This is a genomic window from Pseudomonas rhodesiae (assembly GCF_013285305.1).
GTDB lineage: Bacteria > Pseudomonadota > Gammaproteobacteria > Pseudomonadales > Pseudomonadaceae > Aquipseudomonas > Aquipseudomonas rhodesiae.
The window spans coordinates 4,413,498-4,471,168 of sequence record NZ_CP054205.1; the positions used below are offsets into that span (position 1 = coordinate 4,413,498).

At 61.1% G+C, this 57,671-nt stretch carries 50 protein-coding genes and 1 other RNA gene (2 of these 51 cut by a window edge); 18 read left to right on the forward strand and 33 right to left on the reverse strand.

The features are described 5' to 3' along the window. Both fnrA and HRH33_RS19910 read left to right on the forward strand, forming a co-directional pair. Positions 1-248 carry the 3' portion of a Crp/Fnr family transcriptional regulator FnrA gene (gene fnrA / locus HRH33_RS19905; RefSeq protein WP_034099680.1) on the forward strand. 487 nt of this gene lie to the left of the window's left edge, so the window shows 248 of its 735 coding nt (coding positions 488-735); its start codon lies off the left edge, out of view; the stop codon is at positions 246-248. A gap of 81 nt (positions 249-329) precedes the next feature. Next, entirely contained in the window at positions 330-878 is a 549-nt protein-coding gene (locus tag HRH33_RS19910) for an adenine phosphoribosyltransferase (RefSeq protein ID WP_034114796.1), read from the forward strand. Between the two features lie 12 nt (positions 879-890). Here HRH33_RS19910 and HRH33_RS19915 read toward each other — a convergent pair whose 3' ends face one another. From HRH33_RS19915 to dnaX, 5 genes are all read right to left on the reverse strand, one after another. Next, the gene (locus tag HRH33_RS19915) at positions 891-2,039 is read right to left on the reverse strand and encodes an acyl-CoA dehydrogenase family protein (protein ID WP_167416873.1); all 1,149 of its coding nucleotides are present in this window, start codon (positions 2,037-2,039) and stop codon (positions 891-893) included. Positions 2,040-2,430: 391 nt separating this feature from the next. Next, positions 2,431-3,033, reverse strand: coding sequence for a recombination mediator RecR (recR, locus tag HRH33_RS19920; RefSeq protein WP_167416872.1), 603 nt, complete (start codon positions 3,031-3,033; stop codon positions 2,431-2,433). A gap of 66 nt (positions 3,034-3,099) precedes the next feature. Beyond that, positions 3,100-4,134 carry an NADP-dependent oxidoreductase gene (locus tag HRH33_RS19925; protein ID WP_034099683.1) on the reverse strand — a complete coding sequence of 345 codons (1,035 nt, stop codon included), beginning with the start codon at positions 4,132-4,134 and terminating at the stop codon, positions 3,100-3,102. Positions 4,135-4,266: 132 nt separating this feature from the next. After that, positions 4,267-4,605: a YbaB/EbfC family nucleoid-associated protein gene (locus HRH33_RS19930; protein WP_034138927.1), complete on the reverse strand. Its 339-nt coding sequence runs from the start codon at positions 4,603-4,605 to the stop codon at positions 4,267-4,269. Positions 4,606-4,649: 44 nt separating this feature from the next. After that, the gene (gene dnaX, locus HRH33_RS19935; protein ID WP_094064990.1) at positions 4,650-6,686 is read right to left on the reverse strand and encodes a DNA polymerase III subunit gamma/tau; all 2,037 of its coding nucleotides are present in this window, start codon (positions 6,684-6,686) and stop codon (positions 4,650-4,652) included. Positions 6,687-6,820: 134 nt separating this feature from the next. Here dnaX and HRH33_RS19940 point away from each other — a divergent pair, with 134 nt between their 5' ends. Then, positions 6,821-7,582 (forward strand): substrate-binding periplasmic protein, encoded by a 762-nt coding sequence (locus HRH33_RS19940; protein ID WP_167416870.1) that lies wholly within the window; start codon positions 6,821-6,823, stop codon positions 7,580-7,582. A 54-nt stretch (positions 7,583-7,636) separates the two neighbouring features. Continuing rightward, the gene (locus HRH33_RS19945; RefSeq protein WP_052229588.1) at positions 7,637-8,008 is read left to right on the forward strand and encodes a VOC family protein; all 372 of its coding nucleotides are present in this window, start codon (positions 7,637-7,639) and stop codon (positions 8,006-8,008) included. On the opposite strand, the gene HRH33_RS19950 is transcribed toward HRH33_RS19945, so the two are convergent. Continuing rightward, a complete protein-coding gene (locus tag HRH33_RS19950) occupies positions 7,922-8,881 on the reverse strand; it encodes a DMT family transporter (protein ID WP_167416869.1) in 960 nt (319 codons plus the stop codon). The two genes, HRH33_RS19945 and HRH33_RS19950, sit on opposite strands and share 87 nt — an antisense overlap. Before the next feature lie 102 nt (positions 8,882-8,983). Here HRH33_RS19950 and HRH33_RS19955 point away from each other — a divergent pair, with 102 nt between their 5' ends. Together HRH33_RS19955 and HRH33_RS19960 are read left to right on the forward strand one after the other, a co-directional pair. After that, complete coding sequence (locus HRH33_RS19955; protein WP_167416868.1) at positions 8,984-9,847, forward strand: LysR family transcriptional regulator; 864 nt, start codon at positions 8,984-8,986, stop codon at positions 9,845-9,847. Positions 9,848-9,921: 74 nt separating this feature from the next. Further along, complete coding sequence (locus HRH33_RS19960) at positions 9,922-10,833, forward strand: DUF2167 domain-containing protein (RefSeq protein WP_167416867.1); 912 nt, start codon at positions 9,922-9,924, stop codon at positions 10,831-10,833. A 58-nt stretch (positions 10,834-10,891) separates the two neighbouring features. On the opposite strand, the gene HRH33_RS19965 is transcribed toward HRH33_RS19960, so the two are convergent. The 10 genes from HRH33_RS19965 to HRH33_RS20010 all read right to left on the reverse strand — a co-directional run bounded on the left by HRH33_RS19965 (position 10,892) and on the right by HRH33_RS20010 (position 24,606). Beyond that, entirely contained in the window at positions 10,892-11,488 is a 597-nt protein-coding gene (locus HRH33_RS19965; protein WP_167416866.1) for a hypothetical protein, read from the reverse strand. Between the two features lies 1 nt (position 11,489). After that, positions 11,490-12,536, reverse strand: a complete 1,047-nt coding sequence (locus HRH33_RS19970) for an N-acetylmuramidase family protein (RefSeq protein WP_034114803.1) — start codon at positions 12,534-12,536, stop codon at positions 11,490-11,492. A gap of 157 nt (positions 12,537-12,693) precedes the next feature. Next, complete coding sequence (locus tag HRH33_RS19975; RefSeq protein WP_167416865.1) at positions 12,694-14,655, reverse strand: P-loop NTPase family protein; 1,962 nt, start codon at positions 14,653-14,655, stop codon at positions 12,694-12,696. Positions 14,656-14,714: 59 nt separating this feature from the next. Further along, a complete protein-coding gene (locus HRH33_RS19980) occupies positions 14,715-15,143 on the reverse strand; it encodes a hypothetical protein (protein WP_094064997.1) in 429 nt (142 codons plus the stop codon). A 174-nt stretch (positions 15,144-15,317) separates the two neighbouring features. Beyond that, positions 15,318-15,414: signal recognition particle sRNA small type (gene ffs / locus HRH33_RS19985), an RNA gene on the reverse strand. Positions 15,415-15,560: 146 nt separating this feature from the next. Then, positions 15,561-16,727, reverse strand: coding sequence for a zinc-binding metallopeptidase family protein (locus tag HRH33_RS19990; RefSeq protein ID WP_167416864.1), 1,167 nt, complete (start codon positions 16,725-16,727; stop codon positions 15,561-15,563). A gap of 120 nt (positions 16,728-16,847) precedes the next feature. Beyond that, complete coding sequence (gene ligA / locus HRH33_RS19995) at positions 16,848-19,214, reverse strand: NAD-dependent DNA ligase LigA (protein ID WP_167416863.1); 2,367 nt, start codon at positions 19,212-19,214, stop codon at positions 16,848-16,850. An 86-nt stretch (positions 19,215-19,300) separates the two neighbouring features. Further along, a complete protein-coding gene (gene zipA / locus HRH33_RS20000; RefSeq protein ID WP_034138939.1) occupies positions 19,301-20,164 on the reverse strand; it encodes a cell division protein ZipA in 864 nt (287 codons plus the stop codon). A gap of 291 nt (positions 20,165-20,455) precedes the next feature. Beyond that, positions 20,456-23,944, reverse strand: a complete 3,489-nt coding sequence (gene smc / locus HRH33_RS20005; protein ID WP_167416862.1) for a chromosome segregation protein SMC — start codon at positions 23,942-23,944, stop codon at positions 20,456-20,458. A gap of 2 nt (positions 23,945-23,946) precedes the next feature. After that, on the reverse strand, positions 23,947-24,606 hold the full coding sequence (locus tag HRH33_RS20010; protein WP_034099697.1) for a GntR family transcriptional regulator: 660 nt from the start codon (positions 24,604-24,606) through the stop codon (positions 23,947-23,949). Positions 24,607-24,885: 279 nt separating this feature from the next. Between HRH33_RS20010 and xdhA the strand changes: the two genes are divergently transcribed. The 4 genes from xdhA (at position 24,886) to guaD (ending at position 30,999) form a co-directional block, all read left to right on the forward strand. Then, the gene (gene xdhA / locus HRH33_RS20015; RefSeq protein WP_167416861.1) at positions 24,886-26,334 is read left to right on the forward strand and encodes a xanthine dehydrogenase small subunit; all 1,449 of its coding nucleotides are present in this window, start codon (positions 24,886-24,888) and stop codon (positions 26,332-26,334) included. Beyond that, positions 26,327-28,726: a xanthine dehydrogenase molybdopterin binding subunit gene (gene xdhB / locus HRH33_RS20020; RefSeq protein WP_167416860.1), complete on the forward strand. Its 2,400-nt coding sequence runs from the start codon at positions 26,327-26,329 to the stop codon at positions 28,724-28,726. The genes xdhA and xdhB overlap by 8 nt, the downstream gene beginning before the upstream one ends. 118 nt (positions 28,727-28,844) lie before the next feature. Continuing rightward, positions 28,845-29,687: a xanthine dehydrogenase accessory protein XdhC gene (gene xdhC / locus HRH33_RS20025; RefSeq protein ID WP_167416859.1), complete on the forward strand. Its 843-nt coding sequence runs from the start codon at positions 28,845-28,847 to the stop codon at positions 29,685-29,687. Between the two features lie 7 nt (positions 29,688-29,694). Further along, a complete protein-coding gene (gene guaD, locus HRH33_RS20030; protein WP_034138943.1) occupies positions 29,695-30,999 on the forward strand; it encodes a guanine deaminase in 1,305 nt (434 codons plus the stop codon). A 138-nt stretch (positions 31,000-31,137) separates the two neighbouring features. Here guaD and HRH33_RS20035 read toward each other — a convergent pair whose 3' ends face one another. Next, a complete protein-coding gene (locus HRH33_RS20035) occupies positions 31,138-31,902 on the reverse strand; it encodes a GntR family transcriptional regulator (RefSeq protein WP_015885332.1) in 765 nt (254 codons plus the stop codon). Positions 31,903-32,146: 244 nt separating this feature from the next. Between HRH33_RS20035 and HRH33_RS20040 the strand changes: the two genes are divergently transcribed. Next, positions 32,147-33,337: a benzoate/H(+) symporter BenE family transporter gene (locus HRH33_RS20040; RefSeq protein ID WP_034099702.1), complete on the forward strand. Its 1,191-nt coding sequence runs from the start codon at positions 32,147-32,149 to the stop codon at positions 33,335-33,337. Between the two features lie 54 nt (positions 33,338-33,391). On the opposite strand, the gene HRH33_RS20045 is transcribed toward HRH33_RS20040, so the two are convergent. Next, complete coding sequence (locus HRH33_RS20045) at positions 33,392-33,736, reverse strand: YggL 50S ribosome-binding family protein (RefSeq protein WP_034099703.1); 345 nt, start codon at positions 33,734-33,736, stop codon at positions 33,392-33,394. A gap of 238 nt (positions 33,737-33,974) precedes the next feature. Between HRH33_RS20045 and dacB the strand changes: the two genes are divergently transcribed. Further along, positions 33,975-35,435, forward strand: a complete 1,461-nt coding sequence (gene dacB / locus HRH33_RS20050; protein WP_034138945.1) for a D-alanyl-D-alanine carboxypeptidase/D-alanyl-D-alanine endopeptidase — start codon at positions 33,975-33,977, stop codon at positions 35,433-35,435. Between the two features lie 102 nt (positions 35,436-35,537). Here the strand turns inward: dacB and HRH33_RS20055 are convergent, their stop codons facing one another. Further along, on the reverse strand, positions 35,538-37,925 hold the full coding sequence (locus HRH33_RS20055) for a sensor domain-containing diguanylate cyclase (protein ID WP_094065005.1): 2,388 nt from the start codon (positions 37,923-37,925) through the stop codon (positions 35,538-35,540). Between the two features lie 138 nt (positions 37,926-38,063). Continuing rightward, complete coding sequence (gene rlmKL, locus HRH33_RS20060) at positions 38,064-40,328, reverse strand: bifunctional 23S rRNA (guanine(2069)-N(7))-methyltransferase RlmK/23S rRNA (guanine(2445)-N(2))-methyltransferase RlmL (protein WP_167416858.1); 2,265 nt, start codon at positions 40,326-40,328, stop codon at positions 38,064-38,066. Between the two features lie 531 nt (positions 40,329-40,859). Between rlmKL and rmf the strand changes: the two genes are divergently transcribed. After that, the gene (gene rmf / locus HRH33_RS20065; protein WP_002553055.1) at positions 40,860-41,075 is read left to right on the forward strand and encodes a ribosome modulation factor; all 216 of its coding nucleotides are present in this window, start codon (positions 40,860-40,862) and stop codon (positions 41,073-41,075) included. A gap of 123 nt (positions 41,076-41,198) precedes the next feature. On the opposite strand, the gene HRH33_RS20070 is transcribed toward rmf, so the two are convergent. From HRH33_RS20070 to sctC, 5 genes are all read right to left on the reverse strand, one after another. Then, positions 41,199-42,227, reverse strand: coding sequence for a quinone-dependent dihydroorotate dehydrogenase (locus HRH33_RS20070; RefSeq protein WP_034138947.1), 1,029 nt, complete (start codon positions 42,225-42,227; stop codon positions 41,199-41,201). 87 nt (positions 42,228-42,314) lie between these two features. Beyond that, positions 42,315-42,773, reverse strand: coding sequence for a transglycosylase SLT domain-containing protein (locus HRH33_RS20075; protein ID WP_123478849.1), 459 nt, complete (start codon positions 42,771-42,773; stop codon positions 42,315-42,317). Next, on the reverse strand, positions 42,766-43,155 hold the full coding sequence (locus tag HRH33_RS20080) for a winged helix-turn-helix domain-containing protein (protein ID WP_034138949.1): 390 nt from the start codon (positions 43,153-43,155) through the stop codon (positions 42,766-42,768). The genes HRH33_RS20075 and HRH33_RS20080 overlap by 8 nt, the downstream gene beginning before the upstream one ends. 152 nt (positions 43,156-43,307) lie before the next feature. Continuing rightward, positions 43,308-43,535, reverse strand: a complete 228-nt coding sequence (locus HRH33_RS20085; protein ID WP_173603540.1) for a FliM/FliN family flagellar motor switch protein — start codon at positions 43,533-43,535, stop codon at positions 43,308-43,310. A 12-nt stretch (positions 43,536-43,547) separates the two neighbouring features. Continuing rightward, positions 43,548-44,990, reverse strand: a complete 1,443-nt coding sequence (gene sctC, locus HRH33_RS20090; protein ID WP_167416937.1) for a type III secretion system outer membrane ring subunit SctC — start codon at positions 44,988-44,990, stop codon at positions 43,548-43,550. A 272-nt stretch (positions 44,991-45,262) separates the two neighbouring features. On the opposite strand from sctC, the gene HRH33_RS20095 reads away from it, so the two are divergent. From HRH33_RS20095 to cobA, 5 genes are all read left to right on the forward strand, one after another. Further along, positions 45,263-46,489, forward strand: coding sequence for a CmpA/NrtA family ABC transporter substrate-binding protein (locus HRH33_RS20095; RefSeq protein WP_167416857.1), 1,227 nt, complete (start codon positions 45,263-45,265; stop codon positions 46,487-46,489). 13 nt (positions 46,490-46,502) lie between these two features. Continuing rightward, the gene (locus HRH33_RS20100) at positions 46,503-47,078 is read left to right on the forward strand and encodes an ANTAR domain-containing response regulator (RefSeq protein ID WP_167416856.1); all 576 of its coding nucleotides are present in this window, start codon (positions 46,503-46,505) and stop codon (positions 47,076-47,078) included. A 208-nt stretch (positions 47,079-47,286) separates the two neighbouring features. Then, the gene (locus tag HRH33_RS20105; protein ID WP_034099712.1) at positions 47,287-48,498 is read left to right on the forward strand and encodes a nitrate/nitrite transporter; all 1,212 of its coding nucleotides are present in this window, start codon (positions 47,287-47,289) and stop codon (positions 48,496-48,498) included. Continuing rightward, the gene (locus HRH33_RS20110) at positions 48,498-50,168 is read left to right on the forward strand and encodes a bifunctional protein-serine/threonine kinase/phosphatase (protein WP_167416936.1); all 1,671 of its coding nucleotides are present in this window, start codon (positions 48,498-48,500) and stop codon (positions 50,166-50,168) included. Before HRH33_RS20105 ends, HRH33_RS20110 begins: the two co-directional genes overlap by 1 nt. Positions 50,169-50,192: 24 nt before the next feature. Continuing rightward, on the forward strand, positions 50,193-50,936 hold the full coding sequence (gene cobA / locus HRH33_RS20115; RefSeq protein ID WP_167416855.1) for a uroporphyrinogen-III C-methyltransferase: 744 nt from the start codon (positions 50,193-50,195) through the stop codon (positions 50,934-50,936). Positions 50,937-50,995: 59 nt separating this feature from the next. Here cobA and HRH33_RS20120 read toward each other — a convergent pair whose 3' ends face one another. The 8 genes from HRH33_RS20120 to ppsA form a co-directional block, all read right to left on the reverse strand. Beyond that, positions 50,996-51,976 (reverse strand): OmpA family protein, encoded by a 981-nt coding sequence (locus tag HRH33_RS20120; RefSeq protein WP_167416854.1) that lies wholly within the window; start codon positions 51,974-51,976, stop codon positions 50,996-50,998. 107 nt (positions 51,977-52,083) lie between these two features. Next, complete coding sequence (gene sigX / locus HRH33_RS20125) at positions 52,084-52,674, reverse strand: RNA polymerase sigma factor SigX (RefSeq protein WP_034114827.1); 591 nt, start codon at positions 52,672-52,674, stop codon at positions 52,084-52,086. An 87-nt stretch (positions 52,675-52,761) separates the two neighbouring features. Further along, positions 52,762-53,586: a mechanosensitive ion channel family protein gene (locus HRH33_RS20130; RefSeq protein WP_034099717.1), complete on the reverse strand. Its 825-nt coding sequence runs from the start codon at positions 53,584-53,586 to the stop codon at positions 52,762-52,764. 2 nt (positions 53,587-53,588) lie between these two features. After that, the gene (locus HRH33_RS20135; RefSeq protein ID WP_005790375.1) at positions 53,589-53,834 is read right to left on the reverse strand and encodes a hypothetical protein; all 246 of its coding nucleotides are present in this window, start codon (positions 53,832-53,834) and stop codon (positions 53,589-53,591) included. A gap of 86 nt (positions 53,835-53,920) precedes the next feature. Continuing rightward, complete coding sequence (locus HRH33_RS20140) at positions 53,921-54,916, reverse strand: zinc transporter ZntB (protein ID WP_167416853.1); 996 nt, start codon at positions 54,914-54,916, stop codon at positions 53,921-53,923. A gap of 25 nt (positions 54,917-54,941) precedes the next feature. Next, positions 54,942-55,433: a ribonuclease E activity regulator RraA gene (gene rraA / locus HRH33_RS20145; protein WP_034114828.1), complete on the reverse strand. Its 492-nt coding sequence runs from the start codon at positions 55,431-55,433 to the stop codon at positions 54,942-54,944. A 187-nt stretch (positions 55,434-55,620) separates the two neighbouring features. After that, positions 55,621-56,610: an alpha/beta fold hydrolase gene (locus HRH33_RS20150; protein WP_167416852.1), complete on the reverse strand. Its 990-nt coding sequence runs from the start codon at positions 56,608-56,610 to the stop codon at positions 55,621-55,623. 105 nt (positions 56,611-56,715) lie between these two features. Further along, a protein-coding gene (gene ppsA / locus HRH33_RS20155; protein WP_034099721.1) for a phosphoenolpyruvate synthase crosses the window boundary here: on the reverse strand, positions 56,716-57,671 show its 3' portion. Its footprint extends 1,420 nt past the window's final position; the window shows 956 of its 2,376 coding nt (coding positions 1,421-2,376); the start codon falls outside the window, past its right edge; it ends in the stop codon at positions 56,716-56,718.

The following is a 57,671-nucleotide window of genomic DNA, read 5'->3' on the forward strand; positions in this document are numbered from 1 at the left end:
AGCGCATCGCCACCTTCCTGGTTAACCTCTCTGCCCGTTTTCGCGCCCGTGGGTTCTCGGCCAACCAATTCCGCCTGAGCATGTCGCGCAACGAAATCGGCAACTACCTGGGGCTGGCGGTGGAAACCGTGTCCCGCGTGTTCACCCGTTTCCAGCAGAACGAACTGCTCGCCGCCGAAGGCAAGGAAGTGCATATCCTCGACCCGATCCAGCTGTGCGCGCTGGCCGGTGGCTCCATAGAAGGTTGATGCAGACACCTGCGGCCGCGCCAATCGGCGAGGTCGCAGGTATACTTCGAGTCCGTTTTCCGCACCCAGGACTCCTCGACGATGACCTTCGACTCGTTCGACATCAAATCCCTGATCCGCCCTGTCATCGACTTCCCCAAGCCTGGGGTGATCTTCCGTGACATTACCCCGCTGTTCCAATCGCCCAAGGCCCTGCGCCTGGTGGCGGACAGCTTTGCCCAGCGCTACGTCGAAGCCGAGTTCACCCACATCGGCGCGATGGATGCTCGTGGTTTTCTGATCGGTTCAATCATTGCTTATCAGTTGAACAAGCCGCTGATCCTGTTTCGCAAGCAAGGCAAACTGCCGGCCGATGTGCTGGCCGAGGGTTACCAGACCGAATACGGCGAAGCCTTCCTGGAGGTGCACGCCGACAGCTTGTGCGAAGGCGACTCGGTGCTGATATTCGATGACCTGATCGCCACTGGCGGTACGCTGATCGCCGCTGCGAACTTGGTACGGCGCATGGGTGCGAAGGTGTTCGAAGCCGCCGCAATCATCGACCTGCCGGAGCTGGGTGGCTCGCAGCGCTTGGAAGACATGGGCATCCCGACGTTTTGCCTGACGCAGTTTTCATTGACTGAACGCTAATGGCACTGCCCATCACAAGCCCATCTGCTTGCTGATGATTTCGTTCATCACCTCCCGAGTCCCCCCGCCGATGGACAGGATGCGGTTGTCGCGATACAGCCGCTCCACCAGATTGCCGCGCATATAGCCCTGGCCGCCGAGAATCTGCACGGCGTCGTAGGTGACGCGGTCGGCGGTGTCGGTGGCCAGGTTCTTGGCCATGGAAATTTCCTTGATCACACTTTTGCCCGCCGCCATCTTCGCTGCCTGGCGGTAAGTGAACTCCCGCGAGACTTCCACGGCCGTGGCCATTTCCGCCAAGCGATGCTTGAGCACCTGGAATTTACCGATGGGTTTGCCGAACGCCTCACGCTGAGCGGCCCATTGCAGGCTCTGTTCAAGGGCCATCTGCGCGGTCATATTGGCCATCAATGCCAGAGCCAGGCGTTCGCTCTGGAAGTTGCCCATAATGCAGGCAAATCCCATGTTCTCGGCGCCGATCAGATTGCCGACGGGCACTGGGCAGTTATCGAAGAACAACTCAGCCGTGTCCGACGCCCACCAGCCCATCTTCTTCAGTGGTGGACCGACGGTAAAACCAGGGGTGTTTTTTTCGATCAACAGCAGGCTGATACCGGCAAATCCCGGCCCACCGGTGCGCACCGCCACGGTGTAGAAGTCGGCGCGCACGCCGCTGGTAATAAAGGTTTTGCTGCCACTGACGCGGTAACAGTCGCCGTCGCGCACGGCGCGGGTGTGCAGGTTGGCCACATCGGAACCGCCACCCGGCTCGGTAACCGCCAGAGCAATGACCTTCGCCCCTGCCAACACCTGCGGCACCACTCGCTCGCGCACTTCGGGCCGTGCCCATTTGAAGACCGGCGGCAAGCCGATATCCAGCGAACCGAGCCCCGCGACAACGCCGCCGGAGCCGCAGCGCATCAACTCTTCGCTGGCCGCAACCTTGGCGAACAAATCGCCTTCGTGACTGCCACCCAATGATTCTGGATACCCGATGCCAAGGATCCCCGCCGCACCGGCCTTGTCGTAGAGGTCGCGGGGGAAACTTTGCGCCTCCTCCCAGTGCTCGATGCCCGGCAGTATTTCGCGCTCGACAAAGCGACGCACGCTGTCGCGGATCAGTTGGTGATGGGGGTCGAAGTAATCCTGATAGGCAGACATCGGCAAACTCCACGCTACGGTGGAGAGAAATTACCAAGCGCTTGCTTGGTTAACAAGCATTCGAGAGAGCGCGGTGCCAAAGAAATCCGAACTGAACACGCCACGCACTTGTTGCGGCGAAGCGGCCCTGTCTCCAGGCGCTGCGGTGCGTCAGGCAGAAACGGTTGCCAGGTTGTAGGGCTGCTTCGCAGCCCAGCGCAGGGCAAGCCTGCTCACTACACAGGGAGCGGCGCACATGCTTGCAGTGGTGAGCGGGCTTGCCCCGCGCTGGGGCGCGAAGCGGCCCTGTCTGCAGGCGCTCCGGTGGGTCAGGCGGAAACGGTCGCCTGGTTGTAGGGCGGCTTCGCAGCCCAGCGCAGGGCAAGCCTGCTCACTACAACAGCCGGGATGGCTAGAGGGCGATGGGTTTGCGGCCGGCGAAAGAGTGCGCCAGGGTGCCGCCGTCCACCAGTTCCAACTCGCCACCCAGCGGCACGCCGTGGGCGATGCGTGAAGTAATCAGGCCTTTGTTGGTCAGCAGTTGGGCAATGTAATGGGCAGTCGCTTCACCTTCCACCGTGGGGTTGGTGGCGAGGATGACTTCGGTAAAGGTGCCCTGCTCATCGATACGCGCCACCAGTTGCGGGATGCCGATGGCCTCCGGGCCGAGGCCGTCGAGCGGCGAGAGGTGGCCCTTGAGCACGAAGTAGCGTCCGCGATAACCGGTCTGTTCCACCGCATACACATCCATCGGCCCTTCCACTACGCACAGCAAAGTGTCGTCGCGGCGCGGGTCCGCGCATTGCGGGCAAAGCTCTTCTTCGGTGAGAGTGCGGCACTGGCGACAGTGGCCAACGCCTTCCATGGCCTGGCTCAGGGCCTGGGCCAGGCGAGTGCCGCCGCTGCGGTCACGCTCCAGCAATTGCAGCGCCATGCGCTGGGCGGTTTTCTGGCCGACACCCGGCAAAGTACGCAGGGCGTCGATCAGTTGACGAATCAGGGGGCTGAAGCTCATGGGGCATGGGTCCGACAAAACGACGAGACGCGGTTTATACCCGCGCCCCGGATTAGCGTCAAATGATCAATCCTGCGCGACGCGCACCACCAACTTGCCGAAGTTGCGCCCTTCGAGCAGGCCGATAAAGGCTTCGGGCGCCTGCTCCAGGCCCTCGACCACATCTTCGCGGAACTTGATCTTACCCTCGCGCACCCACGGCGCCATGGCGCTTAGGAACTCGGGCTGACGGTCGCCGTAGTCATCGAACACAATAAAGCCCTGGATGCGCACGCGCTTGGTCAGCAGAGTCCGTTGCAGGGCCGGTAGACGATCTGGACCACTGGGCGCCTCATGGGCGTTGTAGCCGGCAATCAGGCCGCACAGCGGCACCCGTGCCTTGGCATTCAGTAGCGGCAACACTGCGTCGAAGACCTTGCCGCCGACGTTTTCGAAATAGATGTCCACACCTTTGAAGCAGGCCTGGGCCAGCTCGTCGGCAAAGTCCTCGCTTTTATGGTCGATACAGGCATCAAAGCCCAACTCGTCCACCACATAGCGGCACTTCTGCGCGCCGCCCGCGATACCGACCACACGCAGGCCCTTGAGCTTAGCCACCTGCCCCACCACCGAGCCGACCGCTCCGGACGCCGCGGCCACCACCAGGGTTTCGCCGGCCTTGGGCTGGCCGATGTCCATCAGGCCCATGTAGGCGGTCATGCCGGGCATGCCCAGCACACCCAGCGCCATGGAAGGACTGGCCAGCCCCTTAGGCACCGGTATCAGGTTGCGGCCGTCGGAAATGCTGTGGCTCTGCCAGCCGGTCGCACCGACCACCAGATCACCCACTTCAAACTTCGGATGACGCGACTGCTCGATACGGCTGACAGCACCGCCGGTCATTACCTCGTCGATTTCCACCGGTGCCGCGTAGGACGGCGCATCGCTCATCCGCCCACGCATGTAGGGGTCAAGGGACAAGTACAAGGTTTTGAGCAGCACCTGGCCGTCCGCCAGCTCCGGCAAAGTCACACGCTCCAGGCGGAAGTTCTCCGGGGTCGGCGCACCTTTAGGGCGCGAAACCAGGACGATTCGCTGGTTGAGTGTCGGTTCGTGAGGCATCAGAGGGCTCCTTATCGAATTCATCGGTATAGGGTGCAGACCATGGGTGCCGTGCCGGGGTTCGATCGGATCGGCATAAACAAAAATGCCAGGCGCGATGCCTGGCATTGGAGTCTAGCTAAAGCCTGCGGATCAGAACGGCAGCTTCATCCCCGGCGGCAGTTGCATGCCGGCGGTCATACCGGACATTTTGTCCTGGCTGTTGGCTTCGATCTTGCGCACGGCGTCGTTCACGGCAGCCGCGAACAGATCTTCCAGCACCTCACGGTCGTCATCGCTGACGCCTTCAAGCAGGCTCGGGTCGATGCTCACGCGCTTGATGTCGTGACGACCGGTCATCACCACACTGACCATATCGCCACCGGCTTTACCGGTGACTTCGGCGTTGGCCAGTTCTTCCTGCATCTTGGCCATTTTTTCCTGCATCTGCTGCGCCTGCTTCATCAGGCCGGCCATGCCACCTTTCATCATGGGAATCACCTCAAAAGTACGTGGATCAAGTTAGTAGCCCGGTGTCATGACGCCTGGGGCACCGGAGCTTCGACAGGTTCAATAGTATCGTGGCGCACCACCGCACCGAACTGCTGCATCATTTGCTGGATGAGCGGATCGGCGTGGATCGCGTCCTCGGCTTCACGCTGGCGGTTCAGACGCCGGCGCGTCGCGGCCTGGGCCGGGGTTTCCTGCTCAGGCTTGATCAATTCGATGCTGATCGTCAGCGTGCGCCCATGGTACTGGTTAAGGGCATCATTGAGGCGACGCTGCTGGGTTGCGTTGAACAAGGCACTATGGGCCGGGTCCAGGTGCAGCGACCAGTGGTCGCCGTCGACAGCGATCAGCGTGCAGTTGGCGGCGATGCTGCCGGTCATGCCGGAAATCGGCAATTTCGGGAACAGTTCCAGCCACTGCAGAGCCAGGCCGGTGGCCGGCGCCGCGGCGGGTTCAGGCTCGGGCTCCGGGGCCGGTTCGGCGGCGTGTTCGCTGGCCAATTCGTCCAGGTAGCTGTAGGCCGAATCCATGTCCGGCTCGATGTAGTCTTCGTCCAGCGGCGGCTCGTCGTCGAGGTCGATGCCCGGCGTGGCCGCGTCGACTTGGGCGACCGTCGGCTCTGGCACCGGCGCGGACACCCACTCCGGCGCATCCGGCACCACGCTGTCAGGCGTCGGCGTGGGCATCGGGGTCAGTTCGGGTTGTTCGCCGGTGGTTTCCAGCACGGGCTCCACGGCGGGCTGCAACTCGGGCTCGGGCTCAGCGTCCGCCGGCTCGTTCCACGGCAGGTCGACCACAGGTTCGGGCTCAGGCGCGGCAACCGCTACTGGCTCAGGCGCCACGGCTGGAGGCGCTACCGGCGCAGGCGCTGCGGCAACTGGCGCAACCACGGCGGCGCCAGCCACAGGTTTGGCGGAATCAACTGTGGCCTGGCTGATCCCCACTGGCTTTAGCGGCTGTCTCGGCGCATCCGCCGTATCGGCGGGCCGGAACGCCAGCATGCGCAACAGCACCATTTCAAAACCGCCGCGCGGATCCGGCGCCAGGGGCAAATCGCGACGGCCGATCAGGCCCATCTGGTAATAGAACTGCACGTCTTCGGCCGGCAATGCCTGGGCCAACGCCAGCACCCGGTCGCGGTCGCCGTGGCCGTTGTCGACACCTTCAGGCAGGGCCTGGGCGATGGCGACGCGGTGCAGCACATTGAGGATTTCGGAGAGCACGCCGTTCCAGTCCGGGCCTTGCTCCGACAAATGGCGCACGGCCTCCAGCAACGCCTTGGCATCGCCGTCGATCAATGCGTGCAGCACGTCGAAGACCTGGCCGTGATCAAGGGTGCCCAGCATGGCACGCACATCGGCGGCCATGACCTTGCCTTCGCCAAAGGCGATGGCCTGGTCGGTGAGGCTCATGGCGTCACGCATCGAGCCATCGGCCGCGCGGCCGAGCAGCCACAGCGCGTCGTCTTCGAACGGCACGTTCTCGACACCCAGCACATGGGTCAAATGCTCGACCACTCGCTCGGGAGTCATGTTCTTCAGGGAAAACTGCAGGCACCGCGACAGAATGGTTGCAGGAAGTTTCTGCGGGTCGGTGGTGGCCAGGATGAATTTGACGTAGGGCGGCGGCTCTTCCAGGGTTTTCAACAAGGCGTTGAAGGAGTGGCTGGACAGCATGTGCACTTCGTCGATCAGGTAGACCTTGAAGCGGCCACGGCTCGGGGCGTACTGCACGTTGTCCAGCAGCTCGCGGGTGTCTTCGACCTTGGTGCGGCTGGCGGCGTCGATCTCGATCAGGTCGACGAAACGCCCTTCGTCGATTTCCCGGCATACCGAACAGGTGCCGCAGGGCGTTGAGGTGATCCCGGTTTCACAGTTCAGGCACTTGGCGATGATCCGCGCGATCGTGGTCTTGCCCACCCCCCGGGTACCGGTAAACAGGTAGGCGTGGTGCAGCCGTTGGCTGTCCAAGGCATTGATCAGAGCCTTGAGCACATGGGTCTGGCCGACCATTTCGCGGAACGAGCGCGGGCGCCATTTACGTGCAAGAACCTGATAACTCATCGAAAACCGTCGCAACTGGGAAGCAGAGGCCGGTAATGCTAGCGGAGCAAGGGGGAAATTGCATCCGGCACGCTCGTCTAATCTGACTAAGCTCTGCTGACTGGCCCCCGAAACGGCCTGAACCTGGAGAGTGTATGCGCGTAGTCCTGGGCGCTTTATGGATGATCACCACGGCCAGCCTGGCGGCGCCTGCCCCGCTGCGTTTTTCGATTTCCGACAGTTGGGCGATGCCGATGGTGCAAGTGGAGAACGGTCAGCCGACCCAGGGCATTTTGTATGACGTGATGTCGAGCCTGGCCACACAGCTCGGCCTACCGGCCCGGTTCCAAGTGCTGGCACGCGCGCGCATCGCCACTGCCTTGCTCCATGGCGACATCGACGTGCGCTGTTATGTCACCCAGGCCTGGCTCGATGACCTCCCCGGCGACTACGCCTGGAGCGTGCCGCTGATGGTGCAGCGCAGCGTCCTGGTCAGTGCCGCCGAGCAACCGATCACGCTGGCCGACCTGGCCCCGCAAGCCATCGGCACCGTGCTCAATTACCGCTACACCGGCCTGGCCGCGTTGTTCGCCAGCGGCCGGCTGACCCGTGACGATGCCCGCAGCGAAGAACAGGTCTTGCACAAACTGCTGGCCGGACGCTTTCAGTACGCCGTCATCAACGAATGGACAGTTGATCGCTTCAACCAATCCCTGCCGCTTGGTCGGCGTCTGCATAAGGTCGCCGTGGTCGATGAGTTGAACCTGAGCTGCCTGGTGCGCAACGATCCAAACCTGCCGGTGCAACAGATTCTGGACACATTGCAGCGCATGAAAATGTCAGGGGAAATCGACGAGATCATTCAGCTGTACACCGGCCAAATTCCATCGACGCCCCACGCTCCTGACAAGAACTGACAGTGCGACCTTTTAGACTGGGCTGACTTAACCGCCTGCCCTCAAGGAGCCTGCATGCACACCGTCGCCCATTATTTCCTGCTGTATGTCGACAGCCCGGCCACCAGCGCGAATTTCTACAGCCGCCTGCTTGATAAGCCGCCCGTGGAACTCAACCCGACCTTTGCCCTGTTCATACTCGATAACGGCGTCAAGCTGGGGCTGTGGTCGCGCCACACAGTGGAACCGGCCGCCACGCTGACGGGCGGCGGCGCTGAAGTGGGGCTGTCACTGGCGGACAAAACCGCTGTGGACACCTTGCACGCGCAGTGGTCGGCACGGGGCGCCACGATCATTCAGTCACCGACGGATTTGGACTTCGGCTATACCTTCGTCGCCGAGGACCTGGACGGCCACCGGTTGCGCGCATTCTGCCTGCACGACTAAGCGCCTGCGCCCCTCCAGGCTGATGGCCGCCACGCTGGCCAGCACGATCAGCGCACCGAGCACCACCCAGGGCGTCACCTGCTCACCCAGCAGAGTGGCGGCCATCAGCATCGCCACGGGCGGAATCAGGTACATCGCCACCGACGCGCGGCTGACCTCCACATGTTTCAACACATAGCCCCACGCCAGATAGGCCAGAGCGCTCGGGAAAATGCCCAGCACCAGCACCGCCAGGTTCTCCGTCAACGGCGCCCGCAGCACCGCCGCGGGCAGGCCCGGCAGGTTCACGCAGAGCATCAGGGTGCCCGCCCACACCATGTAGCACGCCATGGTCAGCGGGCTGTAGCGATGGGCGTAGTGTTTCTGAAGGGCGAAATACACACTCCAGGACAGCGCTGCCAGCAGGATCAGCACGCCGCGCGGGTCGATCTCGCCGATGCCCCGATCACCGCAGATCACCACCCCTACCCCGACCAACCCCAATGACACACACACACAACGCCACACACTCACCCGCTCCTTTAAAACCAAAAACGCGATCAGCACACTGAACAGCGGGGCCGACTGCGCCAACACACTGGAGGCCGCCGCCGTGACCCATTGCTGTCCATAGTTGAGGGCTGTGTGGTGCAGGAACACGCCGAAGAACCCCAGCACCAGCAACCAGGGCACGTCCCGCCAGCGCGGTCGGCCAATGCCCAGTACCAGCGCCACCCCGGCCATAAACAGCGACGCGATCAAAAAGCGCAACAACGCCAGCTGGCCGGGGCTGTAGCTGTGCAGGCCAAGATGCACGCCAATCGGCGAATAGGCCCAGCAGAGGATCACGCTGGCGGTGACTAGCGTAAGCTTCAGGCGTGACGGTGTGTTCATCGAGAGCGTCCGGAAACCGCGAAAGAAGGCCTTCAGTCTTGGCCCGGACGCGGCGCAGGACAATTAAGCGTTTCTGACTTCTGAAATCACGGGAATTGAGCAATGGAACTGGCCCAACTGAAAATGGTGCGCGCCGTGGCGCAGACGGGCAGCGTGGCCCAGGCAGCCGTGCAGCTGCATTGCGTGCCCTCCAATATCACCACGCGCATCAAGCAGCTGGAGAGCGAGCTGGGCACGCCGTTATTTATCCGCGCCGGACGCGGGCTGGCGATCAGTGCGGCGGGTGAAATTTTTCTCGACTACTGCGAGCGCATCCTGGCGCTGGTGGATGAGTCCAAACGCGCAGTGGATGCCACTGCCATCCCCCGTGGCACCTTGCGCATCGGCGCGGTGGAATCCAGCGCCAGCGGCCGCTTGCCACCGCTGCTGGCGGAATATCACCGGCGTTACCCACAGGTCAGCCTGGAACTGGTGACCGGCGCCTGGAGCCCATTGCTGGACGACCTGCAACACCATCGCCTGGACGTGGCCCTGGTGGCCGCCGGTAACCCGCGGGCCAAACTCGAACACAGCGTGGTCTACCGCGAACGCCTGGTGCTCATCGCCAGCGCGTGCAGCGCGCCCATTCACGACGCACAGGACCTGGCGGGCCGCACACTGCTGGTGTGGCCAAGTGGCTGCCCCTATCGCGCGGCGCTGGAGAACTGGCTCAAACCCCATAACGTCACACCGAGCATCGCCACCTATGCCAGCTGGGGCACGATCATCGGCTGTGTCAGCGCCGGAATCGGCGTGGCGTTGGCGCCAGAAGGGATTCTGGCGCGTTATGAGCAGGCCAGTCAGTTGGCGTCGTACCGATTCGAGGAGCTTGAGCCCGTGGACAATCTGCTGTTCTGGCACACCGACACGCAGCGGCACCTGGCGCGGGATGCCTTTGCCGATTTGCTGCGCGAAACCTTTGGCTAAGCCATATCTGGATGCCTGTAGCAGGTTTTTCCGTTATCCTCCCGCGAAATTAATTCAAAATGTAAGGGACTACCGTGAATTACTTCCGCTTGTTGCTTGCGGCGGCTGCTCTAAGCCTGCCCGTCGTACCCGCCATCGCCGCCGCCACGCCTGCACCGGTCGAAGCCAGCGCCGCCGCTGAACCGGCTGAAACCGCCGAACATTTCCTGGCTTCGCTGAAGAAAAAAACCGGCACGGTCACCCTGCCCAGCGGCATCGCCACCCTCAAACTCAACGACGAGTTCTACTACCTCGACCCGGCCGATACCGAGCGCCTGCTGACCGACGGCTGGGGCAACCCACCGGGCTTCAAGACCCTGGGCATGATCGTACCCAAAGCCGTTAGCCCGCTGTCCGAGCGTGGCTGGGGCGTGATCGTCAGCTACAAGGCCGATGGGCATATTTCCGACGAGGACGCGGCAAAAATCGACTACGCCGACCTGCTCAAGCAGATGCAGGAAGAAGACGAGGCCGAGAACCAGGAACGCAAGAAACAAGGCTACGCCGGCCTGCATCTGCTGGGCTGGGCCGAGCCGCCGCACTATGACGACACCACCCACAAGATGTACTGGGCCCGCGAGCTGAAAGCCGACGACGCCGATCAGAACACCCTCAACTACAGCATCCGCGTACTGGGCCGTGAAGGCGTGCTGGAACTCAATGCCGTTGCCGCCATGGCCGACCTGCCGACCATCAAGCAAGAGCTGCCCAAGGTGCTGGCCTTCACCAACTTCACCGATGGCAACCTGTACACCGACTTCAACCCCAGCACCGACAAAATGGCCACCTATGGCCTAGCGGCACTGGTGGCCGGTGGGATCGCCGCCAAGGCCGGGTTGTTCGCCAAGATCGGCATTTTCCTGCTGGCGGCGAAGAAGTTTTTGGTCATCGGCGTGGTGGCGTTGCTCGCCGGTATCCGCAAGTTGTTCAGCCGCAATAAGGGCTGAACCCCGCCCATAAAAAACGCCGCCGTGTACCAGGCACACGGCGGCGTTTTTTTGTGACTCAGTTTTGCGCGGTGGGCGCAGCCAGACGGCTGTACTGGTCCTGGCTGATCCAACCAATGAACGAGCGGCCTTCGGCGTTGACGAACTCGACCTGGGCCCAGCCGTCCTTGTACGCCAGCACACCGACCACGTCTCGCTTGACGATATACGGGCGCTTGGCGACCTTGGCACCTGGGGTTTTCTGCAAGTAAGCCTTGTCAGCGGACACCGTGACCAGGCCGATCCAGTTTTTGCTGGCGGTCTGGCTCAGGTCCAGGCCGGTGGCGATTTCCGGCATCAACACGTTCAGGCAACCGGGGTGTTGGCGGCCTTGTTCCACGGTCAGGGTCACGCCATCGCCAGACGCTGCGATGCTGCCGGGATAAGCTTCCTGGCCCCAAGTGGTCAGCGCGCCCGGTTTACCCTGCAGGTAAAACATGCAGCCGCGGGTGACGCCCTCGCCCATCTCTTCGGCGTAGTAGCCTTCGACCTGCTGCTGCGGCGTGACCGCCAGCATCAGGCCTTCATACTTGCCCGAATGCAAAGCGCTGCTGGCGGCCAATGCCGGCACTGCAAAGCACAACGACAACACACCCATCGTCAGAAAACGCGTCATCCTATTTTTTCCCTTCAAGTTTTTCGTAGGCTTTCTTCATCAGGACGTCGTAGTTGCCGTAGTCCTCACCGTTGTAATTACGCGCCATGCCGGTGAAATCCTTGGCCTTCATGGCTTTCATCAACGCTGGGCTCTTGCTGCAGAAACCCAGGAAGGCTTTGAGCTGGTTGCCAGCATTCACTTTCAAGGCGGCCGCGAATTCAAACACGGTCTTGTAACCGCACGATTCGAAGTTGAAGCCCATGATCTGGAACATGCCCCAGGACGCCGACATCAAGGCCGCTTCCTGATCCAGAGCAAATGCTGTCGCCATGGTTTCCCAGGCCTTGGTCTGGTCCTTGTTGTTGGTCTGCCACTGCGGCCCGGCCTTTTTCACGTAGGGGTAAGACAGCAGCGGGTGGGCCTGGTCGTAGATGCGCTTGGTGTACTTGCGAAACAGGTGCCCTTCGAAGGCGATCACCGGCAACTTGGCCGGCCCGAACCCCGAACGTCCGCCGGATTCCACGGTGGCGAAGGCCTTGATGATGTTGACCGAAATGCCGTTTCCCAACTGGGTGGCGGCGTTCTGGAAATCAGTGTCGGAGAGGGTCATGCCACCGTCGCAGGTGGGCTGCAACATCAGTTGCCGGTTGCGGCGCTCCGCCTCGATCATCGCGCGCATGCGGTCCAAGTACACATTCACCGTAGCCTGCACTGCATCGCCGTGGTTATTGCCGAAGGCATTCAGGAAGGTTGGAATGCGCAGCGTTGGAGAGGCCTTGACCGGCACCTTGACGGCCTCTTCGATCAGACTGTTGAACGTACGGCCGGTGGGGTCGATCACGCCGTCGGGATGGGCGTACTTGAGGTGGCGAAACTGATACTGGCTGATGCACTGCACCAACTGGCCGTCGCACTTGCCGTTTTCCGGCAGGGGAAAGCCCATTTTTGGAATGATCAGATTGAATAAATACTGGATGCACTGCACATCGGCGGGCAAATTGCGGGCTTTACCGGGAGCGCCCACCGAAGCACTGATCAGACGGGGCAACCCTTGCAGGCTTTTCATCAGAGACATCCTTGTTAGTTAAAGAAGTGATATCACTTCAATATCAATGCGTTACTGTTGTCATATTCTGAAACATGCAGCTGGCGGAAACTAGCAAGGCAGTTTTAGGTTGTCCAGAGGGGCGCTCAAAAGTTGTGAGACAACCGAACTAAATCCCTTAATAACCATGAATTTCACGGGTCTTCTGATACTTGTGGTAATCGATCCACTCGACCACATCGTAAGGCAGATAGAGCTGGCGCCTGGCCCGTGAAATCGCGATGTACACCTCGCACAATCGTTGATCGAAGGCATACGCATCCTTGAATTTCACGTTGCTCAGCAATTCCGGGGTGAGCAACACGCAGTCGAACTCCATGCCGCCGGCCTCTTGCGCCAGCATCAGTCGGCAGCGTTTGTCGGGCTCGCCGGCCAGTCGGTTCAGGCGGGTGACATCGGCCACGTTGAAGCCTTTTTCCAACTCATGCTCGACCCACAGGAACGCTTCGTCGAACTGCCCGGCCTCGCGCACCTGCTGCCAGTCGGCCAGGTCGCTGAAATAGGCGTGGGGGCCTTTGTCGGTGTGCTCGGTGCTGTAGAACTGCGGTTTGAACAACGCAATGGCGCTGATCATAAAGCGCTCCAGATCGCGCTGCGCCGCGCTGTCGAACAAGGCGAACGGGCAATGGGCCTGCTGTAACTGGATCGCCCACTTCATCGTGTCCCAAGGGGACGCGGTCAACACTACGCAGCCTTCCGGCGGCACGAAGCCCTGGGGGTAATGTTCGATGCTGACATCGGCGTCCCGCGCGCCTTCAAACGGAACCTTGCTCTTCTGCGAATGCACGCTGATCAAGGGGTTGACCAGGCGCTCGACGTTGCGACCGGAACGCACCGAATAGCTGATATCGGTGTGCCGGACTTCACGCTTGCGCCGCACCATCACGCCGGTGGCCAACTGGTATTCGTCGCCCAGGGTGATCAGCACCTGACGGCCGCGCTCGATGATCTGCAGCAACGAGGCCGGGATGTCCTGGCTTTCATCGATCAGCACATGGGTAAACCGCGGCGGCACTTCGCAGCCTTCCAGGCTGGCGCGCTTGATCAACCACAATGTGGCGAACTCGGTCTGGACGACCCACTGCGGGTGGCGCTCCAGGTACGTCCACACGCGGCTTGAGTACTCCAGCAAGACCTGTGCATCCAGGCTGGACAAGGCGTGCTTGAAGTGAGGAAAGTGCCGGGCCGAGAGGCTGTGATGGCTGGAGTCGCAGTAGTTCTCAAGCACCTTGAGGCACACATTCAACGTCGCCTGACCATCGTGGCCGCGCCAACCCAGGATATCCAGGGCTTGGGCCACCGCCTGCTTACTGGGCAACCTGGCCGATGATTTGTCTGCGGTTGGCCGCCCGTTCTGCAACAGCGCTTTGGCAAACGCGGCGAAGGTCGAACCGGCCTTGCTGTCCCGCGTCAGCCCCATGCGCTCGCGCAACGTGGCCAATTTGGCTCCGGTGCGTGCCAGGATCAGGGTTTTTTCCGGGCGCAGACACTCCAGCAACGCGCCCAGCAAGTGGCTCTTGCCGATACCGGCATAGCCTTGCACGTGCAGGTCTTCATTGAGATTGGCGCGAAAGGTGCGCACCAGCTTGTCCTGCGCCGGGCTGAGCCAACGCTCGCGGTGCCGGGGAGTGATCATCTGCTGGCTGAAGGGATCGTTGCCGCGCCGTTGGCGGACTTTGTAGGTCACATCCCACTGACCGTCGGGCAGCAGATAATCGCGCGCCGCGACCTCTTCGGCCAGTAACAGGCGCAGGTTGAGGTTTTTGAGCGCATTGATGCCGAAGTACAGCTTGCGCGGATCGAACAACCGCCGCGCTTCGGACAGCAACGCCGCCGTGCCGGACGTCGGCGTGTTCAGCGCCCAACCGATCAACTTGACCAGCACACGCTCGGCGGCGGCACCGTTGAGGTCCGCTGGCGCGGCCTGCGCCAGGTTCTGAATGACCAGCACCGCCGCCAGCTCAAGGTCTGTCAGGGTGTCCAGGTGCGTGGCACCGTCGGCACCGAGCAAGGCGCTGCAGGTGTCGTCGGTAACCGGCAGGAAAACGGGGCTGGATAAATCGAAGTGTTCCGGTTGCATACATCCTCGCGGCCAGAGGCCGAATGAGGTCAGTCAAATGGATTCAGCGGTTAAGCCTGTCAGGCATCCTGACCGACGCCCACCTCGAATTGATAGCCACCCAGAGAGCCCGCCATGCCACCGGGGTAACGCCGTGGCCCGGTGGAGGCCGGGGCGCTGGCCAGTTCAATCTGCCGTTGCAGTTCATGAACGGCCATATCGAGCAAACGCCGCAGGTCTTCGGCGCTGTGGGCGGACACGTCCAAGTGCAACTGGTAGGTAGCGGCGATCGGTGGAGGCTGATCGACGCTCGGCCCAGGGCTCGGCTCGGCAGTACGGACAAACTGCGCACCGCTCATAATCTCGGCGTGCTCCTCGTCCATCAGGTCCAACACCTTCGACAACGCCAGGGTCTGCTCCGGGTGTGCCTGGATACGGTCCTTGATCTCCAAACGCCGCATCTGCCATTCCCGCAGTTTTTCTCGTGTGAGGTCGTCAACTTTTTCCACTTGCGCTGCCTCCGGTTGCCAGGCAGTGAAGTATGCCACCGATAAACTGCCGAGCTGGCGTGAGTTTTTGACCGTCGCGACAATGCCACCATGGACTGCTCAAGGGCAGATGGTTCGCAAACAGTTTTTTTGGATATTGGGATGAACAACTAAAGAAGAGCGTTATGGAGGCAACCCCACCAGCCACACCCCGGCACACAATGTTCCCGCTGTGGCTGCTCCCTTCCGGGCCTGACCAGGTTAACGGGTAATCGTTGCGGGGGGACCGATGGGGTCACCATAACGACGCTGGCCTCTCGGCAAGCCGCGCCATTGTACCGATCTCATCGGAAGTTACAACCGTTGGTGACGGATTAAAAATATGAAGAGGTTCAAGCACTTGCCATGGCCGTCAGCACGCCCTTCCCACATGGTTAATCATTGTGCTTGCAGCACCTCGTCCGCGCGGCCGCCCTCTTCCTGGATCACCAGATGGATAAAGTGCAGTTTGGCGATCACTGCCGGTGGCAGTACGAAGGGGTAGAAATCCGGTTGGCCCATGCTGCGCGACAGTTCGTTGAGCATGCCGGCCAGTTCGATCCACGCATTGACGAACGCCAGAAACGCCGGACCGCCGGGGTGCGCGGGATCGTAGAGGGTGGCAAGGGGGAACGGCTGGTAATCCAGGTCCATCTCCCGCGCGCTCATGCCGAAGCCCAAGGCGGTATCCACGGCGTCCATCATGTGCAGGTAATGCGCCCAGGTTTCCGCCCAGTCTTCCCAGGGGTGCATGGTGGCGTAGGCGCTGACGCAGGTTTCCTGCCAGTCCGGTCGCGGGCCGTGCTGATAATGCCGGTCGAGGGCCTCGGCGTAGCTGGCGCGTTCGTCACCGAACAGTTGGCGAAACGGTTCGATCCAGTGGCTGCCGGCGATCAGGCGATCCCAATAGTAATGGCCGACTTCATGGCGAAAATGACCGAGCAAGGTGCGGTAAGGCTCGTGCATCTGCACGCGGACTTTCTCGCGGTGGGCGTCGTCGGCTTCCTTGATGTCGAGGGTGATCAGGCCGTTGGCATGCCCGGTGGTGGGCGCGTTGCCCTCCAGGTCGACACCGATAAAGTCGAAGGCCAGGCCGGTCTCTTCGTCGACGCTCTTGGGCACCACCTGCAGGCCCAGGCTGATCAATTGCGCCACCAGGCGACGCTTGGCGGTTTCCACTTTGCGCCAGCGTTCGTGGTTGTCCACGATGGACAGGTCGGGAATGGTGCGATTGAGGCTGCAAGCCACACACAGCGGCGCGGTGCTGTGGGCCGGGATCAGCCAGTTGCAGGCCGCCGGGGTGTCAAGGTTGGCGCAGCGACGGAAGGCCCCGGCGTCGAGATTGCCGTCCTGCAGCCACGTTCCGGCAACGGGCCCGGGCTGTAGGGACGCCAAGCGGCTCTGCTGCGGCTGGTACCCCAACAGCGCCGCGCAAGCCAGACACTGGCTATTGCGAAAGAACAGCGGCTGGCCGCAGCGGCATTGCCAGACTTTGCTGTTACGCGAAGTATCGGCCATGAACGGTGCGGCGATGCGCGAACTGAGTTGCTCGAAATAGCGGAACATGGCGATCTCTCCCTAGGTGACCCAGACTAGATCATTCAGGGCTTGGGATCGTTCCACTTCACTGCTGTAAGGGTTGCAACGCCGCCGGGCGCGCGACAAGCCCGCGCCCGGCACACGCCATCAGACAGTCACGTTGTGCTGGGCCAGAAAGGCAACAAACGCCTCTTCATCCAGCACCTTCAGGCCCAGTTCGGTGGCCTTGGCCAGCTTTGAACCAGCCCCAGGGCCAGCGACCACACAGTGGGTCTTGGCCGAGACGGAACCGGCGACCTTGGCGCCCAGGCTTTCCAGTTTGTCCTTGGCCACATCGCGGCTCATCAGCTCCAACGAGCCTGTCAGCACCCAGGTGTGACCGGCTTCCGGCAAGCCTTCGACGACTTTCTTCGCGCTGTGCCAGTGCATGCCGAAATCCTTGAGCTGCTGCTCGATGGCCTGTGCACGGCGGGCGTTCTGCGGATTATCGAAGAAGTCGCGCACGGCCTTGGCCTGCTTTTCCGGCAGTGCCTGACGCATGTCCAGCCAGTCGGCCTGGATTACGCCGTCAAGGCTGCCGAACTTGTCCGCCAATTTCTGCGCAGCGCCGGGGCCGACGCTGGGGATATTGAGCTTGTCAAGCAGCCCGCCCAGGGTCGCACTGGCGGCAAATTCCGCGCTCAGGTCGCCCTGATCCTGCAATTGCAGGCCGCATTCGTCCGGTGACAACAACGCGCCGATCACCTGCTGGTTATGGCTGTCCTCAAAGAAACTGTGGATCTCGTGCGCCACTTCCAGACCCACGTCCGGCAAGTACGTCAGTACCTCCGGCAGCGCCTGCTGCACTCGCGCAAGGGACGCCAGCGAGCGCGCCAACACCTTGGCGGTCTCCTCGCCCACATCGGGAATGCCCAGGGCGTAGATAAAGCGCGCGAGGGTCGGCGATTTGCTGTTTTCGATGGCGGCGATCAGCTTTTTGCTGGAAACATCGGCAAAGCCTTCCAGGTCGATGATCTGCTCGTATGTGAGCTTGTACAGGTCAGCGGGTGACGCAATGAGGTGTTCATCCACCAATTGCTCAATGGTTTTGTCGCCCAGGCCGTCGATATCCATGGCGCGACGGGACACAAAGTGGATGATCGCTTGCTTGAGCTGCGCGCCACAAGCCAGGCGCCCGACGCAACGGTACACCGCGCCTTCGCTGACGGTTTCCTTGCCCTTGCTGCGCTTGACCAGTTGCGTGCGTTCCACATGGGAACCGCACACCGGGCAGCTTTCAGGGATCTGCACCGCACGCGCATGTTCCGGGCGGCGCTCGGTGACCACTGAGACCACCTGCGGGATCACATCGCCGGCACGGCGGATGATCACGGTGTCGCCGATCATCAGGCCCAGGCGCGCCACTTCGTCCATGTTGTGCAAGGTGGCGTTGGACACGGTCACCCCCGCGACCTTGACCGGTTTCAGGCGGGCCACCGGGGTCACAGCGCCAGTACGGCCGACTTGGAATTCCACATCGAGCAGTTCGGTGAGTTCTTCCATGGCCGGAAACTTGTGGGCGATGGCCCAGCGCGGCTCGCGGGCGCGAAAGCCCAGTTCGCGCTGGGATGCAAGGCTGTTGACCTTGAACACCACACCGTCGATTTCATACGGCAGGCTGTTACGTCGCTCGCCGATGTCGCGGTAGTAATCGAGGCACTCCTGAATCCCCTTGGCCAGCTTCAGATCGTGACTGATCGGCAGCCCCCACTTCTGTAACTGCTTGAGGTTGCCGATATGGGTGTCGCTGATATCCGCCGTGACCTGACCGATCCCGTAGCAGCAGAACTCCAGCGGGCGGCTGGCGGTGATTTTCGAATCCAACTGGCGCAGGCTACCGGCAGCGGCATTGCGAGGGTTGGCAAAGGTCTTGCCGCCCACCTCCAGTTGCGAAGCGTTAAGCCGCTCGAACCCGGCCTTGGACATAAATACCTCGCCGCGCACTTCCAGGGTCGCCGGCCAGCCGCTGCCATGCAGCTTCAAGGGGATATTGCGCACGGTGCGCACGTTGACGCTGATGTCTTCGCCGGTGGTGCCGTCGCCCCGGGTGGCGCCGCGCACCAGCTCGCCGTCTTGATACAACAGGCTGACCGCCAGGCCATCGAGTTTCGGCTCGCAGCTGTACTCCACCGCCGCGCCACCGCCAAACAGATCCCCCACCGGCAGATCGAGACCTTCAGTAACACGACGATCGAACTCAAGCATGCTGGCTTCATCGAAGGCGTTGCCCAGGCTGAGCATCGGAATCTCATGCTTGACCTGGGTGAACGCCGACAGCGCCGCGCCGCCGACCCGCTGCGTCGGTGAATCCCGCGTGACCAGCTCCGGGTGCTCGTCTTCAAGTGCCTTGAGTTCGTGGAACAGCCGGTCGTATTCGGCGTCCGGGATGCTCGGCTCGTCGAGGACGTAATACCGGTAGTTGTGCTGATCCAGTTCAGCGCGCAGTTCGAGGATGCGGGTATGGGCGGCGGTCATGGGTGTTCTCTCATAAAGCAAAAGAGCAGCCGAAGCTGCTCAAATGGTGGTGCGCTTATTCTATCGACAACGCTTGAGGCCAATCCTCAGCGTTTCTGTGTCAGGGCGCGACGCTCGAACTCGACGATGCGCTGACGGTAGTGTTCGATGGTCTGGGCGGTCAGGACGCTGCGTTGGTCGTCCTTCAGCTCGCCGTTGAGTTCCTGGGACAGCTTGCGTGCTGCGGCCACCATCACATCGAACGCTTGTTTCGGGTGACGAGGACCTGGCAGACCGAGGAAGAAGCTCACCGCAGGGGTGCTGAATAGGTCGATATCGTCCAGATCGAAAGTACCTGGCTTGACGGCATTGGCCATGGAGAACAGCACTTCGCCGTTGCCCGCCATGCTTTCGTGGCGGTGGAAGATATCCATCTCGCCGAACCGCAGGCCGCTTTCGAGAATGTTCTGCAACAGCGCAGGGCCTTTGAAACCGGCGGCGTCGCGGCAGATCACGCTGATCACCAGCACTTCTTCGGCGGCCGGCTGATCGTTGACCGATTGGCGCGGCGCGTTCTTGGCGGCGTTCTCATCGGGGAAATCGTCGTCACGGCTGCTGAAACTCGGGCCTTCATCCACGTCGAGGTTAAGGTCACCCTGATGGGGTTCGGCAACCGCTGCGCCACTGCGTTTACCGCGTTTGGACGATGGCTCGCGGGCTTCACGCACCGGCGCGCTCATCGAGGGCAGGTCGTGCTCGTCCAGCTGCGGCTCTTTATGGGTGTCCAGCACACGGGGCGGCCCCAGCAGCTCGGCGCTGCCGTCGTCGTCGGGCAGGTTGGACAGGTTACGGTCCAGACGGAATTTGAGCTTGCCCTTGCCACCGCGCATGCGGCGCCAGCCATCAAAAAGAATACCGGCAATAACAATAATGCCGATGACGATCAGCCACTCGCGCAGACCGATTTCCATGTAATCCCGTGCCTCTAATAAAAAATGCTGAAAAATAAGGGGTTTAGCATCGTGCAAACCGCTTTAAAACGTGGCGCCAACTCTATGTTCTGACTGACGTTTTGCCCACGCACACGAAAAATTGACATTAAACTAGCACGACCAAAGATAACTTTACACAGTTGGCGCGAAATGTGTCGAATTGCCAGCTTTCAGGCGTAGCAGGCAATCTCCTACAGCAGACGCCAACTGTGAGTCACGGCCCTGAGCGACAAGCTTCAAGCTGACTCACTTACCGCTTGAAGCTTGCCGTCAGGCGTCCACCATGGCCATCGCCTCTTCCACGTCCACCGCCACCAAGCGCGAACAACCCGGCTCGTGCATCGTCACCCCCATCAGTTGATCAGCCATTTCCATGGCGATCTTGTTGTGGGTGATATAGATGAACTGCACGGTCTGGGACATCTCTTTGACCAACCGCGCGTAGCGTCCAACGTTCGCATCATCGAGCGGTGCATCCACTTCATCGAGCATGCAGAACGGCGCCGGGTTCAGCTTGAAGATCGCAAACACCAACGCCAAGGCGGTCAGGGCTTTTTCCCCACCGGACAGCAAATGAATGGTGCTGTTCTTCTTACCCGGCGGGCGCGCCATGATCGTCACCCCTGTATCGAGTAGATCTTCGCCCGTCAGTTCCAAGTAAGCGCTGCCGCCACCGAAAACTTTTGGGAATAACGCCTGTAAACCGCCATTAATCTGATCAAAGGTATCTTTGAAACGGTTGCGGGTTTCCTTGTCGATCTTGCGAATTACGTTTTCCAGGGTGTCGAGGGCTTCCACCAGATCCGCGTCCTGAGCGTCCAGGTAGCGCTTACGTTCGGATTGCTGCTGGTATTCGTCGATGGCCGCGAGGTTGATCGCGCCGAGGCGTTGAATCCGCGCGGCAATGCGTTCGAGTTCTTCTTCGGCGTCTTTCTCGTTGGCCTGGGCGGTCAGTGTATTGAGCACGCCGTGCAGGTCGTAGCCGTCTTCGAGCAATTGGTCCTGCAAGGTTTTGCGGCGCACGGTCAGGGCTTGCCATTCCATGCGCTGTTGTTCGAGCTGGCCGCGAATCAACTGGGACTGCTGCTCGGCCTGGGTCCGGCGTTTTTCCGCGTCGCGCAGTTCGCGGTCGGCGTCTTCCAGGGCGATCTGTGCGGTCTTGAGTTCTTCGTCGACGGTCATGCGCTTGTCGAGCAACTCTTCGAGCTTGAGGCGCAACTCTTCCAGCGGCGCTTCGCCCTCTTCCAGATTCAGGCTCAGTTGTTCGCGCTTTTCGGTCAGGCGCTCGGATTGCATCTCCAGGCGCTCAAGGGCCTGGGCCGTGGACGCGTGCTGGGCCTTGAGCGAGCCCAGGCGCACCGCCAACTGATGGGCGTGGTCCTTGTGCTGGCGCGCTTCCTGGCGCACGCGGTCGAGACGTTCGCGCAGGCTGTCGCGCTGGGCCAGCAGCAGTTCCCGTTGCTCAGTGTCCTGAGCCATGCTGTCGAGGGCTTCCTGCAAGTGCAGGCGCGCTTCGCCGATTTGTTCGTGCTCCAGCGCGCGTTGCTCGCCCATCTCGGCGACTTCTTCGTCGAGACGGGTGCGACGCAGGCTCAGTTGCTCGACCTTGGCCTTGCTCGCCGACAACTGGGCCTTGAGTTCGCCTTGCTGGCGCGCCTCATCCTGCAACAGGCGACGCAGGTGCTCGCGGCCGGTCTCTTGCTGACGCTGGGTGGCGCGCAGGGTTTGCAGTTCGGTTTCCAGGCGTTCGAGGGTGGCTTCGCGCTCTTCGCGCTCGGCGCTCAGATTGACGATTTCCTGGCCACGGGCCAGAACGCCGCTTTGCGCTTCACTGGCGCGACGCACGCGCAAAAAGTGCCGGCCGACCCAGTAACCGTCGCGGCTGATCAGGCTTTCGCCGACCGCCAGTTGACCGCGCTGGGCCAGGGCCTGCTCCAGGGACTCCACCGGCCGCACCTGGCCCAGCCACGGCGACAGATCAATTGCGGCCTCGACCTTATCCAGCAAGCTGCCCGGCATCCGCGCGCCATCGGCGGCGGGGCTGAGCAAACGCAGATCGCCCTGGGCAAAGCCGGCGAGGTCGAAGCCGCCGAAATCGTCCACCAGCACGGCTTGCAGATCGGCGCCTAACACAGTTTCCACGGCCAGCTCCCAACCGGCGTCGACCTTCAAACCTTCGGCCAGGCGCGGGCGCTCGGCCAGGTGTTGGTCGCGCAGCCACTCGGCCGTGCCGGTGTCCGGGTCCAGCGCGGCTTGTTGCAAGGCTTCAAGGGACGCCAAACGCCCGTTGAGCCGTTGCAGGTCGCCCTGAGCCTGCTGCTGGGCCTGGGTCGCCTGTTGCAGTTGCTGGCGCAGTTGCTCCAGGCGCTCGACTTGCTGCTCTTCGCTGGCTTCGAGTTCTTCCAGGGTCATTTCGCTTTCGGCCAGTTGCTCGCTGAGCGCCATGATCGCCGCATCTTCCGGGTCGGCGGCGAGCAGCACGCGCTCTTCCTGCAAGCGGCGCTGGCGCTCGGCCAGACGTTCCATGCTGGTTTCCAGTTGCTGGATGCGCGACTGCTGCACTTCGGCCTGGCGGCGCGGTTCGGCCGATTGCAGGTTGAAGGCATCCCACTGTTCCTGCCAGCCGTGCATAGTGGTTTCGGCTTCTTCCAGGGCGGCGGCGGCTTCTTCGGCGGCGGCGCTGGTGATCTCCTGCTCGGGGGTGAGCATGTCCAGCTCTTCGCCGAGGGTCAGCAGCAAGGTGCGGTCGTGGCCCAGGTGGGATTCGGTCTCCAGGCGCGCGCGCTCGGCTTCCTTCAGATCGTCCTGCAATTGGCGCAGACGCTGCTGGCCGTGCTGGATGCTCTGCTCGACCCGGGCGATATCGCCGCCCACCGAATAGAAGCGGCCCTGCACCAGATTGAAGCGCTCGGACAGATCGTGGTGCCCGTCGCGCAGGCGTTCGATGCTGGCGTCGGCGTTGCGCTGCTCGGCCACCAGCGCTTCGAAGCTGATTTCCTGGGTGCCGATGATCGCTTCTCGCTGGCCCACTTGATCGTTCAAGGCTTGCCAGCGCAGGGCCGACAATTGCGCCTTTAGCTGGCGCTCTTCGCCCTTGTATTCCTGATACTTCTCGGCGGCCTGGGCCTGCCGGTGCAGGCGCTCCAACTGGCGCTCCAGCTCTTCGCGCAAGTCAGTCAGGCGGGCGAGGTTTTCGTGGGTGCGGCGGATACGGTTTTCGGTCTCGCGGCGGCGTTCCTTATACTTGGAGATGCCGGCCGCTTCCTCGATAAAGTTACGCAGGTCCTCGGGCTTGGCTTCGATCAGCTTGGAGATCATGCCCTGTTCGATGATCGAATAGCTGCGCGGGCCCAGGCCGGTGCCGAGGAAGATATCGGTAATGTCGCGACGGCGGCACTTGGTGCCGTTGAGGAAATAACTGTTCTGGCTGTCGCGCGTGACTTTGCGGCGGATGGAGATTTCCGCATAGGCCGCGTATTCGCCGATCAGGGTGCCGTCGGAGTTGTCGAACACCAGCTCGATACTGGCCTGGCTCACTGGCTTGCGGCTGGTGGAGCCGTTGAAGATGACGTCGGTCATCGACTCGCCGCGCAGGTTCTTGGCCGAGCTCTCGCCCATCACCCAGCGGACGGCGTCGATGATGTTCGACTTGCCGCAACCATTGGGCCCGACCACCGCCGCCATATTACTGGGGAAGTTCACCGTGGTCGGGTCGACGAAGGATTTGAACCCCGCCAGTTTGATGCACTTGAGCCGCACGTTTAGACGTCCGCCAACGCTGCGATAACCAGCGAGCAACTGCGCTGACCGTAAGCCGACAGCACCTGGCGGATCTGCGGCAAGTCACGGGCCAGCACGGCGGCGAGCAGTTGCTCGAACAGCGCCAGGTACTCGCTCATCTCGGCCTTGCGCTGGTCCAGCGCCAGGTAATAGGCGCGGTTCATCGCCGGTTGCAGGTTTTCGACGGTTTCCTGCAGGTACGGGTTGTTAGCGAAGGGGTACGCGGCGCGCATCACATTGAAACTTTCTTCGACGAACGCGCGGATGTCCTGACGTTCGAAATTGCTCACCAGACGCTGCTGGATCTGCACGAACGGCGCCATATCGGCCTGGGTCTGCCAGCCCTGCGCCACCGCATTGCCGAGCAGGATGTACAGCTCGCCCATCAACGTACACAGGCTCTGCACCTTGTGCGCGGTGAGTTCGGTGACGTGGGCGCCACGGCGCGGCAGGATCGCGATCAGGTGCCGGCGTTCAAGGATCAGCAAGGCTTCGCGCACGGAGCCGCGGCTGACATTGAGTGCCAGCGTGACCTTCTGTTCCTGGATGCGCTCCCCAGGCTTGAGATCGCCGCGAATGATACGTTCGGCGAGGTGGTGAGCGATCTGCTCGGCGAGACTGTCCGGCGCCTTGAACGTCATGGTTTTCCTTCAAAATCGTCTATCGGTACAAGCGCGGCAGTGTAGCGCATTGGCCCGCTGATGGCGCTACGCCCACTGTCGCGAATTGGCATGAAATAAGCAGCTCTGCCTGTCTACACGCCGCCAAAAACGCCGGTTCCAGAAGACTGAACCATAATTGAATGGGTTGTGACCGCATTTTCTTGACCCTTAGGTCAGAAAACAATTGACCGAAAAGTCAGACATGACTAGATTCGGCCCACAGCGGTTAACAACAATAATGAGTCTGCGAGGCCTTCCGTGATCCAGTTTTTACTCAACCAGGAACTCCGTAGCGAGCACGCCCTGGACCCCAACCTGACCGTGCTCAACTATTTGCGTGAGCATGTGGGCAAATCCGGCACCAAGGAAGGCTGCGCCAGCGGCGATTGCGGTGCCTGCACCGTGGTAGTCGGCGAGCTGCACAGCGACGCCCAGGGCGTCGAGCAGATTCGCTATCGCAGCCTTAATTCGTGCCTGACCTTCGTTTCGTCATTGCACGGCAAACAACTGATCAGCGTCGAAGACCTCAAGCACCAAGGCCAACTGCACAGCGTGCAACAGGCGATGGTCGAGTGCCATGGCTCGCAATGCGGGTTTTGCACCCCCGGTTTCGTGATGTCGTTGTTTGCCCTGCAAAAAAACAGCGACGCCCCCGACAGCGCCAAGGCCCATGAGGCCCTGGCCGGCAACCTGTGCCGCTGCACCGGCTACCGGCCGATTCTCGCCGCCGCCGAACAGGCCTGCTGCAACAAGCCCGCAGACCAGTTCGACAGCTGCCAAGCCCAGACCATTGCACGCCTTAAAGCCATCGCCCCGACCCAGACCGGCGAACTTAACAGTGGCGATAAACGCTGCCTGGTGCCCCTGACCGTGGCCGACCTGGCCGACCTCTACGACGCCTATCCGCAAGCCCGCTTACTGGCCGGCGGCACCGACCTGGCGCTGGAAGTCACCCAGTTCCACCGCACGCTGCCGGTGATGATCTACGTCGGCAACATTGAAGAAATGAAGCGCATCGAGTCGTTCGACGACCGCCTGGAAATCGGCGCCGCCACCCCGCTCTCCGACTGCTACGCCGCGTTGCACCAGGCGTATCCGGACTTCGGCGATCTGCTGCACCGCTTCGCCTCCCTGCAGATCCGCAACCAGGGCACCCTGGGCGGCAATATCGGCAACGCCTCGCCGATCGGCGATTCGCCGCCGCTGCTGATCGCCCTAGGCGCGCAGATCGTGCTGTGCAAAGGCAACACCCGGCGCACCCTGGCGCTGGAGGACTACTTCATCGATTACCGCGTGACCGCGCGCCAGGACAGCGAATTCATCGAGAAAATCATCGTGCCCAAGGGCCATACGCTGTTCCGTGCCTACAAAGTCTCCAAACGCCTGGATGACGATATTTCCGCGGTCTGCGCCGCCTTCAACCTGACCCTCGACAACGGTGTGGTCCAAGCCGCCCGCGTGGCCTTCGGCGGCATGGCCGCCACACCCAAACGCGCGCGGCACTGCGAGGCCGTGCTGGTGGGCGCGACTTGGAACGCCGCCACGGTCGAGCAAGCCTGCGCCGCCCTCGCCGAGGATTTCACCCCGCTGTCGGACTTCCGCGCCAGCAAGGAATACCGCCTGCTCAGCGCGCAGAACCTGCTGCGCAAATATTTCATCGAGCTGCAAACGCCGCATATCGAGACTCGGGTGACCGCTTATGTCTAACCATCACGCCGTGGAAAAAACCCAGGCCGAGCTGGCCGAACTGTTCGCCCAGGACTTGACCAGCGGAGTCGGGCGCAGCGTCAAGCATGACAGCGCCGCCAAGCACGTATCGGGAGAGGCGCAGTACATCGACGACCGCCTGGAATTCCCCAACCAGTTGCATGTGTACGCGCGTCTGTCCGACCGCGCCCACGCCCGCATCCTCAGCATCGACACCGCCCCCTGCTACGCCTTCGAGGGTGTGCGCATCGTCATCACCCATGAAGACGTGCCAGGTTTGAAAGATATCGGCCCGCTGCTGCCTGGCGATCCGCTGCTGGCCATCGACACTGTGCAGTTCGTCGGCCAGGTGGTGCTGGCTGTCGCCGCCCGCGACCTGGAGACCGCGCGTAAAGCGGCGATGGCGGCGGTGATCGAATACCAGGACCTGGAACCGGTGCTGGATGTGGTCGAGGCCTATCGCAATAAACACTTCGTGCTCGACAGCCACACCCACCAGCGTGGCGATTCGGCGGGCGCGTTGGCTGCGGCTCAACATCGCATTCAGGGCACGCTGCATATCGGCGGCCAGGAGCACTTCTACCTGGAAACCCAAATCTCCTCGGTGATGCCCACCGAAGACGGCGGCATGATCGTCTATTGCTCCACGCAAAACCCCACCGAAGTACAGAAGCTGGTGGCCGAAGTGTTGGACGTTTCGATGAATAAAATCGTCGTGGACATGCGTCGCATGGGCGGCGGTTTCGGCGGCAAGGAGACCCAGGCCGCCAGCCCGGCATGCCTGTGCGCGGTGATTGCCCACCTGACCGGCCAGCCGACCAAGATGCGCCTGCCGCGGGTCGAAGACATGCTGATGACCGGCAAGCGCCACCCCTTCTATATCGAATACGACGTGGGCTTCGACGACACCGGTCGTCTGCACGGCATCAATCTGGAGCTAGCCGGCAATTGCGGCTGCTCGCCGGACCTGTCGAACTCGATTGTCGACCGCGCCATGTTCCACGCCGACAACTCGTATTACCTGGGCGACGCCACGGTCAACGGCCATCGCTGCAAGACCAACACCGCGTCCAACACCGCTTACCGGGGGTTCGGCGGCCCGCAAGGCATGGTTGCCATCGAAGAAGTGATGGACGCCATCGCCCGCCATCTGGCGCTCGACCCGCTGGCCGTGCGCAAGGCCAACTACTATGGCAAGACCGAGCGCAACGTCACCCACTACTACCAGACCGTCGAGCACAACATGCTCGAAGAGATGACTGCCGAACTGGAAGCCAGCAGCCAATATGCCGAACGCCGCGAAGCCATTCGTCGTTACAACGCCCATAGCCCGATCCTGAAAAAAGGCCTGGCGCTGACCCCGGTCAAATTCGGCATTTCGTTTACCGCCAGTTTCCTCAACCAGGCTGGCGCGCTGATCCATGTCTACACCGACGGCAGCATCCACCTGAACCATGGCGGCACCGAGATGGGCCAGGGGCTGAACACCAAGGTCGCCCAGGTGGTGGCCGAAGTGTTCCAGGTCAGCATCGACCGCGTGCAGATCACCGCCACCAACACCGACAAGGTGCCCAACACTTCGCCGACCGCCGCTTCCAGCGGTGCCGACCTGAACGGCAAGGCCGCGCAAAATGCCGCCGAAACCATCAAGCAGCGCCTGGTGGAATTCGCTGCGCGCAAGTACGACGTCAGTGAAGCGGATGTGCAGTTTCACAATGGCCATGTGCGCGTGCGCGAGCAGATCCTGACCTTCGAAGCGCTGATTCAGCAGGCATACTTCGCCCAGGTCTCGCTGTCGAGCACCGGGTTCTACAAGACCCCGAAAATCTTTTACGACCGCAGCCAGTCCCGTGGCCGGCCGTTCTATTACTACGCGTTCGGCGCGGCGTGTTGCGAAGTGCTCGTCGATACCCTGACCGGCGAATACAAGATGCTGCGCACGGACATCCTTCATGATGTGGGCGCTTCGCTGAACCCGGCCATCGACATCGGCCAGGTGGAAGGCGGTTTCATCCAGGGCATGGGCTGGCTGACCATGGAGGAACTGGTGTGGAACGACAAAGGCAAATTGATGACCAACGGCCCGGCCAGCTACAAGATCCCGGCGGTCGCCGACATGCCCCTGGACCTGCGGGTGAAGCTGGTGGAAAACCGCAAGAACCCGGAAGACACGGTGTTCCACTCCAAGGCCGTGGGTGAACCGCCGTTCATGCTCGGCATTGCCTCGTGGTGCGCGATCAAGGATGCGGTGGCGAGCCTTGGAGGTTATCGCCATCAGCCGAAGATCGACGCGCCGGCGACACCCGAGCGGGTGTTGTGGGGTTGCGAACAGATGCGCCAGTTGCAGGCGGCGACAGCCGTTGAGACTGAAGCCGAGATGGTTTCGCTCTAGATCGAGGTGCTGCCATCGGGGGCAAGCCCCCTCCCACATAGTGATCTGCGAATGCTTTCAAATGTGGGAGGGGGCAAGCCCCCGATAGCGGCCTGACAGACACCACTATGAGGTGACTATGAACAACTGGATCAGCGCCCTCGCCGACCTGCAGAACCAGGGCGAACCTTGCGTCCTGGTGACCATCATTGAAGAACTCGGCTCCACGCCACGCAATGCCGGTTCCAAGATGGTCATCAGTGCATCGCAGACCTTCGACACCATTGGCGGTGGGCACCTGGAATACAAAGCGATGCAGATCGCCCGCGAGATGCTCGCCCGTGGCCAGCAAAACACCCATCTGGAGCGCTTCAGCCTGGGCGCGAGCTTGGGCCAGTGCTGCGGCGGCGTCACCGTGCTGCTGTTCGAACCCATGGGCCAGATGCAGGCGCAGATTGCGGTATTCGGCGCCGGCCATGTGGGACGCGCCCTGGTGCCGTTGCTGGCGAGCCTGCCGTGCCGGGTGCGCTGGATCGACTCGCGCGAGCAGGAGTTTCCGCAACAGATCCCCGAGGGCGTGCGTAAAATCGTCAGCGAAGAACCGGTCGACGAAATCGTCGACTTGCCGGTGGGCAGCTACTGCATCGTCATGACCCACAATCACGCACTCGACCTGGAACTGAGCGCCGCGTTGCTCAAACGCAACGATTTCGCCTACTTCGGCCTGATCGGCTCGCAGACCAAACGCGTCAAGTTCGAACACCGCCTGCGTGATCGCGGCTTCGACGCCGCCCAGTTGCAACGCATGCGCTGCCCCATGGGCCTCACCGAGGTGAAGGGCAAATTACCGGTGGAGATCGCCATTTCCATCGCGGGCGAAATCATCGCCACTTACAACGCCAATTTCGGCCAGCACAACGCCAGCGCCGAACCGATTGCCAAACTGCTGCCGGTGTCACGCCGCAGCCAAGCGACCCATTGAGAAGACCATGCCTTTGACCCGCAAAGCCTACCGCGCCGCCATCCTGCACAGCATTGCCGACCCCGCCGAGGTGGGCATCGAAGCGTCCTATGAGTATTTCGAAGACGGCCTGCTGGTGATTGATAACGGCCAGATCAGCGCCCTCGGGCACGCCAGCGAATTGCTGCCGACACTGCCGGCCGATATCGACGTGACCCACTACCAGGACGCGCTGATCACCCCAGGCCTGATCGACACCCATATCCACCTGCCGCAAACCGGAATGGTCGGCGCTTATGGCGAACAGTTGCTGGATTGGCTCAACACGTACACCTTCCCCTGCGAAAGCCAGTTCGCCGACAAGGCCCATGCCGAGCAAGTGGCGGATATTTTCATCAAGGAACTGCTGCGCAACGGCACCACCACCGCATTGGTGTTCGGCAGTGTGCACCCGCAATCGGTGAACGCGTTTTTCGAAGCGGCGCAGAAACTCGACCTGCGCATGATCGCCGGCAAGGTGATGATGGACCGCAACGCGCCGGACTATCTGACCGACACGCCCGAGTCCAGTTATCAGGACAGTAAGATGTTGATCGAGCGCTGGCATGGCAAAGGCCGGCTGCACTATGCGGTCACGCCACGCTTCGCCCCCACCAGCACGCCGGAGCAATTGACACTGGCCGGGCAGCTGCTGGGGGAATATCCGGATCTGTATATGCAGACCCACATCAGCGAGAACCTGCAGGAAGTGCAGTGGGTGAAGGCGTTGTTCCCGGAGCGCAGCGGCTATCTGGACGTGTATGACCATTACAAGCTGCTGGGCGAGCGCTCGGTGTTTGCCCACGGCGTGCACCTGTGCGACGACGAATGCGCGCGCTTGGCGCAAACCGGCTCGGCGGTCGCCTTCTGCCCGACCTCGAACCTGTTCCTGGGCAGCGGCCTGTTCAACTTGCCGATGGCCGAGAAGCACAAACTGAACGTTGGCCTGGGCACCGATGTGGGCGGCGGCACCAGTTTCTCGCTGCTGCAAACCTTGAACGAAGCCTACAAAGTCATGCAGTTGCAAGGCGCGCGGTTGAGCCCGTTCAAATCGCTGTACCTGGCGACCCTGGGCGGCGCGCGGGCGCTACGCCTGGAAGACAAGATCGGCACATTGCAACCGGGCACGGATGCGGACTTCCTGGTGCTGGACTACAACGCCACACCGCTGCTCAGCTACCGTCTGAAGCAGTCGAACAGCATCGACGAAACGTTGTTTGTATTGATGACCCTGGGAGATGACCGCACCGTGCTGCAGACCTATGCCGCCGGCCAACGGGTGCACCAGCGCTGATCTTGGCACCAGCACAAAACCAATGTGGGAGGGGGCTTGCCCCCGATAACAGAGTGTCAGTTACTGCATGAGGTGACTGTTCCACTGCTATCGGGGGCAAGCCCCCTCCCACATTTTGTCCTTGGCAAAGCAGGAAAATTACAGCTTTATCGAGGAACGCCCAGGCTTCTTGGTCTGCAACAGATGCGAGAACACCGCATGCAGATCATCCGACGCGCTCTCTTCATCGAGGTTGAGCTTGCTGTCGATGTGATCCATGTGATGCATCATCAGGTTCACCGCCAACGCCGCGTCGCGAGCTTCGATGGCATCGATCAACTGGGTGTGCTCATCGTAGGAACAGTGGGAGCGGTTACCGCTTTCGTACTGAGCGATAATCAACGAGGTCTGGGACACCAGGCTGCGCTGGAAGCTGATCAGCGGTGCATTCTTTGCCGCTTCGGCCAGCTTGAGGTGGAACTCGCCGGAAAGGCGGATACCGGCACCGCGATCGCCACGGGAAAAACTGTCGCGCTCGTCGTTGACCATCTGGCGCAACTCGGCCAGTTGCTCGGCGGTGGCGTGCTGCACGGCCAGCTCGGTGATCGCCCGCTCTACCAGGCGACGGGCCAGGAACACCTGACGCGCTTCTTCGACGCTCGGGCTGGCCACCACCGCGCCGCGATTGGGCCGCAGTAATACCACGCCTTCATGGGCCAGGCGCGACAGGGCGCGACGAATGATGGTGCGGCTCACGCCGAAGATTTCCCCCAGTGCCTCTTCACTCAACTTGGTTCCAGGCGCCAGGCGTTGTTCAAGGATGGCCTCGAAGATATGCGCATAGACAATATCGTCCTGGGTTCCGCTGCGACCGGCCTTGCCGGCTCGCGGTTGTTTCTTGAGAGGTTGCAACTGTTCGTTCATGGGCACTCGGGTTTGGAGAACGGCGGCGAATTATCGGTGATACGGCGACTTTACGGTAATACGGCAACAGCGGGTCGCTGGCAAGTATCCGCTAAAAACAGCGCACATTGTACACAACCCAATGGGCCAACACACTGTACGGCTGTTTGCGCGGTCGGCTGTATTGCAATGCGTCGTTACGTTTGAGTTTAGGCTTGAATCTGCGCCTTCACCGGCAAACCCCAGGTAAAAAGGAACAGCGTTCATGACTGACGCCACCCAAGCGCCCCTGCGCCCACTGGCCGACACTTCCCCTTCGGCGGTTGTCGCCGGTTTTATTGCCATGATGACCGGCTACACCAGCTCCTTGGTGCTGATGTTCCAAGCCGGACAAGCCGCGGGCTTGACCACGGCGCAGATCTCCTCATGGATTTGGGCGATTTCCATCGGCATGGCGGTGTGCAGCATTGGCTTGTCCCTGCGTTACCGCACGCCGATCACCATCGCCTGGTCCACCCCCGGCGCGGCGCTGTTGATCACCAGCCTGGGCGGTGTCACCTACGGCGAAGCCATCGGTGCCTATATCACCTGCGCGGTGCTGGTGACGCTGTGCGGGCTGACCGGCAGCTTTGAAAAACTGGTCAAGCGCATTCCGGCGTCACTGGCGGCCGCGTTACTGGCCGGCATTCTGTTCAAGATCGGCAGTGAGATTTTCGTCGCGGCGCAGCATCGCACCGGCCTGGTGCTGGGGATGTTCTTCACTTACCTGATCATCAAGCGCGTGTCACCGCGCTATGCCGTGCTTGCCGCGCTGATCATCGGCACCCTGTTGTCGGGCGCGATGGGGTTGCTGGATTTCAGCGGGTTTCATCTGGAAGTCGCCACGCCGGTGTGGACCACCCCGCACTTCTCGCTGGCAGCCACTATCAGCATCGGCATTCCGCTGTTCGTGGTGGCGATGACCTCGCAGAACATGCCGGGCGTGGCGGTGTTACGCGCCGATGGCTATAACGTGCCGGCCTCGCCGCTGATCACCGCCACCGGCCTGGCCTCGTTGGTGCTGTCACCGTTCGGCTCCCACGGCATCAACCTGGCAGCGATCAGCGCGGCCATCTGCACCGGCCCCCACGCCCACGAAGACCGTAACAAACGGTACACAGCAGCGGTTTGGTGCGGTGTGTTCTACGGCATTGCCGGGGTGTTCGGCGCGACACTGGCGGCATTGTTCGCAGCCTTGCCCAAGGAACTGGTGCTGTCGATTGCGGCGTTGGCGTTATTTGGCTCGATCATCAACGGCTTGAGCATTGCCATGAATGAACCCAAGGAACGGGAAGCGGCGCTGATCACCTTTATGGTCACCGCGTCAGGCTTGACGTTGTTTTCCATCGGCTCGGCGTTCTGGGGGATCGTGGCGGGGGTGTTGACGCTGTTGATTCTGAATGGGCGCAAGGCCTGAGTTTTCAAAGCCCCAAACGAAACAGCGACCCGGGCGGGTCGCTGTTTCAGCACATCAGGCTACCGGGTTGATCGGCGTCTCTGGGTGCCATGCGTCCAACAGCGGGCTCACTTCAACGCGAGTCAGCTCTGGGCGGGCCTTGAGCCACGCCTCGACGGTTGCACGCTGCTCTTCGCTGACCGAACCGCGTTTGGCCGAGCACACCAGACCGAAGTCGTCGCCGCCTACGTAGTCCAGGCCATTGCCGTCCATCGCTTCAGTCAGGAATGCTTCGAGGAAAGCGTCAACCGCTTCATCGTCCAAACCTTCTTTGAAGTCCAGGTTCAGTTCGAAACCCAGCTCTTGAAATTCATCAACGCACAGTTTTTTGCGCAGACGCCGGGAACGGTTAGTCGCCATTGGAACAGTCCTCTTAAGTAATAACGGCCGGCACTTTAGCAGCTTAAGGCGGCAATTGCCTGACTCTCTGGGACGGGCGGCATTTTGCCTGGAAAAAAAACGCGGATTAGCAGCTATCGTTCAGCTACAAGTATCTGTGCCTTGGGGCATAATGCCGACACTTTCTTGACCATTGAGGGATTTTTCCTATTTACCCCTCGCCTTTTTCACCCTCCTCAGCAGTAGGGTCTTATTCTTTATGATCAAATCTTTGCGTCCATTGTTACTTGCCGGGTTTCTTCTGCCACTGGCCTTTTCCGTCACCGCCGCTCCGATCAACACCACCCTGCCGCCCAACGTCGCGCAGGCCCTGCAAAAAGCCAAACTGCAAAATACTGCGTTGTCCCTGGTCATGCTGCCGCTCAACGGCCCCGGCACGCCCACCGTATTCAACGCCGACGTTTCGGTGAACCCGGCCTCTACCATGAAACTGGTCACCACCTATGCGGCCCTGGAAATGCTCGGCCCCAACCACCAGTGGAAAACCGAGTTCTACACCGACGGCACCCTCAACGGTGGCGTGCTGCATGGCAACCTCTACCTCAAGGGCGGCGGCGACCCCAAGCTGAACATGGAAAAGCTGTGGCTGCTGATGCGCGATTTGCGCGCCAACGGTGTGCAGCAAGTCACTGGTGACCTGGTGCTGGATCGCGGCTTCTTTATCCCGCCGCAATTGCCGGAATTCAACGACGATGGCAATGACGAGAACAAGCCGTTCCTGGTCAAGCCCGATGCGCTGCTGGTCAACCTCAAGGCCCTGCGTTTCGTCACGCGCAACGATGGCGGACGGGTGCTCGTTTCGGTAGAGCCACCGATTGCCAGCATTCGTATCGACAATCAGGTCAAGGTCTCCAACGCCAAGCAATGCACCGGCGATGTGCGCTACAACCCGGTGACCGCCGCCGATGGCAGCGTGACGGTGACCGTCAGCGGGCAACTGGCCGACGGCTGCAGTTCACAGACGTACCTGTCGCTGCTCGACCACGCCACCTACACGGCCGGCGCGGTGCGGGCGATCTGGAAGGAACTGGGCGGCAGCATCCAGGGCCGCGACATCCAGGCGCCGGTGCCCAAGAATGCCAAGGTCCTGGCGCGCGCATTCTCGCCGGACCTGGCGGAAATCATCCGCGACATCAACAAATACAGTAACAACACCATGGCCCAGCAGTTGTTCCTGAGCCTGGGCGCACAATTCAGAAACGATGCCGACGGCGACGATGCCAAGGCCGCGCAGCGCGTGGTGCGTCAGTGGCTGGCGAAAAAAGGCATCACCGCGCCGCACTTGGTGATGGAGAACGGCTCCGGCCTGTCCCGCGCCGAACGGGTCAGCGCCCGTGAGATGGCAGCCATGCTCCAAGCCGCGTGGCGAAGCCCTTACGCGGCGGAGTACATCAGCTCGATGCCCATCGCCGGCACCGACGGCACCATGCGTAAGCGCTTGAAGACCACCGCCATGCGCGGCGAAGCCCACGTCAAGACCGGCACCTTGAACACTGTGCGCGCCATCGCCGGGTTCAGCCGCGACAACAACGGCAATTCGTGGGTCGTGGTGGCGATCCTCAACGATCCGAAGCCATGGGGCGCATCGTCAGTGCTCGACCAGGTGCTACTGGATCTGTATCGCCAGCCAAAACTGACGGCGGCGGCACCGGTGCTCTAGCACCCACCGTCGTTAACCTGTGGAAGGGGTTTATCGTGGCGAGCAGGCTTGTCCTGCTCACCACCGAGTCATGTGTGAGCCTTTAAGTATCCCACCGGGCTTTCAAGCCTGAACCCTCTGCGCCTCAACCCGGTCCCTGCCCGCCTGCTTGGCCACGTACACCGCCGAGTCGGCGCGTAGCAGCAACCCATCGATGCCTTCATCGCCCCGCCAACTGGCCACGCCAAAGCTGGCGGTGACGATCCCCACCGGGTCCATCGGCGCACTGCGCAACGACTGCCACAATTCCAGCGCCAGGCTGTAGGCCTGTTCAGCATCGGTGGTGGGGCACAACACCATGAACTCTTCACCCCCAAAACGGCAGAACACATCGGTGCGGCGCAGACGCTGGCTGATGCGCGAGCACAACTCCTGCAACACCCCATCGCCTACCGCGTGGCCATGCTTGTCGTTAATGCGCTTGAAATGATCGACATCCAACATGATCACCGACAATGCCCCCTGGGTTCGATTGAGCCTGGCAATTTCGGCGCGCAAGCGATCCTGAAAGTAGCGCCGGTTATAAATGCCGGTCAGCGAGTCGGTGATGGATAAGGCACGCAACTCCTCTTCCACCCGCTTGAGATCGGAAATATCCGACACATACCCATGCCACAACGTACCGCCGCCAGGTAACTCTTCCGGGGTTGCTTCGCCACGAATCCAGCGCAGGCCGCGCTGCGGCAACAGCACGCGATACTCTTCGCGCCAATGGCTCAGTTGCAATGCGGACAGGCGCACCGAAGCGCGCACCCGCTCTGCGTCCAACGGATGGATGCGCTCGAACACGCGCTTGGCATCCTGCTGCAACAACCCCGTTTCGATTTCGTAGATATCGCGCATGCCGTCGCTGGCATAGATAAAGCGCCAGTTATCCTGAGGTTCCAGGGTGAACTGAAAGATCCCGCCGGGGACATGGGCGCTGAGCTTTTTAAGCAGTCGGTCGCGGACGGCCAGGGCTTCGTAGGCGCGCTTTTGCTCGGTCACATCCAGGTAAATCGCCAGATGCCCGACCCAAAGGCCGTGGTCATCCAGCAGGACGGTGGCCAGCATGGTGACGCTCAGCGGACTGCCGTCGTTTCGGATCAAGGTCCACTCGCGCGCTTCGTGCAAACTGTCGGGGCTTTCCACCAACATGGCCTGGCTGGCGGGAATGCGCTTGCCCAGGGTCACGCCCAGTTTGGCGGAACGCATTTCCAGTTCTGTCGCCAGGTGCAGACTTTCCAGGGTCAACTTGCCCACCACCTGGTCGGCGGTGAAGCCGAGCATCTGTTCAGCGCCGGCATTGAACGTGTTGATCACACCGCGTAAGTCAGTGGCAATGATGGCAACCTGGGTGGCCGCGTTCAGCACACTGCGCAATTGGCCGTGGGCACCGCGCAATTCCTGCTCACGCAGACGCAACTGCTGGGTACGCTGCTCGACCATTTTCAAAGCACGCTGGCGCTGGCTGACCAGCATATACAGCAAGATGCTCAGCAGCAGGCTGAGCAAGCTGCCCATGATCAGGATAGCGGCCAACGAAGAATGATTGGCCCTAGCGAATATTTCGCTCGGGCGCAGGGTCAAGGCATAGACATGATCGCCCAGGGTCAGGCGCCGTACCCCCTCGAGGCGGCTGTCGGCCACGGCATTGTTGGATTCATAGAGCACACGTTGTTGCTGGTCCGAGGTGTCGACAATCTGCATCACCAGGTTGTCCCGCTCCGGCTTGGGCAAACCGTCGGCCATCAGCTGGCGCATGCTGATCACCGCCATGACGTAGCCATAGGGCTGTTCAGTACCCGCCTCTCGGCTCACGGGGGCCACCAGCAATACGCCGGCTGCATAGGCCGGCTCCACGCCCACCAACTGCATGGGTTGAGACACCGCCAGCTTGCCGCTTTTATGCGCGCGCTCCAGAGCCGAACGCCGCAAGGGCTGGGCCAATAGGTCAAAGCCCAAGGGCGAACCCAACAGGCTCTGGGTCTGGCTGTAGAGCACCGGCACGTACTCATCGCGCTCCGGCGCGGGGACCAGTTCACCCGCCGCGTTCAACTCACGGATCACGAAATCCACGCCTCTTTCTCGGGACACTTGCTGTTCAAACTGGCTGCGTTGCTGACGCAGCACCCGTGGCGCCCAGGCGTATGCGCGTGCGCGCAGGAGCAATGGCTGGGTAAACCCATCGAACTCTTCGCGGGACACATCGGAGGAATTGACAAAAAAACGCCGAAGGCTGTTAAGGCGTTGTTCCTGATCTTCAAAGCGCTCCTGCAAACGGGTGTAGCGCTCGTTGACCAGCAGTTGAAAGCGCTGGCGCACCTGTTGCTGATACAGATCGTGAGTGGCCCAGGCGACGATACCCGTCAAGGTACAACCGGCCAATAGCACCACCAATGCCACCAGCCAAGCCGATGCCTGCTCACTGATGAAGCCTAGGATTTTCGGGCGAACGGCTTGCAACGGCATAGGCAACACTCACAACGCCAGCGTGCGGGGGGTGTCACTTTGGCTTGGCCTTAAGTTATAGCTATCGGCCAGTAGTTTGACCAGCGCAAAAAAGCCGCAAGCCTGGAATATCCTGGCTTGCGGCTTTTTATGCAGCCATCAGCGAGCGGTGATTTTCCACGCGCGGTGGATTTTCGCATTGCGCGCGAAATCCGGGTCGATGGTTTTGTCGCTGATTTCCTCGACCGCATAGCGCTCGCTGAGATTGTCTTCCAACTGGAACTTGCGGAAGTTGTTGGAGAAGTACAGCACGCCGCCCGGTGCCAGGCGGGCCATGGCCAAGTCTAGCAACTGCACATGGTCGCGCTGTACGTCGAAGATGCCTTCCATGCGCTTGGAGTTGGAGAAGGTCGGCGGGTCGATGAAGATCAGGTCGAACTCATCGCGACTGGCTTCCAGCCACGCCATCACATCGCCCTGCTCCAGGCGGTTCTTGTCGGAGAAACCGTTGAGGGAGAAGTTGCGACGCGCCCAGTCCAGGTAGGTCTTGGACAGATCGACACTTGTAGTGCTGCGCGCACCGCCCTTGGCCGCGTGCACACTGGCAGTGGCGGTGTAGCAATACAGATTGAGGAAGCGCTTGCCGGCCGCCTCTTTCTGAATGCGCATACGCATCGGGCGGTGGTCGAGGAAGAGGCCGGTGTCCAAGTAATCCGTGAGGTTGACCAGCAGCTTCACACCGCCCTCGCTCACCTCAGTGAACTTGCCCTGGGCGCTCTGACGCTCGTACTGCTTGGTACCGCTCTGACGCTCGCGACGCTTGACCACCACGCGGCTCTTGTCGATGTTCAGCGCCTGGGGAATGGCCGCCAGAGCATCGAACATGCGCGCGGAAGCTTTTTCCGGGTCGATGGACTTGGGCGCGGCGTACTCCTGCACATGCACCCAGTCGTGGTACAGGTCGATGGCCATGGAGTATTCCGGCATATCGGCGTCATACACACGGTAGCAATCCACGCCCTCACGCTTGGCCCACTTGCCCAGCAGCTTGAGGTTTTTTTGCAGGCGATTGGCGAACATCTGCCCGCCTTCGCTCAGGCGCGCCTGCTCGACCACGGGAGCCGGGGCCGGTTTGATCGGGTTACCGTTCTTGTTGTACTGGCGCTCTTGCGGCTCGGTCGGGGCCTGGTCGTATGCAGCCTGCTCGCGTTCGGCCTGGCGCTGTTCCGGGGTACGGCGCTCGCCGGTGACGAACTGGTCGGGGTTGACCTTGATCAGCAGCAATTTGCACGGCAAGGCGCCGTTCCAGAACGAGTACTGCTTGTGGCTGCGGATGCCCATGCGCTTGCCCAGGTCGGGCGCACCGGTGAACACTGCGGCTTCCCAGCCCATGCAGGCTTGGCGCAGACGTTCGCCGAGGTTCTGGTAGAGGTACAACAGGCTGGCTTCATCGCCCAGACGCTCGCCGTAAGGCGGGTTGCAGATCACCAGGCCTTTCTGGTTCTGGTCCGGGCGCGGCTCGAAGGTCCCGACCTCCCCTTGGTACACCTTGATCCAATGGCTCAGACCGGCGCGCTCAATGTTGTTGCGCGCGGGTTGAATCAGGCGCGGGTCGGCTTCGTAACCTCGAATCCACAGCGGCGTTTTGTTCATGCCAATCGCGGCGCGCTCGCTGGCCTCGGCGTGCAGCTTTTTCCACAGCGCCGGGACATGACCGAGCCAGGTGGTAAAGCCCCACAGTTCACGGTTGAGGTTGGGCGCCATATCGGCCGCAATCATCGCGCCTTCCACCAGGAAGGTACCCACGCCGCACATCGGGTCGGTCAGCGCACCGCCTTCAGCGGCGATACGCGGCCAACCGGCGCGAATCAGGATCGCGGCCGCCAGGTTTTCCTTCAGCGGCGCCGCGCCCTGCTGCAGGCGATAGCCGCGCTGGTGCAGGCTATGACCGGAGAGATCGAGGGACAGGATGGCTTCGCCACGGTCCAGGCGCAGGTGGATACGCAAGTCCGGATTGATCTTGTCGATGGACGGGCGCTCGCCGGTCGGAGTGCGCAGTTTGTCGACGATCGCATCCTTGACCTTCAGCGCGCCGAAGTGGGTGTTGTCGATACCGGAGCCGTGACCGCTGAACTCCACTGCCAGAGTGCCGTCAGGGACCATGTGGTCGGCCCAGTCGATATCCAGAACGCCGTGGTAAAGGTCTTCGGCGTCCTTCATGGGGAAACGCTTGAGCACCAGCAGCACGCGGTTGGCCAGGCGCGACCAGAGGCACAGCCGGTAAGCGGTCTCCATGTCGGCCATGCCGCGCACGGCCGAAGTGTGCTCGCGCGCCTCCTCAAGGCCAAGCCCGACGGCTTCCTCGATCAGCAGGCCTTCGAGGCCCTTGGGGCAGGTGAGGAAGAGTTCAAAACGGTCCGACATGGGGCATTCCAGGCTTTTCAGCAATAAGTGAACGGGCGACGCATCGCCGGTTCGGTTTTCAATCAAGCACTTTTCTTGAAGAGTGCTCGCGTGGCACGAATGTGCCGTTCCACCCCGGCTGCCAGGCCGTTGGGCCTTTATTTACGGGGCAGATAAAAATGTGTAGCAACAAAAAGAAATATTCCGACCCTTCGTCGAATAATAACCGACTGCAACAGACGGACATTCTTACTTAAGGATTAAACCTTTCCTCTATGCGGGGTGCATCATAGCTGGCTTTGCCAGACAAATGGGGCGTAAAGCCATCCCAGCTTATGGCTATAGCATCGTTATCGTTACGTGCTTATGACAAAACGATCATTGAATCCATGTGACCTATTGGTTAGAACTCACCACAGGTTGGCGCCGTAACGACGCCGACACATCGGCTCGCCACGCCGGCAGCGAGCCCACCAACGGCAGAAAAACTCTGCCCGGCCTCAGACGAGGCCGAAGGATATCAAGACAGTCAACAAGTGAGGGAAACACCCTATGAGAAGACTTAAGCGTGATCCGTTGGAAAGAGCGTTTTTACGCGGATATCAATATGGCGTTCATGGCAAATCCCGTGAGCTTTGCCCATTTACTCTACCGTCGGTACGCCAAGCCTGGATCAACGGCTGGCGCGAAGGACGCGGCGACAACTGGGACGGTATGACAGGCACTGCGGGAATCCACAGACTCAACGAACTTCACGCCGTCGGCTAATCAGGGCATTTAATTCCGACACACCACCTTTGAAGCTGTAACGACTTACCATGCGCGCCCCATCCGGGCGGCGGGCTTCGGCCCAGGGGGCTCCTTGATGGAGCCCTTTTTTATGGGCGCCGTTCAGGCCTTTCTGGGCAATGCGGCAATCGCATCCACCGACTCACGAATCAACGCCGGGCCTTTATAGATAAAGCCAGAGTACAACTGCACCAGGCTCGCACCCGCGGCGATTTTCTCGGCCGCGTGCTTGCCTTCAGTGATGCCGCCCACCGCGATGATCGGCAAGCGCCCCGCCAGCTCGGCGGCCAGCACCTTGACGATATGAGTGCTTTTATCGCGGACCGGCGCACCCGACAGACCGCCCGCCTCGTCACCATGGGCCAGACCTTCAACGCCGGCACGACTCAAAGTGGTATTGGTGGCAATCACCGCGTCCATTCCGGAATCCACCAGGGCCTGGGCCACCAGCACGGTTTCTTCGTCGCTCATGTCCGGGGCGATCTTGATCGCCAGCGGCACGCGCTTGCCATGGCGAACGGCCAGGTCTTCCTGACGCTGGCGCAGGGCTTCGAGCAATTGCTTGAGGGAATCACCGAACTGCAGGCTACGCAGGCCTGGGGTATTCGGCGAACTGACGTTAACGGTGACGTAGCTGGCGTGGGCATAGACCTTGTCCAGGCAGATCAAGTAGTCGTCCACCGCGCGCTCGACCGGCGTGTCGAAATTCTTACCAATATTGATGCCGAGAATGCCGCTGTACTTCGCGGCCTGGACCCGTGACAGCAGGTGATCGACGCCCAGGTTGTTAAAGCCCATGCGATTGATGATCGCCTCGGCTTCCGGCAGGCGGAAGATGCGAGGCTTGGGGTTGCCCGGCTGCGGTCGCGGCGTCACGGTGCCGATCTCAACAAAGCCAAAGCCCAATTGCGCGAAACCATCAATGGCCGCACCGTTCTTGTCCAGGCCGGCAGCCAGCCCGACCGGGTTGGGGAAGTCCAGCCCCATCACCGATACCGGCATTTTTGCCGGCGCCTTGCACACCAGACCATTGAGTCCCAGGCGGCCACCGGCACCGATCAGGTCCAGGGACAGATCGTGGGAGGTTTCCGGGGAGAGTTTGAACAACAGCTGGCGGGCCAGGGTATACATGGGCGGGCTAGACTCGGATGGCGACGAAGGTGGCGGCGATTATAGCCGGGGTAACCGCGCGCAGGCGAGGCATGCCGCCCAACGTCGCTAACGCTGCATGACCAGGGCCTCATAACGCGCCCAGATTTTTTCGGCATAGCGCTGGCGTAGTACATCGCGCTCCGGCCCAGAACCCGGCCCCGCATTGTAGGCGCCCACTGCTGTCCAGTTGTAGCCGAAGCGCTGGATAAACTCGGCGAGTATCGACGCACCAACCTCCACCGACAGGCACGGTTCGTTCAACAAACGCTCCTCGGTAATCCCCAACTTGAGCAGGCGCGGCAAATGCATGCTGTTGATCTGCATCAGGCCGATGTCTCGGGTGCCGTTGCTGTTGGCGGTGTTTACCGCGTCAGCTCGATAGCCCGACTCCACCGCGGCGATGGCTTGCAATAACTCCGGTTCGATGTCGTAACGACCGGCAATTTCCTCCCAGCAGTAGGCCAACGCCGGATGCGCGCTCATCAACCAACCAAAGAGCAGCGCCTTGCTCCAACGCTTATCCATGTCGGACCTGACCGCAGGCAGAACACACTTGCCCCCCTTGAGTGTGCCCGTCTCGGCGCACCTTGACCGGACAGTTAAAGCGATAGCCCCTGCCGTAGATCGTCTTGATAAACCCCTTGTCGGCGCCCAAATGTTTGCGCAGCGAGTAGATGCACCGTGTCAGGGATTCTTCGGCGACCTCGCCTTGGGGCCAAACCAGCTCCAGCAAGCGATCCTTAGTCATCAGCGCACCACCCGACACCAGCAGCAATCGCAAGACATGCCACTCCTTGGGCGGCAATTGAATATCGGCGCCCTCACCGGTCAAGCGCCCATCGCCATGCAAGGTCCAACAGGCAAAAGCCAGGGAAACCGTCGTCAACTCATCATTCACGACGCCCATATCTACCTCGGTATCCGACAACTGACATTGAAGTCCTTATTTCCTTGACTGGCGCTTGCGCCCACGCGACGACTATAAAAACCCGCCTGACAACCCACCCTAGGAAAAAGCTCAGAGATCCTGCGTTTTTTGGGATCACTGCGTAGGGCGTTTCACGACGTGAACGCACCTGGGGCCCACTCTTGATAAACCTCATGCAGCTCAACCCCCAAGCGGTCCTCCAGTTGCACCAACTCGCCCAAGGCCAGCAGTTGGCCGTTGACCCGAACTTCCACGCAGTGAATGACCGCTGGCGCCAACGGCAACACCTTCCCTGGCGCAAAAGCGGCCAGACGCTTGCGGCTGATCAGTTGTTCCTGCAGAAGAATTTCCAAATGCATGGGTCAATGCCTTTATTCACGGGATCCGTCGCGATTTGGCCGCACGAACGCACGTTGCACACGCTCGTATTGCGCCGCGGTCAATGGAGGCGGCCCGCTGCCTGCGGCCGCGCCTTTCGCCTCTTCTGCGGCAGCGCGGGCCTGAATCACAAACAGGCGGACATCAGCCGAGCGTGCGGGCACCGTGCTACGGCTCTGTTCGCGCGAGTCACGGGGGAACGCGCCCAGCCACAGGCGCTTGCCCTGGGAGACGCGCACCACGCTGCTGACCCCTACCCGCCCGACCCCTGCCGGTTTATCGCGCCGCCCCTTGGCACTCATGGGGCGACCATCCTCAATATCCAGGAGCATCTCGATTTCGTTCGCCTCGGCAAAACGCGGCAGCACACTGACCTGAGTGGCGTAATGCACAGGCTTCCACTCGGCGGTGTCATCCGCGCGGGCCGGCAGATAGAACGTATGGTTGTCGTTAAACACCGCCGGCACGTTCTCCTGAGTCAGAATCACCGGCAGCGTCACCACCTTTGCTCGACGGCGGCGCTCCAGCGCAGCGATCTGCGCCATCAGGCGGTTATCCTCCAGCGGCTCCATGACACGAGTGGTCGAGGTTTTGGCATCTTCATCCCAGACCAGGTTGAGTTTTTTCAGCTCATCGCGGCCCATGTCGACCAGCCACAGCGACACTTCGATCGATCGCCTGGGCGTATCCAGTTCCGCCACCAGTTGTTCGATAAACCGCACCTGTGCAGGTTTGCCTCTGATCAGCAGGCTGTTGGTGTCCGGATAAGCGATGACCGCAAGACTTTTGTCGGCCAGCACCCCCTTGTGCTCACTGGCCAGCACCGCTTCGATTATTGACGCTATCCCCGCGACCCTGACCTTGCCCTCACCTATCGCGTACTCACGGTCCGCCACATGGGTGTTGAGTACCTGAACCACCCCAAAGGCCTGGTCACCCACGCGCAGTTCAGCGCGCTCGCGGTCCATCAATTGCGCCAGGCGCAACACCCGGTCGACATAGCTCGGCGGGCCGGACACATAGAATGTGCGCGCGCCGTCGGCACGCAGGGGAAAGTGGGATTCCTGCAGCCCAGAGCGACGCATGAGGCTGCGAAACCGATCAATGGAAATATGCCGCAACGACACCGCCGAGCTTTTCGCTTCGCTGGCGTCATAGAGATAAAACCCTTGGCCGTCGCTGTACCAGATCAAGCCATGCTGCCGTGCCAGTTCTTCCAGGGTCTGCTGTGGCGCAGTCAAATCAAACAGACCACTGACGCGTTTGCGCGCCACCTCGCGACTCACCACGATCGGCAGACCAAAGGGTACCGACAGCGCGGTGAACACGGTATGCAGGCTCTCCTCCCGGGCCTGATAGGTCTCGCCCCAGGCCACTCCACATGCCAGCCACAGCGCGGCACACAGCCACCAGCGGCGAAGGCGGCGGCGAGACATGCGTTCGAGGAAGTCAGCGTACACCGTGGAAGTTCCTGGGGGCTGGCAGAGGAAAGCGGCCATACTGCGAGGCCGCCTCTTTTCAATCTTGATGGAAATTTAACGGCTGCCCATCACGCTCACCCCGTGGCATGTGCCTTGCTATGAACTCTGTATCAAAGCGCGTACCAACGGCGGAACGGGCTTACGGACAAAGGCGTCGTTACCCGCAATGGCCATGCATCGCCATCTGAGGGAGCGACGCTTTTTTTTGAATGAAAAGGTAGGTGCGGATGAACGATTCGGTGGGCAACGGCCCGATAAGCAACGCGCTGGCGTGGGTGAACGGCAGCGATGCGCCGGAAAAGAGCACTCTCGACCTGGGCTTTATGGCCTTGAGCGATTGCGCCTCGTTGGTAGTGGCGGCGACCCAGGGTTTCGCACAACCCTACGGCCTTACCCTGAATCTCAAGCGTCAATCTTCCTGGGCCAACCTGCGTGACAAGCTGGTCAGTGGGGAGTTGGATGCCGCCCACAGCCTGTATGGGCTGATCTACGCCGTACACCTGGGTATCGGTGGCGTGGCGCCCACCGACATGGCCGTGTTGATGGGCCTGAACCAAAACGGTCAGAGCATCAATCTTTCCCGTGGTCTGCAACAACAAGGGGTGGTCACTCCTGAGGCATTGGATCGCCATGTGCACCAAAGCCGAACAAAACTGACCTTCGCTCAGACATTTCCCACCGGCACCCATGCGATGTGGCTGTACTACTGGCTGGCGAGCCAAGGCATTCATCCGTTGCAGGACGTTGACAGTGTGGTGGTGCCGCCCCCGCAAATGCTTGCGCATCTGCAAGCCGGCCGGATCGACGGGTTTTGCGTGGGCGAGCCCTGGAGCGCCAACGCGGTCGCGCAAGATCAGGGCTTTACCCTGGCGACCAGCCAGGCGATCTGGCCAAACCATCCAGAGAAAGTCCTCGGCTGTACCCACGCGTTCGTCGAGCAATACCCCAACACGGCGCGGGTACTGGTGATGGCCATCCTCGAAGCCAGCCGCTTCATTGAACAGAGCATTGAAAACCGGCGGTCCACGGCGCAATTACTCAGCGGCCGCGAATACCTCGACGCGCCGCTAGATTGTATTGAGCCACGTTTACTCGGGGCGTATGACGACGGCTTGGGCAACCACTGGCAGGACCCTCACGCGCTGCGGTTTTTTGCGGGTGGCGAGGTCAACCTGCCGTACCTCTCCGACGGCATGTGGTTCATGACCCAGTTTCGCCGCTGGGGCCTGTTGCGCGACGACCCGGATTACCTGGGCGTGGCGCGCCAGGTGCAGCAACTGGCGCTGTATCGCGAGGCCGCCACCGCCTTGGGCCTCAACGCCGGGGACCAGGACCTGCGCAGCAGCCAGTTGATCGACGGCAAAGTCTGGGACGGCTCGGACCCGAACGGCTACGCCCGCAGCTTCCGCTTGCATGCGCTGGCCGATCACGCCAACCGCCAAGCCTTGCGCTGACAGGAGAACTGCCATGCTGCGAATCCTGTTGATCAATGACACCCCCCGCAAGGTCGGGCGCTTGCGCACGGCGCTGATCGAAGCCGGTTTCGAGGTGATCGACGAGTCCGGCCTGACCATCGACCTGCCAGCACGCGTCGAAACGGTGCGTCCGGACGTGATTCTGATCGATACCGAGTCACCGGGTCGCGATGTGATGGAGCAAGTGGTGCTGGTCAGTCGCGACCACCCACGCCCCATCGTGATGTTCACCGATGAACATGACCCGAATGTGATGCGCCAGGCCATCAAGTCCGGGGTCAGTGCCTATATCGTGGAAGGCATCCAGGCCCAGCGTCTGCAGCCGATCCTTGATGTGGCCATGGCCCGCTTCGAGAGCGATCAGGCCTTGCGCGCGCAGTTGCAGGCGCGGGACCAACAGCTGGCGGAACGCAAACGCATCGAGCTGGCCAAGGGCATGCTGATGAAAATGAAGGACTGCAATGAAGAAGAGGCCTACACCTTGATGCGCCGCCAAGCCATGAGCCGCCAGCAGAAATTGATCCAGGTGGCAGAGCAGATCATCGCCATGAGTGAGCTGCTCGGTTGATTTGGCTCAGCTCTTGCTAATGAATCATCACAGGTAACCAACGGCGGTTGCCCCTCCACGACAAAGACGTCGCACATCCGGTTTGCCCTCGCGAACCCGGTGGCGGCGTTTTTTTCGTTTTGGCCCCTGTGTGGGGCCGGTGGGGCGGCCGTAGTGGCTGTTCCATCACCAGGCCTTCTTACAAGACTCCTAACCGTTGAGGTGCGTGATGAAATCAAGCTTCTGGAAATCCGGGCACACCCCGACCCTGTTTGCCGCGTTCCTGTATTTCGACCTGAGTTTCATGGTCTGGTATCTGCTGGGCCCGCTGGCGGTGCAGATTGCCGCCGACCTGCAATTGACCACCCAGCAACGCGGCCTGATGGTGGCAACACCGATCCTGGCCGGTGCGGTGCTGCGTTTTCTGATGGGAATGCTGGCCGACAGGCTGTCGCCCAAGACCGCCGGGCTGATCGGCCAGGTGATCGTGATTGTCGCGCTGTTCGGGGCCTGGAAACTGGGCATCCACAGTTACGAACAGGCTCTGCTGCTGGGGCTGTTTCTGGGTATGGCCGGCGCGTCCTTCGCCGTGGCGCTGCCCCTGGCTTCACAGTGGTACCCCGCCGAGCACCAAGGCAAGGCCATGGGTATTGCCGGTGCCGGTAATTCGGGCACGGTATTCGCTGCCTTGCTGGCCCCGGTGCTCGCAGCGGCGTTTGGCTGGAGCAATGTGTTCGGGTTTGCGCTGATTCCGTTGATCTTGACGCTGGTGGTCTTCGCCTGGCTGGCGCGCAATGCCCCTGAACGGCCGAAAGCCAAATCCATGGCCGACTACTTCAAGGCCCTGGGCGACCGTGACAGCTGGTGGTTCATGTTTTTCTACAGCGTAACGTTCGGCGGCTTTATCGGCCTGGCCAGCGCATTGCCCGGATATTTCAACGATCAATACCACCTCAGCCCGGTGACTGCCGGCTACTACACCGCCGCATGCGTGTTTGGCGGCAGCCTGATGCGTCCGCTGGGGGGGGCTCTGGCGGACCGATTCGGCGGCATCCGCACCCTGCTGGGCATGTACAGCATCGCGGCCATCTGCATTGCCGCCGTGGGCTTCAACCTACCCAGTTCGTACGCAGCATTGGCGCTTTTCGTCTGCACCATGCTCGGTCTCGGCGCAGGCAACGGCGCGGTGTTCCAATTGGTTCCGCAGCGCTTTCGCCGTGAAATCGGCGTGATGACCGGGTTGATCGGCATGGCCGGCGGCATCGGTGGCTTCGCGCTCGCGGCCGGCATGGGCGCGATCAAACAGAGCACCGGTAGCTATCAACTGGCCCTGTGGTTGTTCGCCAGCCTGGGCGTATTGGCATGGTTCGGCCTGCACGGCGTCAAGCGTCGCTGGAGAACCACTTGGGGCTCGGCCGCCGTGACGGCTGCACGCGTCTGATGAGCCTGCAACTGAGCGTCGCCCAGGCCAGTGCCATCGGCCCGCGCCCGGAAAACCAGGATGCGCTGCGGGTGGTCACCCCCGTGGCGGAACTGGCGGCCAGCAAAGGCTATTTGTGCGCCATGGCCGACGGTGTCAGCCAATGTGCCGATGGTGGATTGGCCGCGCGCTCGACCTTGCAAGCCCTGGCGATGGACTACTACGCCACGCCGCAAACCTGGAGCGTAGCCCAGGCACTGGAACGTTTACTGCTGGCCCAGAATCGCTGGTTGCAAGCCAACGGTGGTGGCCAGCCGCTGCTAACGACTCTAAGTGCCCTGGTGTTTCGGGGTCAGCGTTTTACCTTGGCCCATGTCGGCGATTGCCGGGTCTATCGCTGGCTGGACGGCCAACTGCAACGCATCAGCGAGGATCACGTCTGGGAACAGCCGGGCATGCAGCACGTCCTTAAACGTGCGCTGGGCCTGGATCAACATGTGGTGCTGGATTTTCTAGACGGCCACTTGCGCGAGGGCGAGTGCTTCCTGCTGCTCAGCGACGGCGTATGGGCAACCTTGGCCGAGCACAGCATCCAGGCCATCCTGCGTGAGCAGGCGGACCTGGACATAGCCGTGGCCACCTTGGTCAACACCGCCCACTTGGCCGGCAGCCAGGACAATGCCAGCGCGTTGCTGGTACGCGTTGATGCCTTGGGTGCCGCCACCCTCGGCGACGCCCTGGTGCAGTTACAGCAATGGCCGCTGCCACCGCCATTGAAACCCGGCCAACCGTTCGAAGGCTGGCGGGTGGAAGCATTAGTGGCGCAAAGTCGACAATCCTTGCTCTACCGGGTCCGCGATACCCAGCAACAGCCCTGGCTGTTGAAAACCTTGCCACTGAGCCATGACGACGATAGCCAAGCCGGCCAGGCTTTGCTGGCCGAAGAGTGGTTTTTGCGGCGCATGGCCGGACGCGCATTCCCAGAAGTGCACAGCGCCGGTAGCCGGCAGCACTTGTATTACGTCATGCGCGAGTATCCGGGGCAGACCCTCGCCACCCTGTTCCAGCTTCAGGGGCCCCTGCCTCTGGCCCAATGGCAGTCCGTCGCCGAGCGCTTGCTGCGGGCCGTGGGCCTGCTGCACCGGCGGCAAATCCTGCACCGCGATATCAAACCGGAAAACCTGTTGTTGGGGGACGACGGCGAGTTGCGCGTGCTGGATTTCGGCCTGGCTTACTGCCCCGGCCTGTCGGAAGACCGTGCCCACGAACTTCCGGGCACTCCAAGTTTTATCGCGCCCGAAGCCTTCAATGGCCAAGGGCCTACTGCCCAACAAGATTTATACAGCGTTGGCGTCACCTTGTATTTCCTGCTGACCGGGCATTACCCCTACGGCGAAATCGAAGCCTTCCAACGGCCCAGATTCACCCAGCCTGTCAGCGCAAGCCGCTATCGCCCCGACCTGCCGGACTGGCTGCCGCTGAGCCTGGAACGGGCGGTGGCCGCCCAGCCGTCGCAGCGTTACGAAACCGCCGAAGAATGGCTACTGGTACTGGAGCAGGCTGACCGGCGTGAGCTGAGCGTCCGCCCCAGGCCTTTGCTGGAGCGAGAACCGCTAAAAGTCTGGCAAACCGTGGCACTGCTGTCGGTGTTGATCAATCTGGTGCTGCTGTATGCACTCCTTCACAACTGAGTATCTCTACACGAGGGCAACCTTATGAACGCAAAAGTCTGGTTGGTGGGCGCAGGTCCCGGCGATCCGGAGTTGTTGACCCTCAAGGCGGTGCGCGCCCTGTGTGAAGCCGACGTGGTGTTGATCGATGATCTGGTCAACCCGGCAGTTTTGGACCACTGCGCCGCGGCGCGCGTGATCACCGTGGGCAAACGCGGTGGCTGCCGCTCCACCCCTCAGGACTTTATCCACCGCCTGATGTTGCGCTACGCACGCCAGGGCAAATGCGTGGTACGCCTCAAGGGCGGTGACCCGTGCATTTTCGGACGAGGCGGCGAAGAGGCGCTGTGGCTGCGGGATCGGGGCATTGAGGTGGAACTGGTCAATGGCATCACCTCAGGGCTGGCAGGCGCGACCAACTGTGGGATTCCCCTGACATTGCGTGGTGTAAGCCGTGGCGTAACGCTGGTCACTGCGCACACCCAGGATGACAGCCAACTGAACTGGCGCGCCCTGGCCGAAGGCGGGACTACCCTGGTCGTGTATATGGGGGTGGCCAAACTGGAAGAGATTCGTCAGCACTTGATGGAGGGTGGCATGGCGGCGGACATGCCCGTGGCGATGATCGAGAATGCCTCACTGCCCCAGCAGCGCGAGTGCCGTAGCCTGTTGTCGCGCATGCACGAGGATGCCCAGGCATTCGCCCTGAAAAGCCCGGCGATCCTGGTGATAGGCCGTGTTGCCGCCAGTGAACAAGCTGCATATGTCGCAGCCGCCGCCAGCGCATGACACAAATGGCAGGCGAAAAAAAACCCGGCCTGAGCCGGGTTTTTTCTACAACTCAGTAATTACTGAGCGGTAGCTTCAACCGAAGCTTCTACGCGGCGGTTGATAGCGCGACCAGCTTCAGTTGCGTTGTCAGCAACTGGGCGGGATTCGCCGTAACCTACAGCAGTTACACGGCTAGGAGCCACGCCGTCTTTAACCAGGACTTGCTTAACAGCGTCAGCACGACGCTGGGACAGCTTCTGGTTGTAAGCGTCTGGACCTACGGAGTCAGTGTGACCAGCTACTTCTACGTTAGTAGATGGGTACTGAGCCATGAAGTCGGCCAGGTTTTTCACGTCGCCGTAGCTGTTAGGCTTAACAACGGCTTTGTCGAAGTCGAACTTAACGTCCAGCTCAACACGAACAACCTGAGCAACTGGAGCTTCTGGCTCTGGAGTTGGCTCTGGAGCTGGTGCTGGGGTAGGAGCTGGAGCAGCTGCGCCAGCGTTACCGCCGAAGTTCACGCCCAGGCCGACCAGTGCGGAGTAATCCCACTTGCCGTTGTCCAGACCGTAGTCAGCTTCAACACCGGCACGAGCGTACAGGTTGTTGGTGAAGTAGTACTTAACGCCGGTACCGACAGTGGCGAAAGTGGTCTGGTCGCGACCGCTGTGACCGTCAGCCTTAACGTTGGTACGGCTCTGGTGACCGAAACCGCCTTCTACGTATGGACGCAGGGAGTCTACGCCAGCTTGACCGAAGTGATACTGGGCAACCAGGCTGCCGGTATCGCCTTTGATCTTCTGGTTACCAGTACCGTCGTTCGAACGGGTGTGGTTGGTCTTGTCGTAGGACAGGTCCAAGGACAGGTCGTCGGTCAGGAAGTAACCGATGCGAGCGCCAGGATTGAAGCCGTCTTCGATGTGCTTGACGCTATCGTTGTACTGCTTCTTGTAGAACAGCTCGCCTTCAACTGCGCCTTGGCCTTGTGCCAGAACGCCGAAAGAAGTAGCGGCAATAAGAGAACCAATGGCCAAGCCCAAGGTGTTTTTCAGTTTCATCCGTTAAATCCCCATCTGGTGATTGTAAAGCAGTCCCACAAACCGGGGGACAACTCGGCGACAAGTCTAACAGAACTTGCCTACACGTAAGAGATATTTGCCACGCACTAAGTTTCAGTCTCGCCCGCAAATTTCTCACGTAATTTATCAAGAGCACGTTTGTAACGCATTTTTGTAGCACTCAAACCCATGTGCATGATGTCGGCGATTTCCTGAAACTCCAGCTCTGCGACAAAACGTAGCACCAGAATTTCCCGATCAATCGGATTCACATGCACCAACCAGCGATCGAGCCCGCCCTTTTCCTCGGGTGCCGGCGCCTTTTCTTCAGACGCCTCCTCAAGGGGGTCCAGGCTCAAAGCGTCCATCAAGCGACGCTTTCGCCGTTCCTTTCGATACTGCGTGATGCACTCGTTGTACGTGATGCTGTAGAGCCAGGTCTTGAACTTCGATTTGCCCTCGAAGTTCTTCAGGCCGTACAACACCTTGAGCATCACTTCCTGACAGACATCGTCAGCATCTCTATCGTTCCCCAAATACCTTGAACAAACGTTGAACAGAGTGCGTTGATATCTGCGCATCAATTCTTCGTACGCGCGAGTTACGTGAAACAGCTCCGTGTGCGAGCGCGCGACCAACTCCTCATCAGAGAGCTCACGGGGGTCATAGCGCGTGGACAGCGATTGGGCTTTATTCAAAACAAGTCGTGCCGACAGTCAGGTCAATGTCCGCTGCGGCCCGGTCACCCGGGTTCGCGGCGGCGTACATTAGCAGGGTTTGCCGGTTTAGCGGCTACTGACCTGCTGTTCCAGGAGAATGCGATTGGACAGCGACACCAGCTCGCCGTCATCGGTCAACACGGTCGTCTTGACTGTGCCGATCTCCTCGATTTGCCCTTCGACCTCGCCCACACGCACCTGTTGGCCCACCTGGTACAACTCGCGCACATAGATTCCTGCAAGAATCTGACCGGCAATTTCCCGGCTACCCAAGCCCATGGCCAGCGCAACGGCCAGACCAACGGTAATCAAAACGATCACAATCACATGGTTGAGCAGGTCGGTCTTGACCTCCAACTGGCTGATCGCGACCGAAATACTGATGATGATCACCAGCCCCTGGGCGATCCGCCCCAGGCCGGCCGCGTAGTCCAACCCCACGCCTTCGGCGGCTCCGCGCACCAGCCCGTTGGCCAACTGCGCCAGTAAAACACCTACCAGCAGCACCAGCGCGCCGCCGAAAACCTTCGGCAAATACAGCGCAAGCATGTCGAGCGTAGCTGAAACTCGCTCAAGGCCAAGGGATTGAGCGGCAGAAACCAGAAAAATCAGCAACACGAACCAGTAGACGATCTTGCCGACCAGTGTGGAGATCGGCACTTGCAACCCGGCGCGCCCCAGCAGCTTGGTCAGGCCGGTGCCTGCCATCAAGCGATCAAGGCCCAGTTTCGCGAGCAATTTGGACAGCAGGGTGTCGAGCAGCTTGGCCACGACAAAACCCAGCAACACCAGCACCAGCGCACCGAACAGGTTGGGAATGAAGTTTGCCACCTTGGTCCACAATGCGGTCATCGCGGTGACCAGGCTCTGGGTCCAGAGATCAAGTTCCATATTCAATCAGCCTTATCAGCAGTGCGAGCAAGAGGTTTACGACGGGAAACCGGTGAAACGTGGGCAGAACCATTGTTCAGCGCCATCATCAAGGCCGGCAGCCAACGACCGAGCAGACCGAACAGATCCCCCGCCCCGACCTGGCGGTTGGCGGTTTTCAACACGCGCCCCAGGCAAGCATCGTCATCGCGGTTGGACGGCGAAGCATTGAGCATGTCACGCAAAGACTGTTCGAACGGATCGTGCATAAAGACCTCTCGCAAGTGATTTAAAAGACGAGGGTAAATTTCATGGGGTCACATGGGACCCTTCCTACGTTCAGCTCATATTCAGCTCAAACCCAGCGCAACCGTCGAAACAGCCACCATTGCCCGAGCGCCACCGCGACCATCAGCAGGCACGCAAGCATGAATCCATAGGGGCTGGCCGAGAACGGAATGCCGCCCACATTGATGCCCAGCAAACCGGTCAGGAAGCTCATCGGCAGGAAGATTCCAGTGATGATTCCGAAGCGGTACATGGTGCGGTTCATGCGTACGCTCAAGCGCCGGTCTTCGGCCTCCAGCACAAGCCCCACGCGCTCCCGGGTCAATTCGAGCTCTTCCAGATAGCGTGTGAGGCTGTTGTTCAATTCGTTCCAGTAATCAGCATCGTCGTCGCAGAACCACGGCAATTTGATCCGCGTGAGCTGAGCAAAAATATCCCGCTGCGGTGCCAGAAATCGCTTGAGCCCGGCCGCTCGCCGGCGGATCTGCAACACGCTGCCATGCTCCGGGGTATACCGTTCGTCGGTATCGAGTTTTTCTTCCTCGGCATCGACGATTTCAGACAAATCCGTGACCAGATCCTGCACTTTATTGGTCAGGTACTGCGCCATATAAAGGATAAGTTCCGACGCGGTGCGCGGCCCCTTGCCATCCGCCAGTTGCAACAGCAACTCATCGGTGGCGCGCAACGGGCGCAGACGCAGGGAAATCACCCGGTTGGCCGCCGCGAAAATGCGCACCGAGACCATGTCTTCCGGTTCGGCGCCGGGATTGAGGTTGACCCCTCGCAGAAACAGCAACAACTGCGAATCCGGCAGCGGCAACAGGCGCGGGCGAGTGTTTTCCTCCAGCAACAGGTCGCAGGCGAATTCACTCAAGCCACTGGATTTGCGCAGCCAGGTCTGCGTCTGGGGATGGCTGCGATCCCAGTGCAGCCACAGGCTTTCCTGGGGCTGCAACTGCAGGTCATCCAGCTCAGTCCGGGCAATCGAACGCGCACCGCCTTTACCGTCCAGCACCAGGGCATGCACCAGCCCCCATTGCGCGTTTTCTTCCTCGAACATCCTCACCCCTGTCGGCTTTTACGATTTATTCAGGCATTTTCAACGGGCTGGGCGACACGATCACGCCATTGTTATCGGCATACACGTATTCACCCGGGCGGAAGGTGACGCCGGCAAACGTGACCGCCACGTTCAGGTCGCCAATGCCGCGCTTGTCGGTTTTCATCGGGTGACTGGCCAGGGCTTGTACGCCCAGGTCGGTCTGGGCGATGACGTCGACATCACGGATGCAACCGTAGATGACCAGCCCTTCCCAACCGTTTTTTGCAGCTTTCTCGGCGATCATGTCGCCCAGCAGCGCGCGGCGCAGGGAACCACCACCGTCGACCACCAGCACCTTGCCGGTGCCCGGCTGGTCGGCCTGTTCCTTGACCAGCGAGTTATCCTCAAAGCACTTGATGGTGACAATCTCGCCGCCAAAGGAGTCTCGGCCGCCAAAATTGCTGAACATCGGCTCGACCACCTGCACCAATTCAGGGTAGGCGTCGCACAGGTCGGGGGTCACGTAATGGTTCATCGAAAAATTCCTTTCTGCCAGAGAAGTGTCTTTCAAAGAAGTACCGGGCGAAACGGGTGGGAAACATCCCATCGGTTTCACTGCAACGCAATAGCCTCTACGCGACTGAATATGACCAGAAGCGTCCGGCGCGTCATATCTTAGCCGCAACCTCGCAGGAGTGAAACGCCCTTGGTAGAGCGCTTGGTCAAACCGCCGCGAGGGCCTGCGCCGGCACGCCGAACAATGGTGTAATTGGGTCTTTCAACCACTGCTCCACCAGAGGCCAGACCTCGGCTTGGGCAGCTTTGCTGACCAGCATCTCGACATGCCCGAAATCTTCGGTAAACCCGTGCTTGCGTCCCAGACACACATATTGCCGATGCTCAGTGCCGACTTGTTCGAACAGCTTGCGGCAAGCCCAGTCCGGGTCCTGATGGTCGCCCGCCGCACTTACCGCCAACAACGGCACGTCGACGTCCGCCAAGCCCTTCCACCAGTCACGCTCGGCATCGCCGAAACGCCCGAACAGCCCGTGCCAGCGCATATTTTCAATCAATACCCCCACCGGCTCGTCTTCGGGCCCGCGTTTGAAACGCGCACCGGACACTTCAGCCATTCGCTTGAGAATAAAGCGCCCGCCCCACTCCACCGGTGGAATTTTCAACGGCCAGTAGGTGCGGCTGACCTGACAGCCAAACAACGCGACCGAAGCCACCGCCGGCGCCCCCAGATACTGCCCACCCAGGGCCGCCGCCAAGGTCGTACCGCCCAGAGAATGGCCGATCCAGTGCGGGATTTGCGCGCTTTGCTCACGCACGAACGCGCCGATGGCCGGCAAGTCGTAACGCGCGTAATCAGCCACCCGGTTACGCGCATACGCTTGATTGCGCTTGGACAGACCATGGCCGCGCATTTCCGCAATCCACACGTCAAAGCCTCGACGAGCCAGATAGGCGCCCAGGCCAATGCCCTTGGGCGAGTACCAGAAGCGTCGATTGGAAAAACTGCCGTGCAACAAAATAACCGGGATGCCCCGGTTTTCCGGGACATCGGCCAGCCCCAAACGGGTCACCGCCAGTTCGACGCTGCCGTCCGGGCTGTTGCCGGGTTTGAGGCGATACACATCTTCACTCAGGTCGCCACGACGCTCAGCGCTGATCAAGGCGACGGGAAACAGGTTGCTGCTGCTTTGCATAATGTTCTTGCACAAAAAAGGGCGGCGTCCACATGGATTCCCGCCCTATACAGATAAGAATGCCGGTCAACCTCACGGCTGACCGGCACTTTTCACGGATCGACCTCAGGCGGACGCTTGGCCTTCCGCCAGGAAGAACCAGGTTTCCAGCACCGAATCGGGGTTCAGCGAAACGCTTTCGATGCCCTGCTCCATCAGCCATTTGGCCAAGTCAGGGTGGTCCGAAGGGCCCTGACCGCAAATGCCGATGTACTTACCGGCCTTGTTACAGGCCTGGATGGCATTGGCCAGCAGCTTCTTGACCGCCGGGTTACGCTCGTCGAACAGGTGCGCAATGATCCCGGAGTCACGGTCCAGGCCCAGGGTGAGCTGAGTCAGGTCGTTGGAACCGATGGAGAAACCGTCGAAGAATTCCAGGAACTCTTCAGCCAGGATCGCGTTGGATGGCAGTTCGCACATCATGATCACACGCAGGCCGTTCTCGCCGCGGGTCAGGCCGTTCTCAGCCAGCAGGTCAACCACCTGGCTCGCCTCGCCCAAGGTCCGTACGAATGGCACCATGATCTCGACATTGGTCAGGCCCATCTCGTTACGCACGCGTTTGAGCGCGCGGCACTCAAGTTCAAAGCAGTCGCGGAAGGTTTCGCTGATGTAACGCGAGGCGCCACGGAAGCCCAGCATCGGGTTTTCTTCTTCCGGCTCGTAGAGCTTGCCGCCGATCAGGTTGGCGTATTCGTTGGACTTGAAGTCCGACAGACGCACGATGACCTTTTTCGGGTAGAACGCCGCCGCCAGAGTGCTGATGCCTTCCACCAGTTTCTCGACGTAGAAACCCACTGGGTCGTTGTAACCGGCGATGCGCTTATCGACGCTTTCCTTGATATCCAGCGGCAGGCCATCGTAGTTCAGCAAAGCCTTGGGGTGCACGCCGATCATACGGTTGATGATGAATTCCAGGCGGGCCAGGCCCACGCCGGCGTTCGGCAACTGCGCGAAGTCGAAGGCGCGGTCCGGGTTACCAACGTTCATCATGATCTTGAACGGCAGGTCCGGCATGGCGT

Coding starts and splice junctions, on each gene's coding strand:
- HRH33_RS19955 (WP_167416868.1), top strand. CDS start 8,984: ATGGAACTGGCCCAACTGAAAATGGTGCGCGCCGTGGCGCAGACGGGC.
- HRH33_RS19965 (WP_167416866.1), bottom strand. CDS start 11,488: ATGACGCGTTTTCTGACGATGGGTGTGTTGTCGTTGTGCTTTGCAGTG.
- HRH33_RS20040 (WP_034099702.1), top strand. CDS start 32,147: ATGACTGACGCCACCCAAGCGCCCCTGCGCCCACTGGCCGACACTTCC.
- HRH33_RS20035 (WP_015885332.1), bottom strand. CDS start 31,902: ATGAACGAACAGTTGCAACCTCTCAAGAAACAACCGCGAGCCGGCAAG.
- xdhC (WP_167416859.1), top strand. CDS start 28,845: ATGAACAACTGGATCAGCGCCCTCGCCGACCTGCAGAACCAGGGCGAA.
- HRH33_RS19970 (WP_034114803.1), bottom strand. CDS start 12,536: ATGAAAAGCCTGCAAGGGTTGCCCCGTCTGATCAGTGCTTCGGTGGGC.
- HRH33_RS20075 (WP_123478849.1), bottom strand. CDS start 42,773: ATGGATAAGCGTTGGAGCAAGGCGCTGCTCTTTGGTTGGTTGATGAGC.
- cobA (WP_167416855.1), top strand. CDS start 50,193: ATGAACGCAAAAGTCTGGTTGGTGGGCGCAGGTCCCGGCGATCCGGAG.
- recR (WP_167416872.1), bottom strand. CDS start 3,033: ATGAGCTTCAGCCCCCTGATTCGTCAACTGATCGACGCCCTGCGTACT.
- HRH33_RS20105 (WP_034099712.1), top strand. CDS start 47,287: ATGAAATCAAGCTTCTGGAAATCCGGGCACACCCCGACCCTGTTTGCC.
- HRH33_RS19945 (WP_052229588.1), top strand. CDS start 7,637: ATGCACACCGTCGCCCATTATTTCCTGCTGTATGTCGACAGCCCGGCC.
- HRH33_RS19940 (WP_167416870.1), top strand. CDS start 6,821: ATGCGCGTAGTCCTGGGCGCTTTATGGATGATCACCACGGCCAGCCTG.
- HRH33_RS20055 (WP_094065005.1), bottom strand. CDS start 37,925: ATGCCGTTGCAAGCCGTTCGCCCGAAAATCCTAGGCTTCATCAGTGAG.
- HRH33_RS20085 (WP_173603540.1), bottom strand. CDS start 43,535: ATGCATTTGGAAATTCTTCTGCAGGAACAACTGATCAGCCGCAAGCGT.
- HRH33_RS20110 (WP_167416936.1), top strand. CDS start 48,498: ATGAGCCTGCAACTGAGCGTCGCCCAGGCCAGTGCCATCGGCCCGCGC.
- HRH33_RS19950 (WP_167416869.1), bottom strand. CDS start 8,881: ATGAACACACCGTCACGCCTGAAGCTTACGCTAGTCACCGCCAGCGTG.
- dacB (WP_034138945.1), top strand. CDS start 33,975: ATGATCAAATCTTTGCGTCCATTGTTACTTGCCGGGTTTCTTCTGCCA.
- HRH33_RS20150 (WP_167416852.1), bottom strand. CDS start 56,610: ATGCAAAGCAGCAGCAACCTGTTTCCCGTCGCCTTGATCAGCGCTGAG.
- dnaX (WP_094064990.1), bottom strand. CDS start 6,686: ATGAGTTATCAGGTTCTTGCACGTAAATGGCGCCCGCGCTCGTTCCGC.
- HRH33_RS20135 (WP_005790375.1), bottom strand. CDS start 53,834: ATGCACGATCCGTTCGAACAGTCTTTGCGTGACATGCTCAATGCTTCG.
- HRH33_RS20070 (WP_034138947.1), bottom strand. CDS start 42,227: ATGTATACCCTGGCCCGCCAGCTGTTGTTCAAACTCTCCCCGGAAACC.
- HRH33_RS19915 (WP_167416873.1), bottom strand. CDS start 2,039: ATGTCTGCCTATCAGGATTACTTCGACCCCCATCACCAACTGATCCGC.
- HRH33_RS20100 (WP_167416856.1), top strand. CDS start 46,503: ATGCTGCGAATCCTGTTGATCAATGACACCCCCCGCAAGGTCGGGCGC.
- HRH33_RS19930 (WP_034138927.1), bottom strand. CDS start 4,605: ATGATGAAAGGTGGCATGGCCGGCCTGATGAAGCAGGCGCAGCAGATG.
- HRH33_RS19975 (WP_167416865.1), bottom strand. CDS start 14,655: ATGCAACCGGAACACTTCGATTTATCCAGCCCCGTTTTCCTGCCGGTT.
- HRH33_RS20120 (WP_167416854.1), bottom strand. CDS start 51,976: ATGAAACTGAAAAACACCTTGGGCTTGGCCATTGGTTCTCTTATTGCC.
- zipA (WP_034138939.1), bottom strand. CDS start 20,164: ATGGAAATCGGTCTGCGCGAGTGGCTGATCGTCATCGGCATTATTGTT.
- xdhB (WP_167416860.1), top strand. CDS start 26,327: ATGTCTAACCATCACGCCGTGGAAAAAACCCAGGCCGAGCTGGCCGAA.
- HRH33_RS20080 (WP_034138949.1), bottom strand. CDS start 43,155: ATGGGCGTCGTGAATGATGAGTTGACGACGGTTTCCCTGGCTTTTGCC.
- HRH33_RS20140 (WP_167416853.1), bottom strand. CDS start 54,916: ATGTTCGAGGAAGAAAACGCGCAATGGGGGCTGGTGCATGCCCTGGTG.
- rlmKL (WP_167416858.1), bottom strand. CDS start 40,328: ATGTCGGACCGTTTTGAACTCTTCCTCACCTGCCCCAAGGGCCTCGAA.
- HRH33_RS19925 (WP_034099683.1), bottom strand. CDS start 4,134: ATGCCTCACGAACCGACACTCAACCAGCGAATCGTCCTGGTTTCGCGC.
- rmf (WP_002553055.1), top strand. CDS start 40,860: ATGAGAAGACTTAAGCGTGATCCGTTGGAAAGAGCGTTTTTACGCGGA.
- rraA (WP_034114828.1), bottom strand. CDS start 55,433: ATGAACCATTACGTGACCCCCGACCTGTGCGACGCCTACCCTGAATTG.
- HRH33_RS20045 (WP_034099703.1), bottom strand. CDS start 33,736: ATGGCGACTAACCGTTCCCGGCGTCTGCGCAAAAAACTGTGCGTTGAT.
- HRH33_RS20130 (WP_034099717.1), bottom strand. CDS start 53,586: ATGGAACTTGATCTCTGGACCCAGAGCCTGGTCACCGCGATGACCGCA.
- sctC (WP_167416937.1), bottom strand. CDS start 44,990: ATGTCTCGCCGCCGCCTTCGCCGCTGGTGGCTGTGTGCCGCGCTGTGG.
- HRH33_RS19990 (WP_167416864.1), bottom strand. CDS start 16,727: ATGTTCCGCTATTTCGAGCAACTCAGTTCGCGCATCGCCGCACCGTTC.
- HRH33_RS20095 (WP_167416857.1), top strand. CDS start 45,263: ATGAACGATTCGGTGGGCAACGGCCCGATAAGCAACGCGCTGGCGTGG.
- HRH33_RS19910 (WP_034114796.1), top strand. CDS start 330: ATGACCTTCGACTCGTTCGACATCAAATCCCTGATCCGCCCTGTCATC.
- HRH33_RS20010 (WP_034099697.1), bottom strand. CDS start 24,606: ATGACGTTCAAGGCGCCGGACAGTCTCGCCGAGCAGATCGCTCACCAC.
- ligA (WP_167416863.1), bottom strand. CDS start 19,214: ATGACCGCCGCCCATACCCGCATCCTCGAACTGCGCGCTGAACTGGAT.
- guaD (WP_034138943.1), top strand. CDS start 29,695: ATGCCTTTGACCCGCAAAGCCTACCGCGCCGCCATCCTGCACAGCATT.